Here is a 44,756-nt window from a genome sequence, read left to right as displayed (position 1 = left end):
CGCGCCGGCCGTCCGCGGCCCTGCGACCGTCGCGAAAAGCGCGTCGCGGGACCTGGCGGGACATCGGCCCCGCGGCCACCAGATGGGTGGCGCGCCTCTGCGCCGCAGGCCCAGATCTTTACAACGCGGCGACCAGTATCGCACCATCGCGTCCATGCTGGCGAGACCAGAAGTATAATCGGTTGCTCACATGGGCGCAGGAATGACTGCTCCCAGCGTCGTCCTGTAGTGTTTTCGGCGCGAGGCCGAAGCTTCCGACGACCGTTTGATTTGGAATCATTCCTGAGAGGCGACGAATGAACGCGGCTGTCGCCGAAGCGGACGCGCCCGTAGCGGCTCCTGCTTTGGATATCCACCTTCTCAAGGTCGACCACGTCCACCTTTGCGCGGGCGTGAAGAAGATCAGCGGCGGGATCGAGATCGCCGCGCTGTGCCAGCCCGCGATCCGCAAGACCATCTCCGCGATCCACGCCGTCGGCGAGAACGGCGGCAATCTGCTGTTCTTCCAGAACGCGCCGAGGCCGGAGGGCGCCGAGCTCGCCCCCTATTCGGTGCTGGTGCCGCGCGCCCTGCTCACCCGCAAGCTGTCCTTCCAGGTCGTCAGCCAGAGCGGCGACGTCTATCCGGCCTTCACGGCGAGCCGCCGCAAGCTGAAGCTGCCCGCCGGCTGGCAGTTCTCGCCCTATTTCCTGAACCTCACCTTTGATCCCGCAGGCGAGGGCAAGGCGGCCGCGCCCGCGCCGGTCGGGGCCTTCATCCGCGCCTTCTCGATCGCGGGCGACGCGCTGGCCATCGATCTGTCGGTGTTCCTGACCGGGGCCGGCGAAGAGGCGCCGGAGCGCGCCACGCTTGCGATCAGCCGCGACGGGTCGGACGTCTTCGAGGCGGAGTTTGATCTTCAGCCGGCAAAGAAGATCTTTCGGATCGCGGCCGGAATGCACCGGCAATACACCGACGCGCTGCCGTTCCACGGCGAGCTGTCGGTGCCGGTCATGACCGCCTTCCCCGAAAAGGGGCTCTACGATCTCGAGGTCAGGATCGGCGCCGCGCGCTCCAGCATCCGGCCCTACAACCGATACTACTTCCAGAAGCCTGCGGTCCTCATGACAGAAGGCGATCTCGGAAGCCATGTGATCCGTCACTTCGCCGACCCCGCCACCGGCGACATCAGGCTGTGGCTGGAATAGTGGTCAGTTCGCCGGCACCCACTGGAGCAGCAGGCCGTCGCGGGTGTCGCGCGCCCATGAGATTTCCCCGAGGCGGCCCCAGATTCCGGCCCGCTTGAGCTCGGCCACCAGCGTCTCCAGGACGTCCGCCGCCTCGACCGGCTCGGTCATGGCGGCGAGCACCTCGCCGGTTTCGTGCTCCGTCTCCATCGCGGAGCCCCACTGGCGCTCCAGCTGGATCGCGCTCTTCATGCGTTTCTTTCCTGTTCCTGTCTCTTCTCCATGACGCCATCCTAGCCTTCCGACATGACAGTTATTTGTACGTCGGCGGGCGGTGCCCGAATTCGCGGGCGCCGGGCTCGCGCAAGCGCTGCGCCTTGCGGCGCGCGAGGCCTTCCGGGTACCATCCGGGTTCGTCCGCGGGGCGACGCGCCGCGCCTTCCGGGCGTCCTTGGACGACCCCTCAGCATCAACAAGGACGCAGATCGATGAGCATCGGGGCCGCGCTAGAGGTCGAAGTCGCCCCGGACTCGCGGATCCTGCCGCCACGCGACCGCCGCGCGACCGCCGAAGCGATCGCCAAGGTCTACGGCGAGTGCGCGAAGTGCGCCGAGGAGAAGCGCGACGCGGACCTGATCGCCGCGGCGGACACGCTGTCGCTGTTCGTCAGCTCCGCCCATGCGGCGAACACGCAGTTGCAGGCCATCCGCATGTGGAAGGTCAACGCGCTCGCCAATCTTGGGCGGGGCCGCGAGGCGCTCGAGCTGCTGAACTGGATCGAGGGCTTCAACGGCGTCTCGTTCAAGACGCGGGAGCGCAAGGCCCGGCTGCTCGCCTTCGCGGGCGACTCGGCGGGCTGCATCGACGCCTGCACCGACGCCATCATGGCGCTGCCGCTCGACAAGAAGACGTCGCGCGAGTTCCGCCGGCTATGCCTGGCCCGCGCCGACGCGATGAACGCGTGCGGCCGGCATGATGACGCGCTGCGGCTGATGTTCGAGACGCTGCGCGGGGTCGTTCCGACCTATGACGAGCTGCTGACGCTGCGCCGGGCGGTGAAGACGCCGGAGGCGCTTGAACAGATGTTCCTGTTCCTCGCCCCGCATTTCTCCTACTCCGGCCACCGCGCCCGTCACGCGCTGCTGCATTACTCCGTCGCCTGCCGCGATCTCGGCCTGCTCGACCGCGCGATCTTCGCCGCGCGCCAGCGCTTCCTGGCGGGCCTGCAGATCGTGCGCTACGGCGAGCGCGAACAGCAGATCAAGGAGGACTGGACCGCGCAGGCGCTGACCACGCTGCTCGACCTGCGCGCCGACCTCGGCTCGCTCGGCATCGAGTTCTTCCTGATCAGCGGCACGCTGCTCGGCTGCGTCCGCGAGGGGACCATCCTCAGCTACGACAAGGACATCGACGTCGGCGTGCTGACCGACGTGCCGCCGGAGACGATCCGCAAGACGCTCGCGTCGAGCGGCCGCTTCAAGGTCCGCGCGCTCACGACCGACCACCTCGTGCAGGTGGAGCACGCCAACGGCGTGATGCTCGACGTCTTCCTGCACTGGCGCGAGGATGGCAGAATCTACCATCAGGGACAGAAGACCCGGTGGTGGAACTCCGACTTCGAGCTCCAAAAGGTCGAGTTCCTCGGCGGGACGTTCAAGATCCCGACCAACCCGGATCAGTATCTGATCGAGAACTACGGCGACAGCTGGTCGATTCCGCAGCCTGAATTCGAGACGTTCGTTGACACGCCGAACATGATCATTCAGGACAATGAGCACATGATCTGGTATTTCTTCACCAGGCTGCACGACTACTACTTCGCGGGCAAGCGCATTCAGCTGTTCAAGGTGTGGGACGCGCTGCAGGAGCTGATCGGCCATGACGCGGCGGTCGCCCACGCGATGGAGCGCATCAAGCTCGACGCGGCGCAGCCGCCGGTTCTGAACCAGTAGGCGCGCGCGGCCGGAGAGCCTCGCCCTCCCGCCAGCGCGAGTTCAGGCGCGGCCGCGGCCGCGCCTTTCACCCTTCTTCAGGTGTCGGCCAGCAGGCGCGGGCGCGGCGTGGCGGCGAACGGATGGGCGTCCTCGCGCGAGTCCGCCAGCATGACGCGCTTGGCGTTCTGCAGGAAGGCGTCGGCCCCGAACGCGGCCTCATAGGCCGCCATCGCGCGCAGCAGCATCTGGAAGTCCGCGCGGTGATAGTATTTGACGAAGTTCTGCCGAGAGTAGAGCCGCGCCAGCCCTGCGTCCCGCAGGCGCCGGTTCGGCGCCTCAAGCGACGCGTTGTACTGACGGACGGGCGAGCGCCACTCGCCATAGTTCTCGGTGAGGTATTTGTCCCAATCCGCCGGCGCGAGGTAGTCGCGGCCCTTATACGTGACGGTCTCGAACTTCTCCTCGTCGCGGCTCCACCACTTGCTGTTGTCCCAGACATGGGCCGGGCCGCCATGCCAGACGGCGTCGCCCTCGACGTGATGCAGGAACACGTCCACCACAACGCCGTTGCGGTGCTTCACCTTGAACCCGTCGATGTTCGACGAGATGTCGGGCGCGAACGCGAAGGATGAGCCGACGGCCTTCGCCAGGCGCTCCACCACGGCGGGATCGAACACGCCGAGGTCGATGTCCTTGTCGAACTCGAGCAGGCTGTTCTCACGCTTGATCCCGAGCAGCGTGCCGCTGATCAGGAAGAACTCGCCGACGTCCTTCATGAGCTCGTGGAAGTCCGCGAGCGCCTTGTCGAGGTCGTCCAGCCGGTCGGGCTCCGAATAGGTCACGCGCTCGGGCTTCGCGCCGTCCAGCCAGCGCAGCGCCTGGTTGGTGATCTCGAGGCCACGCTCGACGTCCCCGGTCGCGATCGCGACCTCGACGAGATGCGACGCCTGGATCGCCTTGCGATAGCTCGTCCGCTCACTGCGCTGGAAGGCGGCGCAGGCCTTGTCGAGCAGGGTCGGCTCCGGCGGCAGCAGACGCAGCAGGCGCAGCGGGTCCGGCGACTGGTTGCGCAGCACGAGGTCGAGAATGATCTTCTCAGCCTCCTGCGTCTTGCCCTCCATGATGAGGGCGCGGGCCAGCACCCCCTGCCCGTCCTGGGTCTTGAAGATCTTGTGGCCCGCGTCCCGGAGCGCCTTCACATGGGCGACGTCGCCGATGTCGAGCTTCATCTCGGCGAGGCGGCAGACGAACCAGTCCCCGCCGGCGGAGCGGCTGCCCCGCTCGGCGATCTCGAAGCTCCTGGCCTGAGCGGCCTCGCGCATCGCGGACTTGAGGCGCTGTTTGCGCCTCGACGTCCCGTTGCCCTGCGAAACGATCTTGCTCAGCAGCGCAGCGTAGGACATCGGGCAGGTTTCTCCGGAAGCAGCACGACCCAGGCGCCCCGCTCCGCCGCAAAGGCGCACAGCCGGATGACGTCGCGCTGATAGCGGCGCACGTCGTAGGCGACGATGACCGTCCGGCGGCCGACGTCGATCAGCCGGTCCGGCCAGGTGGCGGAGAGCGAGCCGATCTCCTCCACGCCGCCACGGACGATCTCGAGATGTCTGACGAGCAGCCGGGCGAGGGCCTGGCTGAAGCGCCCGCCGACGACCAGCACATGGCGCTTCGGATCAGCGAGGCGCCGGGCCGTCGCCTCGAACTCGGCGCGGTCGAGGTCGCGGAAAGCCTCCACCACGTTCTCCGCGAGCTTGGCCCCGAACGCCGCGAGCCTGTCGCCGTCCAGAAGCTCCGTGGCCGCGTGGGCGGTCCAGCGGCCGAGCGGCGAGACGCGTTCGGCGGCGAGCTCCGCGCGGAGCCGCTCCTGCAGGCCCCGCCAGCTTTCGAAGCCGAGCTTGGCCAACAGCCGCAGCACCGTCTGCGAGCTCACGCCGGCGCTGCGCGCGAAACGCGCCATCGGCGCAAGCCCCGCGACCGGGTAATGCGCCGCGAGATGCTCGGCCGCGCGGCGTTCGCGCGGCGTGAGACCCGACATGATCTCCGCAAGAGCCTGCGCGACGGTTCCGGAGAAGGCCGTCGCCGCGTTCGCCGCCATCGCAGTCTCATGCTCCGCAGTCATGGTCACGTTCATTCCATATTGACAGAAACGTGAGCTCTCTGGAACGATCGTTCCAACGAGGGGCGGCGTCGACCCCGCCTCCGGCGGCCGGGGGACGCGCCGCCTCGCCCGGGGAGTCACGCCGGGCGTCCCGTCGACGTCAACGGGGCTCATCTCATGGCGCAGGATGGACGCGGCGTGACCTACCAGACGGTAGACGCCGGCTACTTCGAAAAGCGTGGATTGATGCGTTACGCGGGCGTCGCGAGCCTTTGGGCTCTCGGCGTCGGCGCCGTGATCTCCGGCCATTTCTCGGGCTGGAACTTCGGTTTCTCGACCGGCGGCTGGGGCGGCATGCTGGTCGCCGGGATCATCATCGCGATCATGTATCTCGGCCTGACGTTCTCGATCGCCGAGATGTCGGCGGCGCTGCCCCACACCGGCGCGGCCTATTCGTTCGCCCGCACCGCAATGGGACCGTGGGGCGGCTTCCTCACCGGCCTCTGCGAGAACGTCGAATACGTCATCACCCCGGCCGTGGTGGTGACCTTCATCACCTCCTACGTGAATGCGATCTTCGGGCTCGATCCGGCCTACTCGCCGCTCATCTGGATCGCGTTCTACGCCGTATTCGTGGCGCTCAACGTGTTCGGGCTCGAACTGTCGTTCCGCGTCACGATGGTCGTGACGCTGATCTCGCTCGCCGTGCTGGTCTTCTTCTGGCTCAGCGCGATCCCCAACATGGATTTCTCGCGCTGGGCGCTGAACATCGGCGTCGGGCCGGACGGCGCCGCCGTCGAGCTTCCCGAGGGCGGGGGCGAACTCTTCCCGTTCGGCGTCTCGGGCGTGCTCGCCACGCTCCCCTTCGCGGTGTGGCTTTTCCTCGCGATCGAGCAACTGCCGCTCGCGGCGGAGGAGTCGGTCGACCCGAAGCGCGACATGCCGAAGGGCATCATCCTGGGCATGATCACCCTGATGGTCTCGGCCTTCATGATCGTGCTGCTGAACCCGTCGGTGATTGGCGTCGGCTCGTTCAAGCTGAGCTCCTCGCTCGAACCGCTGCTCGACGGCTTCCGGGCGATCTACGGCGACGGCGGCGTGGTGGTGCTGGGGCTCGTGGCGCTCACCGGGCTGATCGCGAGCTTCCACACCATCCTGTACGCGCAGGGGCGGCAGATCTACTCCCTGTCGCGGGCGGGCTACTTCCCGCGCGGCCTGTCGGTCACCCACGCCACCTATCGGACGCCGCACCTCGCGATGTTCGTCGGCTCGATCGTCGGCCTCGCGGTGATGCTCGTGATCTGGTTCGCCCTCGGGGCGGAGCAGGCGGGCGCCTCGATCGGCAGCGTGCTGCTCAACATGGCGGTGTCCGGCGCGATGTTCTCCTACATCGCTCAGGCCGTGTCGTTCATCCTGTTGCGCAACAGAAGCCCGCACATCGAACGGCCCTTCCGCAGCCCGCTCGGCGTCCCGGGCGCGGTCCTGACCATCGTCATCGCGGTGGTCACGCTCGGCTACCAGGTCCAGGACCCCAACTTCACCAAGGGCGTGCTTTGGGTGCTGGTGTGGTTCGCGATCGCGATCGTCTATTTCGCCGCGGTCGGCCGCCACAAGCTGGTGCTGTCGCCCGAGGAGGAGTTCGCGATGTCGGGCGGCAAGGCCGAGTACCGTTCGCACTGAACCGCCACCCGTCCCGCGCCGGCGACGGAGATCATCCGCCGCCGGCTCCTCGCCAACCCGTCGAGAGCAGATGAGCAAAGCGGAAACGACCGCCAAGGACCTCCTCGCGCTGGTGGACAAGCGGGGCCTGACGCACGTCAAGCTCGGCGTCGCCGACGCCGACGGCATCCTGCGCGGCAAGTATATGAGCCGCGACAAGTTCGCCTCGGCTCTCGAGAACGGCTTCGGCTTCTGCGACGTCGTGCTGGGCTGGGACTCCAACGACCAGCTCTACGACAATGTCAGCCTCACCGGCTGGCACACGGCCTATCCGGACGCCGCGGTCCGCGTGCTTCCGGAGACGGCGCGCGACCTGCCGCTGGAAGGCGACATGCTCTTCGTTCTCAGCGAGTTCGCCGGACGGGCCGAGGAGGTCTGCCCGCGCGGAACGCTGCGGCGCGTGCTCGACCGGGCCGCGAGTATGGGCTTCAAGGTGAAGTCGGCGGTCGAATTCGAGTTCTTCCTGTTCGAGGAGACGCCGCATTCCGTCCGCGACAAGCGCTACGCCGGCCTGACGCCGATGACGCCCGGCTTCTTCGGCTATTCCGTGCTGCGCTCGGGCGTGCACGCCGAGTTCTACGCCGAGCTGCTGAAGCTCTGCTCGGACATGCGGATGCCGGTCGAGGGGCTGCACACGGAGACCGGGCCCGGCGTGCTGGAGGCCGCCATCGAGGTCTCTGACGCGCTCGAGGCGGCGGACCGCGCCGTGCTGTTCAAGACCTTCACCAAGATCCTCGCCCAGCGCCGCGGGCTGATGGCGACCTTCATGGCCAAATGGTCGAAGGACTGGCCCGGCCAGTCCGGCCATATCCACGTCTCGCTCCAGGGCGACGACGGCGGCTCCGTGTTCCACGAAGAAGGCCGCGCGCACGCGATGTCGGATGCGATGCGCTGGTTCGTGGGCGGGCAGCAGCACCTCATGCCTGATCTGCTTGCGATGGTCTCGCCGACGGTGAATTCCTACGCGCGGCTGATCCCGGGCTTCTGGGCGCCGACCGACGCGACCTGGGGCGTCGAGAACCGGACCTGCGCGCTGCGGGTCATTCCCGGATCGCCGAAGAGTCAGCGGGTCGAGTACCGGGTGGCGGCCGCCGACATCAATCCATACGTGGCGCTTGCGGCCGCCATCGGCTCCGGGCTCTGGGGCATCGAGAACCGCATCGAGCCGGATTCCGCTATCGAGGGCAACGCCTACGCGCTTCGGCATGCGCCCGAACGGGCCCTTCCTCGCTCGCTCGGCGAGGCCGCGGCCCGGTTCGCGGCGTCGGCGCCGGCGAAGGAGCTGTTCGGCGAGCCTTTCGTGGAGCATTGGGCCGCGACCCGCGACTGGGAGCAGCGCGAGTTCAACAAGGCCGTCACCGATTGGGAGCTGGAGCGGTATTTTGAGATCATCTGAAGCGTCATCCCGGACTGCGCGGCGCGCCGATCCGGGATCGTTCTCCGGAGAGGCGCACGAAAAGCCGCCGTCGTCCTCCGGCTTGACCGGAGGACCCACCTCGGGCGTAGAGCTCGACGCTTGAGATGGATGGTCCGGGCAAGCCGGACCATGACGGGCATAGTTCTGACAACGATCCCGGCTCTCGCTGCGCTCGGCCGGGACGACGGCCTCCCCTCGGCGGGACCGACAGGTGACATCGATGACCGACCAGATCTGCATCTCTCCCGTCGACGGCCGCGAACTGGCCCGCCGGCCCACCGAGTCACCCGCCGCGATGGAGGCGATCCTCGCCGACGCGCGGCGCGCCCAGCGGGAATGGGCCGAGGTCCCGATCGCCGAGCGCGGGCGCAAGATGCTCGTCTTCCTCGACGCGCTGCTGGGCCTCAACCAGCAGATCATCCCAGAGCTCGCCCTGCAGATGGGGCGCCCCGTCCGGTTCGGGGGCGAGATGCGCGGCGTGGAGGAGCGGGTGAAGCACTGCGTCGCGACCGCGGAGGCGTCGCTCGCGCCGATCGTTCCGGAGCCGAAGCCCGGCTTCCGGCGCATGATCAAGCGCACGCCGCTTGGCCTGGTGTTCGTGATCGCGCCCTGGAACTACCCGTTCCTCACGGCCGTCAACACGATCGTGCCCGCGCTCATCGCGGGCAACGCCGTGCTGCTGAAGCACGCCGCCCAGACCATCCTGGTGGGCGAGCGCTTCCAGGAGGCGATGGACAAGGCCGACCTCCCGAAGGGGCTGTTCCGCAATGTCGTGCTCGACCACGAGCAGTCCGGCGCCCTGATCGCCGCCGGCGCGTTCGACCACATCAACTTCACCGGCTCGGTCGCGGGCGGCCGGGCCGTCGAGAAGGCGGCCGCCGGGACCTTCACGAGCCTGGGTCTTGAGCTCGGCGGCAAGGACCCCGCCTATGTGCGCGCGGACGCCGACCTCGACTTCGCCATCGAGAACATCGTCGACGGCGCGTTCTACAATTCGGGCCAGTGCTGCTGCGGCGTGGAGCGCATCTACGTGCATGAGAGCCTCTACGATCGCTTCGTCGCGGGCGCGGTGGAGCTGACCTCCAGATACGTGCTCGGAAATCCGCTCGACGACGCCACCACCCTCGGGCCGATGTCCGCCACGCGTTTCGCCGAGACGGTGAGGTCGCAGACGCGCGAGGCGCTCGAGAAGGGCGCGAAGGCGCATCTCGACCCCAGGGCCTTCCCGGGGGACCGCGAGGGCACGCCCTATCTGGCGCCGCAGATCCTCACCGAGGTCGACCACTCCATGCGCGTAATGGTCGAGGAGAGCTTCGGACCGGTCGTCGGGATCATGAAGGTCCGCGACGATGACGAGGCCGTGCGCCTGATGAACGACAGCCCCTATGGCCTCACCGCCTCGATCTGGACGCGCGAGGCGGATGTCGCCGAGGCGCTCGGCGACCGGATCGAGACCGGCACGGTCTATATGAACAGGTGCGACTATCTCGATCCGGCGCTGGCTTGGACCGGCGTCAAGGACACCGGGCGGGGGGCCTCGCTCTCCGAGATCGGCTTCCAGCTGCTGACGCGGCCGAAGAGCTTCCATCTTCGCGAGGTCGGCTGATCCGGCGCGCGGCTTCCGGATAAGGCTCGTCGTCCTCCGGCTTGTCCGGAGGACCCATCGACGGCGTAGCGCTCGACGCCGGGCATGGATCCTCCGGACAAGCCGGCGGATGACGGGGAAGTCTCCCGAGCGACGCCTGCAGCAGACCGCCAAGAGATCCTCGCGATGACAGCCTTCACAGGTTCCTGGAACTACCCCACCCGCGTTCTGTTCGGCCCCGGCCGGATCGCGGAGCTGCCGGCGGCCTGCCGTCAGGCGGGCGTCTCGCGGCCGCTGTTCGTCACCGACCCCGGGCTTCGCGACAGCGCCATCGTGCGCCGCGCGCTTGAGGTTCTCGCCGGGGCGGGGCTCGGGACGGCCGTTTTCTCGGACGTGAAGGCCAACCCGACCAGCGCCAATGTCGATGCGGGCGTGGCGGCCTACCGTGAGGCCGGCGCGGACGGGGTGATCGCTTTCGGCGGCGGCTCAGGGCTGGACGTGGGCAAGCTCGTCGCCCTGATGGTCGGCCAGACCCGTCCGGTCTGGGACTTCGAGGATATCGGCGACTGGTGGACCCGCGCGGACGCCGACGGGATCGCGCCGATCGTCGCCGTTCCGACGACCGCGGGCACGGGCTCCGAGGTCGGACGCGGGGCGGTGGTGACAAATGAGGAGACGCACGAGAAGAAGATCATCTTCCACCCGAAGCTGCTGCCCGCGGTGGTGGTCTCCGACCCTGAGCTCACGGTCGGCTTGCCGCCCAAGCTGACGGCCTGGACCGGCTTCGACGCGCTGGCGCACTGCCTCGAGGCGTTCTCGGCGCCGGGTTTCCACCCGATGGCCGACGGCGTCGCGGCGAACGGCGCACGGCTCGTGAAGACTTACCTGCCGCGCGCGGTCGCCGACGGGACGGACATCGAGGCGCGTTCCAACATGCTGGCGGCCGCCTCGATGGGCGCGGCGGCCTTCCAGAAGGGGCTTGGCGCCATCCACTCAATGTCGCATCCGGTCGGGGCCCTTTATGACACCCATCATGGCCTCACCAACGGCGTGGTGATGCCGTACGTGCTTCTCGCCAACCGATCGGCGATCGAGGAGCGCTTCGGCCATCTCGCGCGCTCGCTGGAGATTTCGGGCGGCTTCGACGGCTTCATCGAGTGGGTGCTGCGCTTCCGGAAGGAGCTCCATGTGCCGCATTCGCTGGGCGAACTCGGCGTAGGCGAGGACCGCGTCGACGAACTCGCCGAGAAGGCCGAGCGCGATCCTTCCACCGGCGGAAACCCGCTGCCCTTCAAGGCCGCCGATTTCGCGCGGCTGTTCCGCGCCGCCATCCGCGGCGATCTCGACGCTGCGCGGGGCTGAGCGATGCGCCCTGTCCGGCTGCTCGTCGCGGAGGGCAATCCGCCCAAGATGCGCGAGCGGCACGCCGCCGTCTCCGGACGGACCCCGAGCCAGTTCTACGCGGACGTCCTGGCCATGCTGGCCGAGGACCTTGGCGTCACCGCCGAGATCGACATCTGCTTTCCGGCCGACGAGGGCGCCAATCTGCCGGGCGGCGACCTCGCCGGCTATGACGGCGTCGCCATCACGGGGTCGGGCCTCAATCTCTGGAAAGCCGAGCCGGAATCCCTTGCGCAGGTGGAGTTCGCGCGCGCCGTCTACGCGTCGGGGCTGCCGTTCTTCGGCTCCTGCTGGGGCCTGCAGGTCGCGGCGGTGGCGGCGGGCGGCGAGGTGAAGCTCAACCCGCAGGGCCGCGAGATCGGCATCGCGCGCTCGATCCGCATCACAGACGCGGGCCGAGGCCACCCTCTGCATGCGGACCGCACGGAGGTGTTCGACGCGCCGGCGATCCATTCGGACGAGGTCGCAGTGCTGCCGCCGAACGCCACCGTGACGGCGACCAACGAGCTCTGCGCGGTGCAGGCGGCCGAGATCCGGCATGGCCCCGGCGTGTTCTGGGGCGTCCAGTTCCACCCCGAATACACATTCGCGGAGCTCGGCGGCATCCTGACCCGCTACACGCCGGTCATGCTCAAGGAGGGCTTCTTCCGCGAGCCGGAGGAGGCCGCCCGCTACGTCTCGGATCTTGTCGCGCTCGACGAGGGGCCCGAACGCAAGGATGTGGCCTGGCGGCTGGGGATCGCGCCGTCGGTGCTCGACCCGAAGATTCGCAGGACCGAGCTCACCAACTGGCTGAGGTCCCAGGTGCTGCGGACCGCGAGCGCCCGCGGCCGCGCCTGAGGCCGCTCAGAACCCGTTGATCACCATGACGGCCAGAGCGCCGGCGCCCAGAACCAGCGCCGCCGCGCCGGCCGTCTGGATCTGGCGGATTTTCTGGCTTTTGCGCGCCCTGGCGACTTCCTCGCGTCTCCCGAAGGCGCGCGGTTGTTCCTCGCCCGGTTCCGACTCCCGGCCTGGAAAAACCCGAAAGGTTCTCATCCTCGGTTCACTCCTCGCCGACGCCCGCTATGTGTGGTGCCGGCCCCGCTCTTTGGAGGGGTGATCGCTCGATGAGCGAGAGGCGCTTCCGAAAGCGCCGCTCACACCGCCTTCAGCGCGATCGAGACGTCCTCGAGCAGATCGTCGCGATCCTCGAGCCCGACCGAGAGCCGCAGCATCGCGTCCGTGATGCCGAGCTCGGCGCGCGCCTCGGGCGACAGCCGCTGGTGCGTCGTGGTCGCCGGATGGGTCAGGATCGACTTGGCGTCGCCGAGATTGTTGGAGATCTTGGCGATCCGCAGCGCGTTGCCGAAGCGGAACGCCTCGGCCTTGCCGCCGTCGAGCGTGAACGCCACCAGCGTGCCGCCGCCGGCCATTTGCTTCTTCACCAGGGCGGCCTGCGGGTGGTCGTCCCGCCCGCAGTAAACCAGCCGCTTCACCTTCGGATGATCGGCCAGAAGGTCCGCGATCGCGGCGGCGTTCGCCTGCATCTTCTCGACCCGCAGCGCCAGCGTCTCGAGGCCCTTGGCCAGGACCCAGGCGTTGAACGGCGAGAGAGATGGGCCGGTCTGCCGCAGGAAGGTCTGCAGATGGTCGGTCACGAATTTTTCCGAGGAGAGCACGACGCCGCCGAGCGTGCGGCCCTGGCCGTCGATGTGCTTGGTCGCCGAATAGACCACCACGTCCGCGCCGAGGCTCAGCGGCCGCTGCAGCACCGGGGTCGCGAACACGTTGTCGACCACGAGCAGGGCGCCTGCGTCATGCGCGATCTTCGCGATCGCTTCGATGTCGTAGACCTCGAGCGTCGGATTGGTCGGGCTCTCGAGGAACAACGCCTTGGTCTCGGGCCGCACGGCGGCGCGCCACTGATCGAGATCGGCGCCGTCGACGAGCGTCGACGCGACCCCGAAACGCGGCAGCAGATCCTCCACGACATATCGGCAGGAGCCGAACAGCGCCTTGGCCGCCACCACATGATCGCCGGCCTTCACCTGGCACAGCATCGCGGCCGTCACCGCCGCCATGCCGCTGGCGGTCGCGCGCGCCGCCTCGGCGCCTTCCAGCGCCATCATGCGACGCTCGAAGGTCGAGACGGTCGGATTCGAGAAGCGCGAGTAGATGTAGCCGGGGTCGCTGCCGTCGAAGCGGGCTTCGGCCGCCTCCATCGTGTCGTAGGCGTAGCCGGAGGTGAGATAGAGCGCCTCCGACATCTCGCCGAAGGTCGAGCGGCTCTCGCCCTCGTGGATCAGCCGCGTGGCGGGACGCAGCGGACGGTCTGTGGGGAGTCTTTCGCGGCTCATGATGCGACCTCGGACGGCGCCGGGCCGCACGTGACGCCCGATGCGGCCTACGCGCGTCCGGCCTTTTAGCTGGTTGTTTTAACGTGGCTGCAAGCCGGCCGGCCCAAAGAACCACGGTTCCGCCTGCGTAGGCCCGCCGGCGCTTGGCGTCAACGTCTCGTTCGCGTACAGGAACCCGGACGACGGCCCGGGGGACTGCGGTTTGCTGAACGGAGACGGCGCGCCGCTGGGCGGCATCCTGCCGAGCCAGGCGATCGAGCAGCTGATCGCGGACGGCGCCATCGCGCTCGACCGGCCCGCGGCGCCTGACCAGATCCAGCCGGCGAGCCTCGACCTGAGGCTCGGGCCGGTGGTCCATCGCGTGCGGGCGAGCTTCCTGCCGGGCGCGGGACGCACGGTCTCGGAACGCCTGGTCGATTTCCGTCTGCACACGATCGACCTGTCGGACGGCGCCGTGCTGGAGACCGGCTGCGTCTACATCGCGCCGCTGATGGAGAGCCTAGCGCTCCCGGACGACGTGGCCGCCGCCACCAATCCGAAAAGCTCGACCGGGCGGCTCGACGTGTTCACCCGCGTCATCACCGACGGCGCGCGCGCCTTCGACCAGGTGCCGTCGGGCTATCGCGGGCCGCTTTTCGCAGAGATTTCCCCGCGCACCTTTCCGGTCTTGGTCCGCGCAGGCTCGCGGCTGAGCCAGCTCCGGCTCCGGCGGGGCGAGGCCCGGCTATCCGATTCCGACCTCGCGGCGCTTCAGGGCCGGGAGCGGCTCGTCGACGACGACCAGGCGGACGTGCAGGGCGGCGTGGCGGTCACGGTCGATCTTCAGGGCGACGGCGAGGGGCTGGTCGGCTGGAGGGGCAAGCGGCACACTGGAGTGGTGGACGTGGACGCGCCCGGCGCGCACGCCGTGGAGGATTTCTGGGAGCCGATCCGCGCCGGCCGCTCCGGGCTCGTGCTCGATCCCGGGCAGTTCTACATCCTGGCTTCGCGGGAGGCCGTCCAGGTGCCGCCCGACCACGCCGCCGAGATGACGCCCTTCGACCCGCTCGTGGGCGAGTTCCGCGTGCATTACGCCGGCTTCTTTGATCCCGGCTTCGGTCACGCCGAGGCGCGGGGCGCCGGCGCGCGAGCCGTGCTCGAGGTCCGCAGCCACGAGGTGCCGTTCATCCTGGAACATGGCCAGACGGTCGGCCGCCTCGTCTATGAGCGCATGCTGGAGCGTCCCCGCACGCTCTACGGAGAGCTTGGCGCCTCGAACTATCAGGGCCAGAAGCTGAAGCTCTCGAAGCACTTCCGCCTGCCCTGAGCGACGGCGAAGAGACGGGCGGCCGCCGCGTCGTCATGGCGTTGGCGGGCGCCCCGGCGGAGCCGAGGCGCCCTTGGCTCAGATGACGCCGAGCGCGCGCATCGCCTCGGCCACGCGGACGAAGCCCGCAATGTTGGCGCCGAGCACGTAGTCGCCGGGCGCGCCATACTCCTCGGCGGTCTCCGCGCAGCGGTCGTGGATGCCTCGCATGATCGTGGCGAGGCGCGTCTCCGTTTGCTCGAACGACCAGCTGTCACGCGAGGCGTTCTGCTGCATCTCAAGCGCCGAGGTCGCGACGCCGCCGGCGTTGGCGGCCTTGCCCGGCGCATACAGGATGCCGGCCGCCTGGAAGATGCGGACGGCCTCAGGCGTGCTCGGCATGTTGGCGCCTTCGCCGACCGCCACCACGCCGTTGGCGACCAGCGTTTTGGCGTCCTTGCCGGTCAGCTCGTTCTGGGTGGCTGAGGGCATCGCGATGTCGCACGGCACGCTCCAGATCGAGCCGCCTTCGACATAGCGCGCCTGCTTGCCGCGCAGCACCGCGTATTCGGAGATGCGGGCCCGCCGGACCTCCTTGACCTCCTTGAGCAGCGCGAGATCGACGCCGTCCTCGTCCAGCACGAAGCCATTGGAGTCGGAGCAGGCGATCACGCGCGCGCCGAGCTGCTGCAGCTTCTCCGCCGTGTAGATCGCGACGTTGCCGGACCCGGAGACGACCGCCCGCTTGCCCTCGAGCCCTTGGTTGCGGGTCGCGAGCATGCTCTCGACGAAATAGACCGCTCCATAGCCGGTCGCCTCGCGCCGCGCCTGCGATCCGCCATAGACGAGGCCCTTGCCGGTCAGCACGCCCGCCTCGTAGCGGTTGGTCAGCCGCTTGTGCTGGCCGAACATGTAGCCGATCTCCCGGCCGCCCACCCCGATGTCGCCCGCGGGCACGTCGGTGTATTCGCCGATGTGCCGGTGCAGCTCGGTCATGAAGGACTGGCAGAACCGCATGATCTCGCCGTCGGAACGGCCGCGCGGGTTGAAGTCCGAGCCGCCCTTGCCGCCGCCGATCGGCATGCCGGTCAGCGCGTTCTTGAAGGTCTGCTCGAAGCCCAGGAACTTGATGATGCCGAGATTCACCGAGGGGTGGAACCGGATCCCGCCCTTGTAGGGGCCGAGCGCCGAATTGAACTGCACCCGGAAGCCGCGGTTGATCTGGACCTGGCCACGATCGTCCACCCACGGCACTCGGAAGATGATCTGCCGCTCCGGTTCGCAGATGCGCTCGATCAGCGCGTCGTCAGCGTAGTCCGGATGCTTGGCGACCACCCGACCCAGACTCTCCAGCACTTCCCGAACCGCCTGATGGAATTCGGCCTCCCCGGCGTTGCGGGTCAGGACCTCGGCCAGGATCGGCTCCAGTTTTTCGTCGATATTGGACAGGATGCCCTCGCTTTAAGCAGGTGATGCAATGTTGGGCTTGTAGCCAGATCGTCCGGGGGACGCCAGAAGCGGCCGCCGCGCGCCCGCAGGCTCATCACGCAACGTTGTTTTGTCGTCGCCCGATGGTCCGGGCCGCGCCTCCGCCGGCGGGGCCATCCCGCGAGCGCGACCCGGGGCGCCGCAATCGACTTGCGTCCGGCGTCAGCTAGGCTGGTTCACCTGAACGAGGGACGGCACCGAGTCATGGTCTTCATCAGCATCACCCGTCTCAGGGTCCGCTCGCTTCGGTTCATGCCGCAGTTCGTCGTCCACACGCTTCGCAGCATGCGGCAGGCGAAACGCGCCGGGGGCTATTTCGGAGGCGCGTTGCTGGCCGACCGGCGGCTGACCTTCTGGACCATGACGCTCTGGCGCGACCAGGAGGAGATGCGTCGCTACATGACCAGCGGCGCGCATCTCCGGACGATGCCGAAGCTCCTCGACTGGTGCGATGAGGCAAGCGTCGTCCACTGGGTGCAGGATGGTCTGACGGCGCCGGACTGGCTTGAGGCCGCCCGCCGGATGAGGGCGGACGGACGTGCGTCCAAGGTGCGCCATCCCAGCCCGGACCATCGAGAGCTCACCTTCCCGGCGCCGCGAACCACGAGGTTCCTCGCCATCGACCCCGTCCGGCCGGCCTGAGGTCTGCGCGTCTCTCGATGCGCGCCGCACCCGGGAGCGGTCGGCGGGACAACCTCCAAGGGGGACTCTGATGACTGCCGAGAGCGCCGGTCTGCTGCTCTTCAGGCGCGAGGCTGGCGCGCTTCTCGTCCTGCTCGCGCATCCGGGCGGCCCATTCTGGCGGCGCAAGGATCTCGGCGCCTGGTCGATCCCCAAAGGCGAGCTTCTCGCCGGAGAAGACCCGGAAGCGGCGGCGCTGCGGGAGTTCGCCGAGGAGCTCGGCGCCGCGCCCGCAGGGCCGCTCATCCCGCTCGGGGCGATCGTCCAGCGCGGCGGCAAGCGGGTGCACGCCTTTGCGGCGGAGGGCGATTTCGATCCGGCCACGATGCGCAGCAATACGTTCGAGATGGAATGGCCGCCGCGTAGCGGGAGGATGCAGTCCTTTCCGGAGGTGGACCGGGCGGAATGGTTCGCGCCCGACGTCGCGCGGGAGAAACTGCTGCCCGCCCAGGCGGAGCTGATCGACAGGCTGGAGCAGATCCTGGAAGGAACGGCGGGAACCGCCGCCTGATCCGGGCTCTGTCAGGCGTCGCGCCAGGCCGAGAACGTCGCGGCCTGTCCGGCCGGCGCCCCGTCGCGCCCGACCAGCCGCCACACCACGCCGTCTTCGATCCAGAAGCGATGGCCGGACTTTGTCACCCTGACGCCGCGATAGCCGGCGGCGAAGCCGTCGCGCGCGACCGCGTCGAGCAGCGCCTGCCGCGCCGACCGTTCCGGCGCCTCCGCGGAGAGGCGCGAGGGCAGCCCGATGAACTCCTCCCACGAATAGCCGAAGCAGCGCTGCGCCGTCCTGTTGGCGTAGACGAAGCGCGGGTCCGCGCCGGCGTCGTGCGCCAGGACAGCGTAGGGCGCGCTCTCGTAGAGCCACGCTGCATCGGCGCCCTCCGGCGCGAGCGGACGGCCGACGAAGAAGGCGTGGCTTTCGCAGAGGATTTCGAAGAAGGCGCGGTCGTGGCGCAGATCCGTCAACGCCCGGCCTCTGAACGGTCCGGCTCGCGGAAGGCGAGGACTTCCGCCGTGTAGTTCTCCACCACGGCGCTGAACGGCACGCCGTTCGGCAGGGTGAGCACAGCGCGATGTTCGATGACGGTGCGCGGCGGCCGCAGCTCGTCCTCGGCGGGCGCGCGCGCGCCCTTCTCCCAGCCATCGGGCAGCGGCGACCAGGCGAGCTTCGCCGACAGGGTGCGGCGGCGGAAATCGAGGGGGCGAACCGCGCGCCCGAAGGCGACGTCGCTGGTCTCTAGCGCCGTGTTCATCTCGGGCGTGAGGCGCGACGGCACATACCAGTTCTCCGCTTCCGAAAGGACGCGCTCGCCGCATTTGAGCCGGACATGGCGGTAGACGACCCGCTCGTCGGCGCCGACCTGCAGCAGTTGGCGCTGCTCCTCGCTCGGCGGCTTGGCCTCGGCGCGGTCGAGCTGCGCGACGATCTTGGCCGGCGAGGCGAGTTGATGAGCCGCGCACCAGCGATCGAGGGTCAGCGTCGCGCTGTCATGACTGAGCAGGTCCGCGTTGAGCTGTTGCAACAGCGCGAAAGCCTCCAGCCTTCCGACGTAATCGCCGCGCCAGACCGGGCCTTCGGCGGAGGCCGCCGAGCCGAGCGCCGTGAGCGCTATGGCGAAGACGCCGGCTGCCGTGGTGGTGAGACGGGTCATGGCTTGCTCCGCTGGTCCATGTTGATCGTTCGCTCACCGCCCGAAGCGCGTTACGCCGGGGCGTGGTCGCCCGCCGCGACACTCGAACGATTTTTCTCCGCCGCACTTTCGCAACAAGGCTTTGCGAACCACCTAAACAGACCCGCCCGCTGCTGAAAGCGCCGATGACCGCCGCAATACCGTTCGACAACAGCTATGTTCGGCTGCCGCCTTCATTCTATGCGAAGGTGAACCCCGCCCCCGCGCCGGCGCCGCGACTCATCAAGCTGAACCGTGCCTTGGCGGACGAGTTGCGGATCGACCCGCAGGCGCTCGCCACGCCGGCTGGGATCGACGCGCTCGCCGGCAACTCCGTGCCGGACGGGGCCGAGCCTATCGCGACCGCCTACGCGGGGCACCAGTTCGGCTCGTTCGTGCCGAGGCTCGGCGACGGACGCGCCATTCTGCTCGGCGAGGTGATCGGCCGCGACGGCGCGCGGCGCGACGTGCAGCTGAAGGGCTCGGGCCGCACGCCGTTCTCGCGCAATGGCGACGGCCGCGCCGCGCTCGGGCCCGTGCTGCGCGAATATCTCGTCAGCGAGGCGATGGCGGCTCTGGGGATCCCCACGACGCGGGCGCTCGCGGCAGTCACGACCGGCGAGACCGTTGCGCGCGAGCGACCGCTGCCAGGAGCCGTGCTGACGCGGGTCGCAAAGAGCCACATCCGGGTCGGGACGTTCCAGTTCTTCGCCGCGCGGGGCGACATGGAGGGCCTGCGGACGCTCGCGGATCATGTCATCGCGCGGCATTACCCGGACGCTGCGAGCACCGCAGAGCCGTATCGGGCTCTGCTGGAGGAGGTGATCGGGCGGCAGGCGCGTCTCGTGGCGCGATGGCTGCTGGTCGGCTTCATCCACGGCGTCATGAACACCGACAACATGTCGATCGCGGGCGAGACCATCGACTACGGCCCGTGCGCCTTCATGGACGCCTACGATCCGGCGACCGTGTTCAGCTCGATCGACGAGCATGGCCGCTACGCCTACGGCAACCAGCCCATGATCGCGCACTGGAACCTCACGCGTTTCGCGGAGTCCCTGCTGCCTCTCCTCGCGCCCGATCAGGAGCAGGCGGTTGCGCTCGCGCGCGAGGCGCTGGCGTCCTTTCCGCAGACGTTCAACGAGGCCTATGTGGATGGTCTCAGGGCCAAGCTCGGCCTTTTCGACACGCGCGAGGGCGACGCGGCTCTCGCCCAGGACCTGCTCGACCTGATGGCGGCGAACCGGGCCGACTTCACGCTGACCTTCCGGGGCCTGTGCGGGGCGGCGCGGAGTCTCGAGGCCGATGCGTCGCTGCGCCTCCTGTTCGAGGACCCGGCCGCCTATGACGGATGGGCGTCGCGGTGGCGCGAGCGGCTCGCCGAGGAGGGCGGCGACGGCGCGGCCCGGGAGGCGGCGATGCGCCGCGTCAATCCGGCGCTGATCCCGCGCAACCATCTCGTCGAGGCCGCGATCGAAGCGGCGGTGGAGCGGCGGGATTTCTCGGTCTTCGAGGCGCTGCTGGACGCGGTGACGACGCCGTTCGAGGAGCGGCCCGAGCACAGGGCCTTCTACGACGCGCCGCCGCCGGCGCAGGGCTATCGGACATTCTGCGGGACGTGACGCCCTAGTCCTCGTGGTCGATCGTGAAGCCGATCTTCAGAACGACCTGGAAATGCGCGACCTGGCCGTTCTCGACATGGCCGCGCGTCTCCACGACCTCGAACCAGCCGATGTGACGGATCGTCCTGGAGGCGTCCGAGATCGCGCTCCTGATGGCGTCCTCGATCGAGTCCGGCGAGGAGCCCACGAGTTCGATGACCTTGTAGGTGTGCTTGGACATTCGGGCTCCTTGGACGATCTGGAGTTCGGGCGGCGCTGGGCCTTAGCCTGCTAACTCCTGACCCGCCCGAGGGTTCATTCGGAGCCCGCGCGCGGCCGATGCGCGAGCCGTGGAACAGTCTGCGTCCGATCCGGCTTGAGGAAGCGCCTGTGCGACGCCGGCAGCGTTCACGGGCGTGGCCAGCCGCGGCCTTCCCGCGCCCAGACAGAGATCCCCAGTGTCCCATCCCGTTCTATTCACTCCGACCCGCATCGGCGGTCTCGACCTCACGAACCGGATCGTGATCGCGCCGATGTGCCAGTATTCGGCCGAGGACGGGCGCATGAACGACTGGCACCTGATCCATCTCGGCCAACTCGCGCTCTCGGGAGCGGCGCTGCTCACCATCGAGGCGACGGCCGTGCTGCCTGAAGGGCGGATCACCTATGCGGATGTCGGCCTGTGGGACGACGAGGCGGAGGCCGCGATGGGGCGGACGCTGGAAGGCTTGCGGCGCTGGTCGGACATGCCGATCGCGATTTAGCTCGGGCACGCCGGACGAAAGGCGTCGACCGAAGTTCCGTGGAAGGGGGGCGCGCAGATCGCCCCTTCCGATCCGCATGGCTGGCGCACCGTGGCGCCGTCCGCCATCCCGTTCGCGGAGGGCGAAGCGGCCCCGCAGGCGCTCGACCGTGAGGGTCTCGATCGCGTGCGCGACGCCTTCGCGGCGGCCGCGAAGCGCGCCGGCAGGCTGGGGCTGGACGCCGTCCAGGTTCACGGCGCCCATGGCTATCTGATCCACCAGTTCCTCTCGCCGCTCTCGAACCGGCGCGAGGACGCGTATGGCGGCTCGCTGGAGAACCGGATGCGGTTCCCGCTCGAGGTGTTCGACGCGGTGCGCGCCGCCTTCCCGGCCGACCGCCCCGTCACCATGCGGCTCTCGGGGACCGACTGGGTCGATGGCGGCTGGGACGCCGGGCAGACGGCGGCCTTCGCGAAGCTTCTCGAACAGCGCGGCTGCGCCGCGATCCACGTCTCGAGCGGCGGCCTGCATCCCGCGCAACGCATTCCGGTCGGCCCGAGCTATCAGGTTCCGCTGGCTCGCGCCGTGAAGGCGGAGGTGTCCATCCCGGTGATCGCCGTCGGGCTGATCACCGGCTTCGAGCAGGCCGAGGCGATCGTGGGCGCGGGCGACGCGGACCTGATCGCGCTCGCCCGTACGGTGCTCTACGACCCCCGCTGGCCCTGGCACGCAGCCGCCGCGTTGGGCGGTCAGGTCCGGGCGCCGAACCAGTATCTGCGCTGCCAGCCCTCCCAGTACAGGGATCTGTTCGCTCGGAGCTGAGACGCTGCGGGCGCCGCCTGTGGCGGCGACTGCGGGCCGCTCTTCGCGAAAACCCGCACGTGGGGGCCGGCCCCTGGGCGCAGCCCGCGGATCGTAATCCGCGCGGTGATGCAGGGCTGAGCGCCAGACCGCAAAGCTCGCTTTACGCAGAAATACTTACACCGCGAGTTTTTTTCAGCGATTTATCACAAATTGTTTGCCTGCTTAGCATCATCATTGTGTATAGATTTTTTCAGGGTGCCAAGAACAGAGAGGCTTCCTTCGGGCCGCCTTGATGTTTCGATGGCTTCTGGTCGCGATCCTGTCCCCTCAGCGCATGCTGTGGCGGCTCGACAGCGGGGCCGGTACTGCAAGAAGGCGCCCGATGCGCCCCGTGGATCGATGTCGACCTGTGCATGCTTGGTCTATTCATCGTCATGGCGAAGGAACGCGCAGTTCGCCTGTCGCGTACGGCTCCGATGACACGAGACGAGACCACCGGCGCGCGACGCGACCACGCGTGATCCACAACAACAATCAGGCCTCGGCCGACGCGTTCATCAGGGGCTTGGAATGCTGCGTTTGTTGATTGCTCTGTCAGCCGTAGTTCTGGCGTCGCCCGCTTACGCGCGCTTTCCCTGCGACGAGCTCTGGGGCGAGCGCAACGCGGTCTATTTTGAAGCCGGCTATTGCTTCAAGACGGATCGCGCGATCCGCGCCTTCGGCTACAATGAGGGCTGCCGCTACAACAACATCGAGGACGTGCCGCTTTCGGCGCGCGACCGCAAGAAGATCGCCGAGATCCAGGCGCAGGAACGCGCGAATTCGTGCCCTCGCTGAGGCGGCGCGCGTTACCCGCCCGACTTTGAGCACTCTCTTCACCCTGCGCTGACGTCGATGCGCGCACGCGCGTCCGATCCGCTCAGCCGTCCAGACATCTCCGCGCCGCCGCGCGCTTCGTTCGGAAACATCGCCATGCGCATCGCTTTGCTGACGGGAACGCTCGTTTTCGGTGGACTGGCCCTCGCCTCGCTTCCCGCCGCGGCCCAGGGCTTCGACGAGCGCTGCTCGAAGATCGTCGAGTCGATCTGCCGCGGCGCCGAGGTCGGCCCCTGTTTCCGCGAAAAGGGCATCTGGGACTACATCCCGCCGAAGTGCAGCGGCGACGTGCAGTCGATGGTGGAGATGGACCGCGAGGCGCGGGAGCAGCAGCGCAACGACCGCGCCGCCGCCCGCTCCTCCGGCGGCCGGTACGGGCCGAGCTTCTCCTGCGGCGGCGTGCTTCGCAGCCGGCCGTCCATGAACGCCGGCAAGGTCGCGAGCGTGGCGGAAGGACAGAAGCTGGAGAGCGTCGAGGACATCGACGTCTGGTTCAACGACTACAAGTGGTTCCGCGTCCGCTACAACGGGTTGGTCGGGTACCACTGGGGCGGCATCTTCTGGACCCAGGGCGGCCGCGAGGGAACCATCCCGAGCTGCAACGGCTGACGGCGCTTCGCCCGTCGATCCTTTTCACCCGTCACCACGCATCCGGGGAAACACCATGCTGCGCCCACTGGCCGCGCTCGTCCTCGCGCTCGCGCTCGCGCCGGCTTCCGCCGTCGCCCAACCCGGCGACAGCGGTTCGCTCGAGGGTTTCGTGAGCGAGGTCTACAGGACCTACGAGCTCGGCAAAATGCCCCAGGATTTCTCGATGCGGGGAGGCTTGCCGATCCTGTCGAACCGGTTCCGGGCTCTCGTGCTGAAGGACCGCAAGCAGGCGGGCGGCGAGATCGGCATCATCTCGGATGACCCGATCTGCCAATGCCAGGACATCGTGAAGTTCCGCGTGACCAGCGTCCGCGTCGGCGGCGACAATCAGACGGCGCTGGTCGACGTCGGCTACAGGAACGGACCCGACGCCGGCAAGCTGAAGCTGACCCTGGTCTATGGCGACCGCGGCTGGCTGATCGACGACATCACCACGGCCGACATGCCGTCCTACCGCACCATACTCAAGAGCGAGCTTCGGTAGGAGACCCGGACGGCGCGGCTCCGGCCGGCCGTCACGTCCCCGCGAGCATCCGGCTACTTCTCCGCCAGCTCGAACGCTCGATCACAAGAGTTCAGGAGTTCAGACGCTATCGTTCTGAGCGCAGAGAACTTCGTGACGTTCAGACTTCCAAACAGGACGTCGTTCACGGCCCTCTGGCGATCTCCGATCGCCTCGATGGCCAGCGATCCCTTGTCCGTCAGGACGATGTCGATCTTCCGCTTGTCATCCGCGACTGGCTTTTTGCTTACGAAGCCGAGGGCCTCGAGCTTCTTCGTCTCTGTGACGATGAAGGGAACGCTGACCCTCAATCGGCTGGCCAGATCCTTCACGCCGACCGGCGTGTTCGGCGGCCGGCGCGCCAGAGCCATGAGCACCGCGTATTGGGGCGCGGTGACGCCCATCTGACGCGCCAGCGCCTCCCTGATCTGCTGAAGCCGAGACGCGAAGTGCGTCAGGTCGTCGACCATGGCCCGGAAAGCCTCGTCGGATCCCTCGACGAGCAGCGCGGCGCGGCTCACCGTGTTCGGGGGAGGGCTCATTGATGCTCCTTGGCCGCCAAGCCGGCGTCCAACCCATATCTGCGTCCGGCATGGCGCGGCAACTTTCCAAATTAGCTTGTTGACAAAGCTAAGTAACAAAGCGAATTTCGGAGGTGCAGGGGCGAAGCGCGAGGGCGTCATGAGGGCCGGGGCTGACTATCTTCAGGGGCTCCAGGATGGGCGCTGCATCTTCCTGAACGGGGAGAGGGTCGCCAACGTGGCCGAGCATGCGGCGTTCCAGGGAGCGACCCGTTCCGTCGCCGCGCTCTACGATTTCCAGGCGCGGCCCGAGAACGTGGAGCGGTCCACCTTCGAGACGCCGACCGGCGCCCGGGTAAGTCGGGCGTGGCAGATGCCGAAATCTTACGCCGAGCTGGTGCAGCGCCGCGAGGCGCTCGTAGCCTGGGCCGAACTGCATCACGGCTTCATGGGGCGTTCGCCGGACCACGTCGCCTCGACGATCGCCTGCATGGCGGCCGGCGCCGACGTCTATCGCCGGCACGAGGGCGGGCGGGCAGACGCCGTGCTCGACTACTACGCTCACGCCCGCGACCGTGACCTCTATCTCTCCTACGTCATAATCGATCCGCAGGCCGACCGGTCGAAGGGGACCGGCGAGGGCGGCAACGCCGAGGTGGCGGTGCGCGTCGTGGACGAGGATCCGGGCGGCGTCACCATCCGCGGCGCCAAGATGCTCGGCACCGGGGCCGCGCTTTCCGACGAGGTGCTGGTCACGACGCTTCGTCCGCTGGCGCCGGGCGAGGATCGCTTCGCCTTCACCGCTGTGGTCCCTATCGCGGCCGCTGGCGTGAAGCTGATGTCGCGCCGCTCCTATGAGCAGGCGGCGCCGTCCTCATTCGATTATCCGCTGTCTTCGCGCTTCGACGAGAACGATGCGTTGCTTTACTTCGACGACGTGAAGATCCCGTGGGACAGGATCTTCGTGCACAGGGGCGTCGCGGCCCAGCTCGCGCAGTGGCACGAGGCGCCGGTTCACGCCTTCCAGAACTACCAGGCCGAAATCCGCCTGATGGTGAAGCTGCGTTTCCTGATCGGTCTCGCGCACAAGATCACCGAGCTGATCGGCACGTCGAACATGCCCTCCGTGCGCCAGACGCTCGGTGAACTGGCCGCCGACTGCAGCATGATCGAGGCCTTCGTCTACGGCATGGAGGCCAAGGGCTCCCATTACGGGCCCTACTTCATCCCGGACCGCGGCCTGCTCTACGCCGCGCAGGTTCATGGACAGGCGCTATACCCGCGCGTGATCCAGGCGCTTCGTGAGCTGTCCGGCGGCGGCGTTCTGATGCTGCCGTCCTCGGTCGACGACTTCGCTAATCCGGAGATCGAGAGCCTGATCGGACGCACGCAGCACTCCCCGGTCGCCTCGTCGGAAGAGCGGGTTCAGTTGTTCAAGCTTGCCTGGGACGCGATTGGCTCGGAATTCGCCTCGCGGCACGTGCAGTACGAGACCTTCTACTCCGGGCCGCGGCACGTCGTGGCGGGAATGTCTTACCGAACCTTCGATTGGGGCCGCGCCAAGAGCGGCGTCGAGGGCTTTCTTTCTTCCTATGGACTGCCAGAAGCCGCGCCCGCTGCGCCGCTGATGGCCGTCGGCGGCTGAGGCGTGACGCGCGCGATGCAAGATCTGACTATCGAGGGTTTCACCGTCGCCCCCGGCGAGCGGCTGCGGGCGCAGCTGTCTGCGCTCGAGCTCGCCGACGGCTCGAGCGTGCAGCTGCCGCTCGTGCTGATCAACGGGGCCAAGCCGGGCCCCAGGCTCTATGTGGGCGCGGGCATCCATGGCGACGAAGTCACCGGCGTGGCGCTCGTGAACCGGGCGATCTCGGCGATCGATCCCAAGACGCTCGCGGGCAGCATCGTGTGCTGCCCGGTGCAACAGCCGCTCGCTCTGATCGCCGATCACCGCATCCCGGTGTCGCAATATCTGAAATCGCCGCTCGACCAGGCGCCGACCGACGCCTGGACCTGCTTTCCGGGCGACCCGGATGGCAACATCGCCCAGGTCATGGCGGCGACCCTGTTCCGGCTGATCGGCGAGTGCGACGCCGCCCTCGACGTCCATACGCCCACGCGCGGCGGCCGCTATGTGCCGATCGCGATCCTTCCGCACCCGAACCTGGGCGCCCCGGCGCGCGAGGCCGAGCGGATGGCGCATCTGCTCGGGACCGGCTGGATCGTACGGGGCGAGCGCGGGATGTACGTCGCCGACGGCATTCTCTGCGTCGAGGCCACCAAGGCGGGCGTTCCCTGCTTCACCTTCGAGATCGGGGAGGGCGGTCGTCTTGAGGAGGACCAGGTCGCGATCGGCGCGCAATGCGTGACCAACCTGCTGATCGGCCTCGGCATGATCGACGGCGAGCCTGTTCCGCCCGCCCAGACGCATGTCATGCGGGATTTTCTGGGTCTGAGAGCGAGCCGCGGCGGGCTGCTGGTCACGGATGTTCCGCTGGGCGCCCCGGTCAAGGCCGGGGACGTCCTGTGCCGCATCCTCAACGTCTATGGGGACGAGGTCGAGACGGTCCGGGCGCCGCAGGACGGCCTCCTGGTGCGCACCACGACCCTCGGCAGCGTCTCGAGGGGCGAGCGGGTCGCGACGCTCGGGCTGCTGTGACGCGCTCCGGCGGCATCGATCCTGCCGCCTTCCGGCGCGCCGCCGGTTGCTTCGCGACGGGCGTGTCGATCGTGGCGGCCGAAGGCGAGCAAGGCAGGCGGGTGGGGGTCACCGCGAACTCCTTCGTCTCCGTCTCGCTGGAGCCGCCGCTGGTGTCGGTCGCGCTGGCGCGATCGCTCGCCAGCATGCCGGTCTTCGAGCGGGCCAGCCACTTCGCGATCAGCGTGCTCGCCGAGGGCGACGAGACGCTCGCGGCGCGTTTCGCGAGCCGCGGCGCCGACAAGTGGGCCGAGACGGCCTGCGAACGCGGTCTCGGCGGGGCGCCTTTGATCGAGGGCGCCGTGGCCACCTTCGAATGCGAACGCTACGCGATGCATGACGGCGGCGACCATCACATCCTGCTCGGCCGGGTCATTGGGCTGTCCTGCGCCTCGGCCCGCCGCCCCCTGATCTTCCATGGCGGGGCGTTCGCGCGGCTCGCGGCCCTGTCGTCGGAGCAGCGTCAGGGCGCCTAGCGGAGGAGCAGGCGCCGCCGAAAGCGGCGGCCGGGCGGTGGAGGCGAGGGTCGCGCCTGCGCTTTCGCCCCGGCAAGCGGATGGCACGTCACTTGCATTACTTGCGTCGCATGCAAGGCGCTTGCGTCGATAGGCGGGGCGGCCGGGTTCAGCCGGTCAGGTCGTCGCCGTCGGCCGGTCATATCGGACGCTACGGGGAGTTCGGATCATGGCATTCAAGAACGGCATTCTGCTCGCGGCGAGCGCGTTTGCGGCCCTCCTGGCGCTGACCGCCGCGTCCAACGCGCAGGCGGCGTGCGAACCATCCAAAGTGGCCGAAAAGTATCCGAGCCTCGCCGGCAAGACGATCAAGATCGGCGCGGATCCGCAGACCCCGCCCTACGTCATGCGCGACAAGAGCAATTTCGATAAGGTCATCGGCGTCGACGCCGATCTGGCGCGCGCGACCTTCGACTGCGCCGGCCTGAAGTACGAGTTCGTGCTCGGGGGCTGGTCGGGTCTGCTGCCCGCGGTCATGGCGGGGCAGATCGACGTGATGTGGGACAATCTCTACTACAAGCCGGCGCGCGCCAAGACCGTCGACTTCGTCACCTACATGAAGGCCGGCACCGGCGCTCTGGTGCCCGCGGGCAATCCCAAGAAGGTCGCGAGCATCGAGGATTTCTGCGGCAAGACCGTCGCGTTCGGTCTCGGCAGCGTCGAGGAGCAGGCCACCCGCAAGCAGGACGAGGCCTGCAAGGCGGCCGGCAAGGACGCGGTGACGATGATGCCGTTCCAGGATCTCGCCGCCGGCATGCGCCAGCTCGACAGCGGCCGTTCGGACATCCTGCTCTGGGACCTCGGCTTCGCCGACGCCTCGGTGAAGGAGTCTCCGACCAAATACGCCCGCGCCTTCGCGATCATCAGCGGCCTCACCATGGGCGCCGCGACCGCGAACGGCAACGCCGACCTCGTCAAGGCGATCCATGACGGGCTGACCGTGCTCCAGGCCAGGGGCGAGCAGGCGGCGATCTTCCAGAAGTACGGCGTCGATCCGTCGCTCGAGGTCCCGGCCGAGGTGAAGCTCGACTGACGAGGCCAGGGCGACGGGACCTCGTCGATGCAGATCATCCGCACCTCATCGCGCGCGGCCGCCGTCGCCCTGCTCGCGCTCGCCTTCTGGGCCTTTCCGGCGGAAGCTCAGGCGCCGGCCTCCGCCGCGCTGCAGGAGCTCTCCGGAGACGCCGATGCGGCCGCAGCGGTCGAGCAGCACTGGATCTGGGAGTTCTTCTCCTACGCCGCGTCCGAGTTCCTGTGGGTCGGCGCCTGGACCGCGGTGAAGATCACCGCGCTCGCCATGGCGATCGGCCTCGTGCTCGGGCTCGGCCTCGCCCTGATGCGGCTGTCGGGCCTGTTCGTGGTGCGGGCGGTCGCGTGGTTCTACATCTGGATCGTGCGCGGCACCCCGCAGCTGCTGCAGCTCGTCTTCATCTATGACGCGCTCCCCTATATCGGACTGAAGTTCGACAGCTTCACCACGGCCGTCATCGGCTTCTCGCTCAATCAGGCGGCGTTCAGCGCGGAGATCATCCGCGGCGGCATCCTGTCGGTGAACAAGGCGCAGTCGACCGCCGCCACCGCGCTCGGCATGGGGCCGGTGCTGACGCTGCGCCGGATCGTCCTGCCGCAGGCGATGCGCTCCATCCTGCCGGGCATCGGCAACGACACGATCAGCATGCTCAAGCTGACGTCGATCGCCTCGATCATCTTCGTCAACGAGCTCACCTTCCGGGCGCAGCAGATCGTCGGGCAGAACTTCCGGTTCTTCACCGTCTTCGCCGCCGCCGGCCTGATCTACCTGATCCTCACCAGCGCGATCTCGATCGCGCAGAGCTGGGCGGAGGCGCGCTTCGACCTCGAGCGCGAGCGCCGGCCGCGCGGTGAAACGCTCAGGCGGATGTTCGGCTTCCGGCTCGGGCGGAAGTCCGCATCCGAGATCGCCGCGCCTGCGCCCTCGATCGCGCCGGGCGCCCCCGCCCCGGAGATCGAGCCTGCTCCGGCCGGCGAGGACGTGTTCCGGATGCTGGCGACCTCAGCCGGCGGCGTCGCCAAGCGCGGCGAGCCCTTCGTGGTCTGCCGCAATGTCCAGAAATCCTATGGCGATCGGACGGTCCTCAAGGGCATCGACCTGACGGTCGCCCGCGGCGAGGTGGTGGTGCTTCTCGGGCCGAGCGGCTCGGGCAAGAGCACCTTCCTGCGCACCATCAACCATCTCGAGCCGGTGGACTGGGGCGAGATCACGGTGGACGGCCGCCATGTCGGCTACGTCCCCGCGCCCGGCGGCGGGCTGCGGCCGACGGGCGGGCTCGCCAAGGCGCGCGCCGACGCGCGCATCGGCATGGTGTTCCAGCACTTCAACCTGTTCGCTCATCTGAGCGCGCTCGAGAACGTCATCGAGGCGCCGATCCGGGTGTTCGGCATGGCGCCCGACGCCGCCCGTGAGCTTGGGCTCAAGCTGCTGGCGGAAGTCGGCCTTTCGGCCCACGCCGATCACCTGCCGCACCGGCTGTCCGGCGGCCAGCAGCAGCGCGTCGCGATCGCCCGCGCGCTCGCGATCTCGCCCAAGCTCATGCTGTTCGACGAGCCCACCTCTGCGCTCGACCCCGAGCTGGTGGGCGAGGTGCTGCAGGTCATGCGCAAGCTCGCCGACGCAGGCATGACCATGATCGTCGTGACCCACGAGATCCGCTTCGCCAGGGAAGTGGCGGACAGGGTGGTGTTCATGGACGAGGGCGTGATCGTGGAGCAGGGGCCGCCGTCCGAGGTGATCGACGACCCGAAGCAGGAGCGCACCCGGCGCTTCCTCCGGGTCATGGAACGCGCGGCCCCGACGCCATGAGGAGCCGCGGGGCGTCTGTTCCCTCAGAAGGTCGGCGGCGTGTTGATCCAGAGCACGCGGCAGCTGCGGGGTCCGTGCGCCCGATAGCTGTGCGGCCGCGAGGAGCTGAAGAAGAAGCTGTGGCCGGCGGGGAGTTGGTGGCGCTCGCCCTCGACGAAGAGCTCCAGCTCCCCTTCGAGCACGTAACCGACCTCCTCGCCCGCATGCTCGAAGGGGCCGCAGAGCGGTCCGCCGCCGGGCAGCTCCAGCAGCAGCCCTTCCAGCATGCGTTCCGCGCCGAAGGGGGTGAGCGTCTCGCACAGGCTGCCGTCGCCTTCGCCCGCCCGGCCATGCGAGGTGCGTGGCCGGTCGTCGGGGCCATAGGTCGTGCAGACCCGCTGTTCGACCGGATCCACCAGCGCCGAGACGTTGACCGCCAGCGCCTTGCAGATCCGGTGGATCGTGCTCAGCGACGGCGTGACGAGGTCATTCTCGATCCGCGACAGCAGGCTTTCCGAACAGCCCGCCGCGACGGCGAGGTCTTTGAGCCGCAGGCCTTTCAGCTGGCGAAGATGCCGAACGCGCGGGCCGATCGGAATCGGCCGAGCGCCTCCGGCGCCGCCCGCCGCGGCCTCCGCCGCCCGCTGCTCGACCCTGTTCTTGACCATGCGGTTCACACCCTCCGCGACCGAACAGTCAGACTTAAACCAGCCAGCTTGCGTGAGACGCAAGCGGCTTGCAGCAATGCTGGTGAAAAGGAAACGGAATGCGCTTGTCCATTGACGTAGGCGGCACGTTCACCGACCTCGTCGTCGACCGGTTGTCCGGAGGGGCCGAAGTCTTCAAGGCGCCGACCACCTACCCGGATCCGATCGACGGCATCCTTGCAGCCGTGGCGCTCGCGGCGGACGCGCAGGAAACCACCGAAGCGTTCCTGGGCGGCGTCGAGGTGCTGTTCCACTCAACGACCCGGGCCATCAACGCCGTGATCACCGGGCAGGCCGCGCGCACGGCGCTGCTCGCGACCGAAGGGCACCCGGATATCCTGCTGATCCGGGAGGGCGGCCGTACCGACCCCTTCAACTACCGGATCGGCTATCCCGCTCCCTACATCCCCCGCGCGCTCACCTTCGAGATCCCCGGCCGGATCCTGGCCGACGGCGGCGAGCGCCGGACCCTCGATGAAGCCGCGGTTCTGCGGGTCATCGAGCGCCTCAAGGAGGAGAAGGTGGAGGCGGTGGCGGTCTCATTGCTCTGGTCGATCGTCAATCCGGCGCACGAGCTGCAAGTCGGCGAACTGCTGGCGGAGCATCTGCCCGGCGTGCCCTTCACGCTCGCGCATCAGCTCAACCCGACGGTGCGCGAATATCGCCGCACCTCCTCCTGCGCCATCGACGCCTCGCTGAAGCCAATCATGAGCGCCTATCTGCGCGCGCTTAAGCAGCGGCTCGGCGCGCACGGGATGACGGGGCAGATCTTCGCCGTCACCTCGCAAGGCGGGCTGGTCGACGTCGAGGAACTCGCCGAGCGGCCGATCCTCGCGCTCAATTCAGGGCCGTCCATGGCGCCGGTCGCCGGCCGCTACTTCGCCGCGCTCCAGGGCGCCACCACCGCCATCGTGACCGACGCCGGCGGCACGACCTATGACGTGAGCCTGGTGCGCGACGGCGCGTTGCCCCGCACCCGCGAGACCTGGCTCGGCCCGATCTATCAGGGTCACCTCACCGGCTTCCCCTCGGTCGACGTGAAGAGCGTCGGCGCTGGCGGCGGCTCGATCGCTTCCGTCGAAGGCGGGTTGCTGCGCGTTGGCCCCGAGAGCGCGCGGTCCGACCCCGGGCCGGTCTGCTATGGCCGCGGCGGAACGCAGCCGACCGTCACCGACGCCGCGGTCGTGCTGGGCTACATCGACCCGGACTTCTTCCTCGGCGGGCGGATGGGGCTTGCGGTCGCGGCCGCGCGCGCGGCGATCGAGCGCGACGTCGCGATCCCGCTCGGCCTCGAGGTCGAGGAGGCGGCGCTCGCGATCATTGATCTCGCGACCGAGAGCATGGTCCACGCGATCGAGGACATCACGGTCAAACAGGGCGTCGACCCCGAGGACGCAGTGATGATCGGCGGCGGCGGCGCGGCCGGCATCAACGCGGTGCTGATCGCGCGCAGGCTCGGCTGCCGCTCCATCCTGTTCCCTGACGTCGGGGCCGCCCTCAGCGCCGCCGGCGCGATGATGTCGGAGCTCACCTCCGAGTTCTCGCAGGTCGTCTTCATGAGGACGGGCGCCTTCGACGCCGCGGCCGCGAACACGATCATCGCGGGGCTGAAGGAGCGGGCGGAGGCGTTCTTCGCATCCGCCGGCGACCGCGCGCGCGAGCGCCGCGTCGATCTCGCGATCGAGGGACGCTACCCCAGCCAGGTCTGGGAGATCGACGTTCCGATCGATGAGGCGATGCTCGCGGCGGACGACGCCGCCAGCCGCCTGGTGGCGGCGTTCCACGCCCGTCACGAGGAGCTGTTCGGCTTCCGGGACGACGGCGACGACGTTGAGATCATGGGCTGGCGGGCGCTCGCCCGCTGCCGGCTCGCCGACGAGAGCGCCATCCGGCTGCCCGTGGGCGCCGGTTCGGCGCCGACTCGCTCCCGGACCATGACGTTCCGCGAAACCGGGCCGATCGAGGCGCCCGCCTATCGTTTCGAGGCGCTCGATCCCGCCGTGACCGTCCAGGGGCCGGCTGTCGTCGAAAGCAACTTCACCACGGTCGTGCTCGCGCCGGGCTCCGAGGCCCGCAAGACCGCCGAGGGCGGTCTGAGCGTGCAGCCCCTCGTCCAGTCCGTCGCCCGTCTCCGGGAGTTCGCCGCGTGACCGCCGCCCCCCAAACATCCGCCGCCGCAGGCTTCGACGGCGTGAAGCTCGCCATCATGCAGAAGCGCTTCGACGGCGTGACGCGGAAGATGGCGAACACGCTGCTGCGCACGGCGCGCTCCGGGGTCATCAACACCGCGCGCGACTTCTCCTGCGCCCTCGTCACAGCCGATTGCGAGCTGCTGACGGCCGCCGACAGCTATCCGATCCACGTGATCGGCGGGGCGGACCTGATGGCGCGAGCGATGCTCGACCTCCACCCGGAGCTCCAGCCAGGGGACGCCTTCCTTCACAACTCGCCCTATCACGGCAACAGCCACGCGGCGGACCACACGATCCTCGTGCCGGTGTTCGACGACGACGGCGTGCACCGGTTCACGGTGCTGGCGAAGGCGCACCAGGCCGACTGCGGAAACTCGCTCCCGACCACCTATATGGGCCTCGCCCGCGACGTCTACGCCGAGGGCGCGCTGATCTTCCCGGCCGTGAAGGTCCAGACCGGCTATCGGGATATCGCCGACATCATCAACATGTGCCTGATGCGCATCCGCGTGCCGGACCAGTGGCGCGGCGACTACCTCGCCATGGTCGGCGCCGCGCGCATCGGCGAGCGCGAGATCACCCGCATGGGCCGCGAACTCGGATGGGACACGCTCTCCGCCCACGCCCGGGACTGGTTCGACCTGTCCGAGCGGCGGATGATCGAGGTGATCGGCCAGATGCGTTCGGGTAAGGCGCGCGCGACCTGCGTCCATGATCCGCTGCCGGGCGCGCCGGAGGACGGCATCCCGGCGACCGCCGACGTGATCGTCGACGCCGAAGCAGGACGGATCGCCGTCGACATGACGGACAACATCGACTGCGTGCCGGTCGGCGTGAACCTCAGCCACGCCTGCGCGCGCACCGCCGCGTTGGTGGGCGTGCTGAACAGCCTGCCGACCCCCGTCATCCCGAACGCCGGAACGTTGCGGCGCATCGACGTGACCCTGCGCGAAAACTGCTGCGTCGGGATTCCGCGCCATCCGGTCTCCACCTCGGTCGCGACGACCAATCTCGGCGACCGCGTCACCAACGCCGTGCAGCGCGCGCTGGCCCAGATCGACCCGAACGTCGGCATGGCTGAGGGCGGCGCCGGCCTCCCGCCCGCGGCCGGCGTCATCTCGGGCTCCGATCCCCGGAACGGCCACGCCTTCATCAACGAGGTTATCCTGGCCGCCGGCGGCGGACCCGGCACGCCGGTGCAGGACGGATGGCTGTCGCTGTTCTGCATGGGCAACGCCGGCATGCCCTTCTATGACAGCATCGAGATCGACGAGATGCTTCACCCCATGCTGGTCGAACGGCGCTCGATCGCCCAGGACAGCGAAGGCGCCGGCGCGTTCCGCGGCGCGCCGGGCATCCGCACGGAGTTCCGGCCGGTGGATTGCGACTTCGAGCTCGGCTTCGTCAGCGACGGCACCGTCAACCCCGCCCAGGGCGTCTGCGGCGGTCTGCCTTCGCTTTCGGCGCGGCAGTTCCTGGAAAGCGACGGCGGCGAGATCACGCCGCTCGGCACGGCGGAGCAGATCCGGGTGCGGGCCGACCAGAAGGTGGTGTCGCTGTCGAATGGCGGCGGCGGCTATGGCGACCCGACGACGCGCGATCCGGAGCGGGTGCGGGTCGACGTCGCCGAGGGCCTCGTCAGCCGCCAGCGCGCCGAAGCCGTCTACAAGGTGGCGCTGACGGCGGACCTCCAGGTCGACGCCGCCGCGACCGCAGCGCTGAGGGCCGCCTGACCATGGACGCATACGACCCGGACCGGGCCGCCGGAACGTCGTCCGATCCGATCGATGTCGTGGAGCTGACGAAGCGGCTGCTCCGGGCCCGCAGCGAAACGCCGCCGGGCGACACCAACGCGCCCGCGGCGGTGATCGCGGAGGCCGTGGCGGGCGTCGAGGGCATCGAGACGGAGAACCATCGGGGCGCCCCGCACGTCGCCAATCTCGTCCTGCGGGTGCGCGGCGCGCGGCCGGGCAAGCGGCTGGTCTTCAACGGCCACCTCGACACCTATCCGCTCGGCGAGGGCTGGACCACCGATCCGGACGGCGAGGAGCGCGACGGCAAGCTCTACGGCCTCGGCGTCTCCGACATGAAGGGCGGGGTCGCGGCCATTACGGTCGCGCTCGCTCGGCTCGCGGCGAAGAGGGAGCAACTCGCCGGAGAGGTCGTCGCGACCTTCGTGGGCGACGAGGAGACCATGGGGGAACTCGGCGCCAAGCTGTTGCTGGACACGGTCCCGCACGCGCGCGGCGACGCGATGATCAGCGCCGATGTCGGCTCACCCGGCGTGCTGCGCTTCGGCGAAAAGGGGATGATCTGGCTGACGCTGAAGGCGCAGGGCAAGGCGGCGCACGCGGCCCATGTCCACCGCGGCGACAGCGCAATCGAGAAGCTCGTCGACGTGATCCAGGCCCTCAGATCGCTGCGGGACTGGCCAGTGCGCGCGCCGGAGGCGGTGACGCGCGCGATCGCCGGGAGCGCGCCTGTCTCCGAGGCGCTGTCGGGCGCGGGCGAAAGCCACACGCTTGGCCACGTCACTGTCACCTTCGGCACCATCCGGGGCGGGCGGCTCAGCAATCTGATCGCCGACCACGCAGAGGCGACCGCCGACATCCGCCTTCCGGTGGGCGTGACGGTCGCGGAGCTCGAGGAGAGGATCGGCCAGATCGTGGCGGCGGCGCCCGGGGTCACGGTCGAGATCGTCCGCCGCTACGAGCCGAACTGGACGGCGCCCGATCACCCGGTGATGGAGGCGGTCAGCGCCGCCTGCGAGGACGTGCTCGGCGCGCGCCCGGTCCGCACCATGCGGGTCGGAGCCTCGGACGCCCGCCACTATCGCTACGCAGGAATCCCCACCGTCACCTGCGGCCTCACGCCCAACAACATGGGCGCGGCGGATGAGCATGTCTCCCTCGACGAGCTCAGGGCGCTCGCGGACGTGCTCACCCGAAGCGCGGAGCTCTTTCTGGCGGCGTGAGAAGCGGCGGAGATCCAGGCGACGGCTTCATCGAAGGCCGCCGTCGAGATCCCCGCCGATCTCACTTTCCTTCGGATCAGCTGACCGCGATGGCCTCGATCTCGACCAGGGCGTCCTTCGGAAGTCGGGCGACCTCATAGGCCGACCGCGCCGGCGGCTCCGACTTGAAGAACTCGCCGTAGACTTCGTTGAGCTCTGCGAACCTGTTCAGGTCCTTCAGGAAGACCGTGGTCTTCACGACCTTCTGCAGGCTGGATCCCGCCGCCTCGAGGGCCGCCTCGAGATTGGCGAAGACCTGTCGAAGCTGACCTTCGAAGGTTTCGGGGACTTCGCCCGAAGCAGTCACCGGCAACTGGCCGGAGACGAAGACGAAACCGTTCGCCCGCACCGCATGGCTGAGAGAAAGGGCCGGAGCCGCCCCGCCGGGATTGACGCATTCTTTCGACAATTCTTCTTCCTTTCCGGATTGGCGCGCAGCCGCGCAAAAAGCGCCCTCAGCGGGCGAAGCTCACAGGTCGAGCGTCACCGCCACCCGCGCGCGGGACACGCAGGGCGCGATCCTGTTCTGCCGGTCCGTGACCGAGATCACCGCGTCGCGGTGGATGACCACGCCGTCGCGATAGCCGCACACGCAGGATCCGCAGACGCCGAGCTCGCAGGAGGACGGCATCGTGACGCCGTGCTCGCGCAGCACGTCGAGCAGCGAGCGGTCCGCCGGCACGTGCAGCGTCTCGCCGGTCGAGGCGAGCGTGGCGTCGAATGGCTCGGGCTTGAAGTTCTCGTCGAGCGTCGCCTGAAAGGCCTCGGCGTGGATGCGGGCCTCCGGCCAGCCGAGCTCCACGGCGGCGGCGCGGACCGCCTCGAGCAAACGCTGCGGGCCGCAGACATAGAGCTGGTCGCCCTCGCGCGCGGGCCCGATCTCACGCGGATCGAACCGCGCGCCTTCGGACGAGAGCCATAGCCGCAACCGCTCCCCGCATATCGCCCGCAGCTCGGGCAACAGGGGCGCGTCATGCTCGGAAGGCGCGCAGAAATCGACCCTGAAGTCGGCGCCTTGCGCCGCAAGGCGGCGGGCCATCGCGAGCACCGGGGTCACGCCGATTCCGCCGACCACGAAGACATGGCGATCGGCCTGCTGGAGCGGAAAATTGTTCCGAGGCGCCGAAACGTGGGCGACCGAACCCGCGCTCAGCGTCTCATGCGCCCCGCGCGAACCGCCGCGACCCGCATCCTCGCGCTTGATCGCGATCTCGTAGGCCGAACGATCATCCGGGTCGCCGCACAGGGAATACTGCCGGATCTTGCCGTCGGGCAGACGCAGGTCGACATGCGCCCCCGGCTCCCATGCCGGAAGCTCGGGCTTCAGCGGATGCACGAGCCTGAGATGAAGAACTTTCGGGGTCGCGAGCCGTGCGGCCTCGACCTTCAGCTTCATGATGACCCGGGCCGTCATGCGGAGGCGTCGTCCAAGAGCTCGATCTCGTCGCCGGGCCGGATCACGCCGCCGCGCTCGATGCCGCAATTGAGGCCGGAGCGGTTGTAGAGCGGCAGATAAACCGGGGAACCCAGCAGTTCCTCGAGGTATTTGCACGGGAAGTTCAGCCGGCCGCCGCGCAGGATGACGTCACCGACGCGGAAGCGGCGCCCGACAAGATGGTTCAGCGGCACGCCCCGCACCGTCAGGTTCCGCCTGTGGTCGCCGGGCGCGAGCGTGATGCCGCCGCCCTGCAGCGGCGGATCGTTGCGCGCCAGCGCGTCCAGCGCCTCCTGCTCGATCAGCGTGACCTCGCGCGTGTCGGGCTTTGGCGAATAGGTGCCGGTCCCCTCGAAGTAACGGTCGCCGACGATGCCGCGGCCCGCGACGCATTCGGCCTCGGCGAGCTCCTCCATCTCGTAGCTTGCGGCGGGCGCCACATGGATGTGCAGCAGCACGCCGCGAAACCCGGTGGCGCCGCCCGGCACGTGGCGCGCGATCGAGCCGGCCGGGTTCTCGTAGGCCTCGACCATCGTCGGACGGGGCTTTGTTGGGGCTTCAGACAGTATTCCGCTCTCGGCTTCGTCGGCTCTCAAGTTCATTCTCCCGGCGATAGTCTGGACCTTGAGGCCCGCGCGAACCGCGCGGGCCTCGTTGCTGCGCCCGCGCGCTCAGGCGCGGCTGATGTCGAGATCGCGAGTCTCCGTCGCGTAGAGCGTCGCGACCAGCGAGATGGCCGCAAGGCAGATCAGGTAGAGCGCGATCGGCCAGGTGGCGCCGGCCCAGGCGAGCAGGCCGGTCGCGATCATCGGCGCGAAGCCGCCGGAGATCGCAGCGGCGATCTGGCAACCGAGCGAAGCCCCCGAGTACCGCACGCGGGTTCCGAACAGTTCCGGCAGGAACGCCGCCTGCGGTCCGAACATGGTTGCGTGGGTGAGGCTCATGATGACCGCGATCGAGATCACCACGATCGCCGGATCGCGCGTATCGAGAAGCGGGAACACGACCAGGGCGCATGCCGCGCTGATCAGGGCGCCCCCGATATACATCGGCCGGCGTCCGATCTTGTCCGACATCCAGCCGAACAGCGGCAGCGTCGCGAATTCGAGCACGGCGCCCAGAAGGATAGCGTAGAGAATAAGGGTCTTCGGCAGGCCGAGCGTGTTTGTGGCGTAGACGATCGAGAACACCGTCAGCACGTAGACCCAGGCGACCTCGGAGATCTTGAGGCCGACGGCGGTGAGGAAGGTCTTCGGCTGTCCCATGATCACCTCGAGGATCGGCATGCGCGCGACCGTCTTGGTCTCCTTCACCTGAGCGAAGGCCGGCGTCTCGACCAGCCTCAGCCGCACGAACAGGCCGACGCCGATCAGGATCACGCTGAAGAGGAAGGGCAACCGCCAGCCCCAGGAGAGGAACTGTTCCTGCGGCAGCATGGACAGCCCGAGGAAGGTCGCGGTCGACAGGGCGACGCCGGCAGGGAAGCCGACCTGCACCAGACTGCCGTAGAAGCCGCGCTTCTTCTCTGGCGCATGCTCGATCACCATGAGAACCGCGCCGCCCCACTCGCCGCCGATGCCGATGCCCTGCATGAGGCGCAGCGCGACGAGCAGGATGGGGGCCCAGATCCCGATCTGATCATATGTCGGCAGGCAGCCGATCAGGAACGTGCCCACGCCCATGATCAACATGGTCAAGGTCAGCATCGCCTTGCGGCCGAGACGATCGCCGAAATGGCCGAAGATCGCGCCGCCGAGCGGCCGCGCCACGAAGCCCACCGCATAGGCGGCGAACGCCGCGAGCGTGCCCGCGACGGGGTCCATGGTCGGAAAGAACAGCTTGTTGAACACCAGCGCGGCGGCGGTGCCGTAGATCAGAAAGTCGTACCATTCGACGACCGTTCCGAGCACGCTGGCCCAGACGATCTTCTTCATCTTCTCGTCGTCGCGTGAAACGGCGGGAATGCCGATTCCGTCAGCGGTCGGCGCATCGGTCATCGCATGCCTCCTATCATCGATAGTGGAAACAATTCCACTATCGGGGACGCAAGGCGCGTGCCAGATTGCGACCTGAGGCGCGCGAGAGGGCGAGGTCAGCCGGAGTGCGTGATCTGGCGCTGTCTTGGGCGGCCTGCCCGCGAAACAGGCTCTACAGGAGACGGGAAAGGTTCAGCGAATGCGCGAGGCGTCGATTACGAGGAAGTACTGGCATTCGCCTTCGCCGACATTCTCGAAGGAGTGTTCGGCGTCGGCCTCGAAGTACAGGCTGTCGCCTTCCTCCAGGGTCACGGTCCGGCTTCCGATATGAGCCTTCAGGCGGCCGTGGAGGACGTAGATGTATTCGGAGACGCCCGGCTTATGCCCGACGAAGCGGCCCGAGCTTCCGCCCGGCGGCACGGTGTTCAGCACCCAGTCGATGCCGCGCCCCGGAAGGACGGGCGAGATGCAGCGCCGCAGGAACCCGGATTCGCCGTCGCGCAGGATCGGCTGGCGATCGGCCGGGATCACCAGCATCTCGCGTTCCGTCGGCGCCGCCATCAGGCGCGAGAAGGTGACGCCGAGCGCTTCGGCGAGCCGCGACAGGACTGTGGTGGAGGGGACCGCCTCGGCGCGTTCGATTTTCGAGATCATCGAGCGGCTGACCCCGGACAGGGCCGACAGGCTTTCGAGCGAGAGCCCGCGCTCCTTCCGGTGCCGGCGGACCTCTCCGGCCAGCACCTGGGCCTGCGCTTTCTCCACGCCGGCGGCCGCGTCCGGCTGCCCGGAGACAGGGCTTGAATCGATGTCGGCTTCGCTGCTGCTCACGCGGTAGCTCATGCAACGATACGTCCGTGACGATCAAGAGGAACAACGACTTATGAAAGACCGCAGCGCGCCCGCCCGCATTGGCGTCATCCTCTACGACACCGTCGAGCCGATCGACGTCGGCGGCACTGTAGGCGTCATCTCGATGGCGCGGCGCATCCTGCCCAACATTTCCGACGCGGTGATCGCGCGGCGCGCAGGTCCGGTGCGGCTCGCCGGCGGCCTCACGGTGGAGGCGCCCTTCGGCGTTGCGGACGCCCCCGCCTGCGACGTTTATGTCGTGTGCGGCGGGGCGGGTTGGCCGGAGGCCTCGAAGGATCCTGAACTGATCGCCTTCCTGAAGCGCCAGCCAGCCGAGCGGCTCGCTTCCGTCTGCACCGGCGCGCTGGTGCTCGCGGCGGCTGGCGCGCTCGACGGACGGACCGTCACGACCCGGCGAAACGCCGCCGGCTCCGAGCCCAGGGCGCCGATCGCGCTGCTGGCCGATGTCGCCAAGGGAGCGTCGACGAAGGCGGCCGCAGTCGTCGACGACGTCGTCGTGACAGGCGGGGGCGTCTCGCTCGCGATCGACGCGACGCTCTATCTCATCGGAAAGCTGTATGGCGTCGACGTCGCCGAAGAGGTCGCGCGGCTGATCGAGTACGATCGCGCCTATCGCGCCAACCGGGAGGCGCTTGGGCATCACGCCGGCGTTCATCGCGCCGCGTCGTAACCGGGCGTCGGCTGGAGGTGATCCCGAGCGCGATCAGGCTCCAGCCGACGAGCTTCCCCGTTCCTTTCCAGGCACCGAGCCGTTGGCGCTGCCACGACCTACGCCGGCGGCCGCGCCGTCAGACGTCCAGATTGGCGACCGTCAGCGCGTTCTGCTGGATGAATTCGCGGCGCGGCTCGACGACATCGCCCATAAGCTTGGTGAAGATGTCGTCGGCCTCGTCGACTTCCTTGATCTTCACCTGAAGCAGCGTGCGTGCGTTGACGTCGAGCGTCGTCTCCCAGAGCTGGTCGGGGTTCATCTCGCCGAGACCCTTGTAGCGCTGGAGCTGCGAGATGCCCTTGCGTCCCGCCGCGAGCACGCCGTCGACCAGCGCGCTCGGGCCGTGGACCGGCGAGACGTCGTCCTTGCGCAGCAGATGCGGGGTCTTGCCGTAGATCTCCTGCAGATGGGCCGCGCGCTCGTCGAGCTTGCGGGCGTCGGCGCTGGCGATGAAGGCGGCGTCGATGGTCGCGGCCTCGCGCACGCCACGCACCGTGCGGGCGAAGGTGAAGCCCTCCTCGCTGGCGACGCCTTCCCAGCCGCGCTCTGTCTCTTCGGACAGCAGGTCGAGGCGGCGGGCGATGTACTCGGCCGCGGCCTTCGCCTTCTCCTCGTCGCGGAGCACGTCGATCGTCAGCGCGCCGGCGATGGCCGCCTGCTCCACGACGGAACGGCGATAGCGGGAGTGCAGGCCGCCCAGGATGGCGCGGATCTGGCGGGCGTTCTCGACCACCGACCGAAGGTCGAGCCCGGAGCGCGCCTCGCCGCTGGCGAGCCTGAGGGTGACGCCGTCGAGGCCCTGATCGACCAGGTAATCCTCGAGCGCCCGCTCGTCCTTCAGATACTGCTCGGACTTGCCGCGCACGACTTTGTAGAGCGGCGGCTGGGCGATGTAGATGTGTCCACGCTCAAGCAGCTCCGGCATCTGCCGGTAGAAGAACGTCAGCAACAAGGTGCGGATATGACTGCCGTCGACGTCGGCGTCCGTCATGATGATGATCTTGTGGTAGCGCAGCTTGTCGGGGTTGAACTCGTCGCGCCCGATGCCGGTGCCGAGCGCCGTGATCAGCGTGCCGATCTCCTGGCTGCCGAGCATCCGGTCGAAGCGCGCGCGCTCGACATTGAGGATCTTGCCGCGCAGCGGCAGCACCGCCTGGAACTCGCGCGCGCGGCCCTGCTTGGCGGAACCGCCGGCCGAGTCGCCCTCGACGATGAACAGTTCCGCCTTTGCGGGGTCGCGTTCCTGGCAGTCGGCGAGCTTGCCCGGCAGCGAGGCGATGTCGAGCGCGCCCTTGCGGCGGGTGAGTTCGCGCGCCTTGCGCGCCGCCTCACGGGCGGCTGCGGCCTCCACCACCTTCTGGACGACGGTCTTGGCGTCGGCCGGATGCTCCTCGAGCCAGCGGTTCAGCGCCTCGTTCACCAAGTTCTCGACCGCCGGCCGAACCTCCGATGAGACCAGCTTGTCCTTGGTCTGCGACGAGAACTTGGGATCCGGCACCTTGACGGAGAGCACGCAGGTGAGGCCTTCGCGCGCGTCGTCGCCGGTGAGCGAGACCTTCTCCTTCTTGGCGACGCCGGAGCTGTCGGCGTAACCGTTGATCTGCCGCGTCAGGGCCGCGCGGAAGCCCGCCAGATGCGTGCCGCCGTCGCGCTGCGGGATGTTGTTCGTGAAGGCCAGCACGTTCTCGTGGTAGCTGTCGTTCCACCACATCGCGACCTCGACGCCGATGCCGTCCTTCTCCGCGCGCAGCACGATGGGCGTCGCGATCAAGGGCTGCTTGGCGCGGTCGAGATAGCGCACGAAAGCCTCGACGCCGCCCTCGTAGAACAGCTCCTCGCGCTTCGGCTCGACGCCCCGGGCGTCGGTCAGGACGATCCGGACGCCGGAGTTCAGGAAGGCGAGTTCGCGCAACCGGTGCTCGAGGGTCGCGTAGTCGAAGTCCGTCACGCCCGTGAAGGTCTCGAAGCTCGGCGAGAACGTCACCTCGGTGCCGCGCTTGCCGTTCGCCGGGCCGGTGACCTGCAGCGGGCCGTCGGCGACGCCGTGCGTGAACGACATCTCGTGCGCCTTGTCGTTGCGCCACACGCGCAGCGTCAGCTTGGTCGACAGCGCGTTGACGACGGACACGCCGACGCCATGAAGACCGCCCGAGACCTTGTAAGAGTTCTGGTCGAATTTTCCGCCGGCGTGCAGCTGGGTCATGATGACCTCGGCGGCCGAGACGCCCTCCTCGGAATGGATGTCGACCGGGATGCCGCGTCCATTGTCGGTGACGGTGCAGGAACCGTCGGGATTGAGCGTGACCGTGACCTCGGTCGCCCAGCCGGCCAGGGCCTCGTCGATGGCGTTGTCGACGACCTCGTAGACCATGTGGTGCAGGCCCGACCCGTCATCGGTGTCGCCGATATACATGCCCGGCCGCTTGCGGACGGCGTCGAGGCCCTTCAGGACGCGGATCGAGTCCGCGCCGTAGTCCTCGGCGTCGTTCGGGGTCATGTCGGTCATTCAATGCTCTCGATCAGCGTGGCTCGCAGCCGCGGCCGTCGACGATTGCGAACGACCTCGCGAGCGGGGAGGAATCAGGGGATTCCGAAGGGCTCATTGGTAGCCTGAAACGCCGCGGAAAGCGAGTTCCGGCCGGTGTGGGAAGACGCCGCGGCCTCGCCCCACAAGCCGCTGATATATAATATCTTTCGGACGAATTTCCATGGTCCGCGTCAGGGCCTCCCAAAAAGGCGCCGCCGGATCAGCCAAACTCCCGGACCCCGCCCCCCGAGACCGTGAACAGACGGGCGCGGTCGCCGAGCTCCGCGAATGACGCCGGATCGGCCGCCGTGATCCAGGCCTGCGCTCCGAGCGTGTCGAGCGCGCCATAGAGCGCCTCGCGCCGGAGCGGGTCGAGATGGGCCGCGACCTCGTCCAGCAGCGTCACCGGGGGCGCTCCGTCGAGCCGCGCGATCAGCCGGGCGTGGGCCAGCACGAGGCCGATCAGCAGCGCCTTCTGCTCGCCTGTGGAGCAGAGCGCCGCCGGCATGTCCTTGGCGGCGTGACGCACCAGCAGATCGCTGAGGTGAGGACCCTCCAAGGTGCGTCCGGCCGCCCGGTCGCGGCGCCGCGCGCTTGCGAGCCGCTCCCGGTACGCGTCCTCGACCGCGGTCGCCGGAGCGTAGGAAAGCTCAGCCTCGAGCGAGCCCTCGATCGCGATCAGCGCGGCAGGGAACGGCGAGGCCGGATCCGCGGTCTCTGCGATCAGCGGGATCCCGGCGCGCGGCTTGCTTGCCATCCGGAGCGGGGTCCCGTTCTATCGGGGCCGCAACAGGGTTGTCGCCGCGTGGCTCTGA

Annotated in this window: 40 protein-coding genes, 1 pseudogene and 1 riboswitch; of the genes and pseudogenes, 24 read left to right on the top strand and 17 right to left on the bottom strand. The window is 68.7% G+C overall.

The genetic code is table 11. The features are described from left to right. The first annotated feature begins 296 nt into the window (after window positions 1-296). Entirely contained in the window at window positions 297-1,187 is an 891-nt protein-coding gene (locus ACIKT0_RS00480; RefSeq protein ID WP_407103469.1) for a hypothetical protein, read from the top strand. 3 nt (window positions 1,188-1,190) lie between these two features. Here the strand turns inward: ACIKT0_RS00480 and ACIKT0_RS00475 are convergent, their stop codons facing one another. After that, a complete protein-coding gene (locus ACIKT0_RS00475) occupies window positions 1,191-1,418 on the bottom strand; it encodes a hypothetical protein (RefSeq protein ID WP_407103468.1) in 228 nt (75 codons plus the stop codon). 236 nt (window positions 1,419-1,654) lie between these two features. Here ACIKT0_RS00475 and ACIKT0_RS00470 point away from each other — a divergent pair, with 236 nt between their 5' ends. Then, window positions 1,655-3,118 carry a hypothetical protein gene (locus ACIKT0_RS00470; protein ID WP_407103467.1) on the top strand — a complete coding sequence of 488 codons (1,464 nt, stop codon included), beginning with the start codon at window positions 1,655-1,657 and terminating at the stop codon, window positions 3,116-3,118. A 77-nt stretch (window positions 3,119-3,195) separates the two neighbouring features. On the opposite strand, the gene ACIKT0_RS00465 is transcribed toward ACIKT0_RS00470, so the two are convergent. Continuing rightward, a complete protein-coding gene (locus tag ACIKT0_RS00465) occupies window positions 3,196-4,503 on the bottom strand; it encodes a hypothetical protein (RefSeq protein ID WP_407103466.1) in 1,308 nt (435 codons plus the stop codon). Next, the gene (locus tag ACIKT0_RS00460; protein WP_407103472.1) at window positions 4,482-5,216 is read right to left on the bottom strand and encodes a MurR/RpiR family transcriptional regulator; all 735 of its coding nucleotides are present in this window, start codon (window positions 5,214-5,216) and stop codon (window positions 4,482-4,484) included. Before ACIKT0_RS00460 ends, ACIKT0_RS00465 begins: the two co-directional genes overlap by 22 nt. 156 nt (window positions 5,217-5,372) lie before the next feature. On the opposite strand from ACIKT0_RS00460, the gene ACIKT0_RS00455 reads away from it, so the two are divergent. The 5 genes from ACIKT0_RS00455 (at window position 5,373) to ACIKT0_RS00435 (ending at window position 12,157) form a co-directional block, all read left to right on the top strand. After that, a complete protein-coding gene (locus ACIKT0_RS00455; protein WP_407103465.1) occupies window positions 5,373-6,875 on the top strand; it encodes an amino acid permease in 1,503 nt (500 codons plus the stop codon). Window positions 6,876-6,945: 70 nt separating this feature from the next. Beyond that, window positions 6,946-8,310, top strand: coding sequence for a glutamine synthetase family protein (locus tag ACIKT0_RS00450; RefSeq protein ID WP_407103464.1), 1,365 nt, complete (start codon window positions 6,946-6,948; stop codon window positions 8,308-8,310). Window positions 8,311-8,551: 241 nt separating this feature from the next. After that, a complete protein-coding gene (locus ACIKT0_RS00445) occupies window positions 8,552-9,937 on the top strand; it encodes an aldehyde dehydrogenase family protein (RefSeq protein WP_407103463.1) in 1,386 nt (461 codons plus the stop codon). A 165-nt stretch (window positions 9,938-10,102) separates the two neighbouring features. Further along, window positions 10,103-11,278, top strand: a complete 1,176-nt coding sequence (locus ACIKT0_RS00440) for an iron-containing alcohol dehydrogenase (RefSeq protein WP_407103462.1) — start codon at window positions 10,103-10,105, stop codon at window positions 11,276-11,278. Between the two features lie 3 nt (window positions 11,279-11,281). Then, window positions 11,282-12,157 carry a type 1 glutamine amidotransferase gene (locus tag ACIKT0_RS00435; RefSeq protein WP_407103461.1) on the top strand — a complete coding sequence of 292 codons (876 nt, stop codon included), beginning with the start codon at window positions 11,282-11,284 and terminating at the stop codon, window positions 12,155-12,157. Window positions 12,158-12,456: 299 nt separating this feature from the next. Here the strand turns inward: ACIKT0_RS00435 and ACIKT0_RS00430 are convergent, their stop codons facing one another. After that, window positions 12,457-13,656, bottom strand: a complete 1,200-nt coding sequence (locus ACIKT0_RS00430; protein WP_407103460.1) for an O-succinylhomoserine sulfhydrylase — start codon at window positions 13,654-13,656, stop codon at window positions 12,457-12,459. Between the two features lie 45 nt (window positions 13,657-13,701). Next, window positions 13,702-13,781, bottom strand: a riboswitch (SAM riboswitch). A 77-nt stretch (window positions 13,782-13,858) separates the two neighbouring features. Here ACIKT0_RS00430 and ACIKT0_RS00425 point away from each other — a divergent pair. After that, entirely contained in the window at window positions 13,859-14,962 is a 1,104-nt protein-coding gene (locus tag ACIKT0_RS00425; RefSeq protein WP_407103459.1) for a 2'-deoxycytidine 5'-triphosphate deaminase, read from the top strand. A gap of 78 nt (window positions 14,963-15,040) precedes the next feature. Here the strand turns inward: ACIKT0_RS00425 and gdhA are convergent, their stop codons facing one another. Further along, window positions 15,041-16,390 carry an NADP-specific glutamate dehydrogenase gene (gdhA, locus tag ACIKT0_RS00420; protein WP_407103471.1) on the bottom strand — a complete coding sequence of 450 codons (1,350 nt, stop codon included), beginning with the start codon at window positions 16,388-16,390 and terminating at the stop codon, window positions 15,041-15,043. A gap of 243 nt (window positions 16,391-16,633) precedes the next feature. Here gdhA and ACIKT0_RS00415 point away from each other — a divergent pair, with 243 nt between their 5' ends. Continuing rightward, window positions 16,634-17,071, top strand: coding sequence for a DUF3291 domain-containing protein (locus ACIKT0_RS00415; RefSeq protein WP_407103458.1), 438 nt, complete (start codon window positions 16,634-16,636; stop codon window positions 17,069-17,071). 70 nt (window positions 17,072-17,141) lie between these two features. Then, the gene (locus tag ACIKT0_RS00410; protein ID WP_407103457.1) at window positions 17,142-17,621 is read left to right on the top strand and encodes an NUDIX hydrolase; all 480 of its coding nucleotides are present in this window, start codon (window positions 17,142-17,144) and stop codon (window positions 17,619-17,621) included. Between the two features lie 11 nt (window positions 17,622-17,632). Here ACIKT0_RS00410 and ACIKT0_RS00405 read toward each other — a convergent pair whose 3' ends face one another. Continuing rightward, the gene (locus ACIKT0_RS00405) at window positions 17,633-18,079 is read right to left on the bottom strand and encodes an MEKHLA domain-containing protein (protein WP_407103456.1); all 447 of its coding nucleotides are present in this window, start codon (window positions 18,077-18,079) and stop codon (window positions 17,633-17,635) included. After that, window positions 18,076-18,765 carry a hypothetical protein gene (locus tag ACIKT0_RS00400; protein ID WP_407103455.1) on the bottom strand — a complete coding sequence of 230 codons (690 nt, stop codon included), beginning with the start codon at window positions 18,763-18,765 and terminating at the stop codon, window positions 18,076-18,078. Before ACIKT0_RS00400 ends, ACIKT0_RS00405 begins: the two co-directional genes overlap by 4 nt. Window positions 18,766-18,929: 164 nt before the next feature. Here ACIKT0_RS00400 and ACIKT0_RS00395 point away from each other — a divergent pair, with 164 nt between their 5' ends. Next, on the top strand, window positions 18,930-20,405 hold the full coding sequence (locus ACIKT0_RS00395) for a protein adenylyltransferase SelO (RefSeq protein ID WP_407103454.1): 1,476 nt from the start codon (window positions 18,930-18,932) through the stop codon (window positions 20,403-20,405). Between the two features lie 4 nt (window positions 20,406-20,409). On the opposite strand, the gene ACIKT0_RS00390 is transcribed toward ACIKT0_RS00395, so the two are convergent. Beyond that, window positions 20,410-20,625 carry a dodecin gene (locus tag ACIKT0_RS00390; RefSeq protein WP_407103453.1) on the bottom strand — a complete coding sequence of 72 codons (216 nt, stop codon included), beginning with the start codon at window positions 20,623-20,625 and terminating at the stop codon, window positions 20,410-20,412. A gap of 217 nt (window positions 20,626-20,842) precedes the next feature. Here ACIKT0_RS00390 and ACIKT0_RS00385 point away from each other — a divergent pair. From ACIKT0_RS00385 to ACIKT0_RS00370, 4 genes and pseudogenes are all read left to right on the top strand, one after another. After that, window positions 20,843-21,949 (top strand): annotated as a pseudogene (locus ACIKT0_RS00385) (NADH:flavin oxidoreductase/NADH oxidase). A gap of 552 nt (window positions 21,950-22,501) precedes the next feature. After that, entirely contained in the window at window positions 22,502-22,768 is a 267-nt protein-coding gene (locus ACIKT0_RS00380) for a YARHG domain-containing protein (protein WP_407103452.1), read from the top strand. A 135-nt stretch (window positions 22,769-22,903) separates the two neighbouring features. After that, window positions 22,904-23,416: an SH3 domain-containing protein gene (locus ACIKT0_RS00375; RefSeq protein WP_407103451.1), complete on the top strand. Its 513-nt coding sequence runs from the start codon at window positions 22,904-22,906 to the stop codon at window positions 23,414-23,416. Between the two features lie 55 nt (window positions 23,417-23,471). Then, window positions 23,472-23,942, top strand: a complete 471-nt coding sequence (locus ACIKT0_RS00370; protein ID WP_407103450.1) for a DUF3828 domain-containing protein — start codon at window positions 23,472-23,474, stop codon at window positions 23,940-23,942. Window positions 23,943-23,995: 53 nt separating this feature from the next. Here ACIKT0_RS00370 and ACIKT0_RS00365 read toward each other — a convergent pair whose 3' ends face one another. Continuing rightward, window positions 23,996-24,502 carry a MarR family winged helix-turn-helix transcriptional regulator gene (locus ACIKT0_RS00365; RefSeq protein WP_407103449.1) on the bottom strand — a complete coding sequence of 169 codons (507 nt, stop codon included), beginning with the start codon at window positions 24,500-24,502 and terminating at the stop codon, window positions 23,996-23,998. A 139-nt stretch (window positions 24,503-24,641) separates the two neighbouring features. Between ACIKT0_RS00365 and ACIKT0_RS00360 the strand changes: the two genes are divergently transcribed. The 5 genes from ACIKT0_RS00360 to ACIKT0_RS00340 all read left to right on the top strand — a co-directional run bounded on the left by ACIKT0_RS00360 (window position 24,642) and on the right by ACIKT0_RS00340 (window position 30,530). Beyond that, window positions 24,642-26,126, top strand: coding sequence for a 4-hydroxyphenylacetate 3-hydroxylase family protein (locus tag ACIKT0_RS00360; protein WP_407103448.1), 1,485 nt, complete (start codon window positions 24,642-24,644; stop codon window positions 26,124-26,126). A 15-nt stretch (window positions 26,127-26,141) separates the two neighbouring features. Continuing rightward, window positions 26,142-27,137, top strand: coding sequence for a succinylglutamate desuccinylase/aspartoacylase family protein (locus ACIKT0_RS00355; RefSeq protein ID WP_407103447.1), 996 nt, complete (start codon window positions 26,142-26,144; stop codon window positions 27,135-27,137). Next, window positions 27,134-27,652, top strand: a complete 519-nt coding sequence (locus ACIKT0_RS00350; RefSeq protein WP_407103446.1) for a flavin reductase family protein — start codon at window positions 27,134-27,136, stop codon at window positions 27,650-27,652. Before ACIKT0_RS00355 ends, ACIKT0_RS00350 begins: the two co-directional genes overlap by 4 nt. Window positions 27,653-27,860: 208 nt before the next feature. Continuing rightward, window positions 27,861-28,724 carry an ABC transporter substrate-binding protein gene (locus ACIKT0_RS00345; protein ID WP_407103445.1) on the top strand — a complete coding sequence of 288 codons (864 nt, stop codon included), beginning with the start codon at window positions 27,861-27,863 and terminating at the stop codon, window positions 28,722-28,724. Window positions 28,725-28,751: 27 nt separating this feature from the next. Beyond that, the gene (locus tag ACIKT0_RS00340; protein WP_407103444.1) at window positions 28,752-30,530 is read left to right on the top strand and encodes an amino acid ABC transporter permease/ATP-binding protein; all 1,779 of its coding nucleotides are present in this window, start codon (window positions 28,752-28,754) and stop codon (window positions 30,528-30,530) included. 23 nt (window positions 30,531-30,553) lie between these two features. Here ACIKT0_RS00340 and ACIKT0_RS00335 read toward each other — a convergent pair whose 3' ends face one another. Then, window positions 30,554-31,177 carry a cupin domain-containing protein gene (locus tag ACIKT0_RS00335; protein ID WP_407103443.1) on the bottom strand — a complete coding sequence of 208 codons (624 nt, stop codon included), beginning with the start codon at window positions 31,175-31,177 and terminating at the stop codon, window positions 30,554-30,556. Window positions 31,178-31,275: 98 nt separating this feature from the next. Between ACIKT0_RS00335 and ACIKT0_RS00330 the strand changes: the two genes are divergently transcribed. From ACIKT0_RS00330 to ACIKT0_RS00320, 3 genes are read left to right on the top strand one after another with little or no spacing between them, the layout of a single operon-like run. Beyond that, window positions 31,276-33,366, top strand: a complete 2,091-nt coding sequence (locus ACIKT0_RS00330) for a hydantoinase/oxoprolinase family protein (RefSeq protein WP_407103442.1) — start codon at window positions 31,276-31,278, stop codon at window positions 33,364-33,366. After that, window positions 33,363-35,141: a hydantoinase B/oxoprolinase family protein gene (locus ACIKT0_RS00325; RefSeq protein WP_407103441.1), complete on the top strand. Its 1,779-nt coding sequence runs from the start codon at window positions 33,363-33,365 to the stop codon at window positions 35,139-35,141. Before ACIKT0_RS00330 ends, ACIKT0_RS00325 begins: the two co-directional genes overlap by 4 nt. Window positions 35,142-35,143: 2 nt before the next feature. Beyond that, the gene (locus ACIKT0_RS00320; protein WP_407103440.1) at window positions 35,144-36,382 is read left to right on the top strand and encodes a M20/M25/M40 family metallo-hydrolase; all 1,239 of its coding nucleotides are present in this window, start codon (window positions 35,144-35,146) and stop codon (window positions 36,380-36,382) included. A gap of 76 nt (window positions 36,383-36,458) precedes the next feature. On the opposite strand, the gene ACIKT0_RS00315 is transcribed toward ACIKT0_RS00320, so the two are convergent. From ACIKT0_RS00315 to ACIKT0_RS00295, 5 genes are all read right to left on the bottom strand, one after another. After that, entirely contained in the window at window positions 36,459-36,830 is a 372-nt protein-coding gene (locus tag ACIKT0_RS00315) for a RidA family protein (RefSeq protein ID WP_407103439.1), read from the bottom strand. Window positions 36,831-36,890: 60 nt separating this feature from the next. Continuing rightward, window positions 36,891-37,835: a PDR/VanB family oxidoreductase gene (locus tag ACIKT0_RS00310; RefSeq protein ID WP_407103438.1), complete on the bottom strand. Its 945-nt coding sequence runs from the start codon at window positions 37,833-37,835 to the stop codon at window positions 36,891-36,893. Next, entirely contained in the window at window positions 37,832-38,389 is a 558-nt protein-coding gene (locus ACIKT0_RS00305) for an MOSC domain-containing protein (protein ID WP_407103470.1), read from the bottom strand. Before ACIKT0_RS00305 ends, ACIKT0_RS00310 begins: the two co-directional genes overlap by 4 nt. A 138-nt stretch (window positions 38,390-38,527) precedes the next feature. Continuing rightward, entirely contained in the window at window positions 38,528-39,853 is a 1,326-nt protein-coding gene (locus tag ACIKT0_RS00300) for an MFS transporter (RefSeq protein ID WP_407103437.1), read from the bottom strand. Window positions 39,854-40,024: 171 nt separating this feature from the next. Beyond that, window positions 40,025-40,660 (bottom strand): helix-turn-helix domain-containing protein, encoded by a 636-nt coding sequence (locus ACIKT0_RS00295; protein ID WP_407103436.1) that lies wholly within the window; start codon window positions 40,658-40,660, stop codon window positions 40,025-40,027. A 52-nt stretch (window positions 40,661-40,712) separates the two neighbouring features. On the opposite strand from ACIKT0_RS00295, the gene ACIKT0_RS00290 reads away from it, so the two are divergent. Continuing rightward, on the top strand, window positions 40,713-41,372 hold the full coding sequence (locus ACIKT0_RS00290; protein ID WP_407103435.1) for a DJ-1/PfpI family protein: 660 nt from the start codon (window positions 40,713-40,715) through the stop codon (window positions 41,370-41,372). A gap of 118 nt (window positions 41,373-41,490) precedes the next feature. On the opposite strand, the gene gyrB is transcribed toward ACIKT0_RS00290, so the two are convergent. Further along, window positions 41,491-43,920, bottom strand: a complete 2,430-nt coding sequence (gyrB, locus tag ACIKT0_RS00285) for a DNA topoisomerase (ATP-hydrolyzing) subunit B (RefSeq protein ID WP_407103434.1) — start codon at window positions 43,918-43,920, stop codon at window positions 41,491-41,493. Window positions 43,921-44,161: 241 nt separating this feature from the next. Then, window positions 44,162-44,698, bottom strand: a complete 537-nt coding sequence (locus ACIKT0_RS00280; RefSeq protein ID WP_407103433.1) for a DNA replication/repair protein RecF — start codon at window positions 44,696-44,698, stop codon at window positions 44,162-44,164. Window positions 44,699-44,756: the final 58 nt, after the last annotated feature.

This window comes from Hansschlegelia beijingensis (genome assembly GCF_045505405.1).
Lineage (GTDB): Bacteria > Pseudomonadota > Alphaproteobacteria > Rhizobiales > Methylopilaceae > Methylopila > Methylopila beijingensis_A.
Note: the sequence above shows the minus strand (reverse complement) of the source record. Positions and strands in the feature narration are given on the sequence as shown.

Excerpts from the sequence above, each read along its gene's own strand:
- ACIKT0_RS00355 (WP_407103447.1), top strand. The coding sequence starts at position 26,142 with ATGCAAGATCTGACTATCGAGGGTTTCACCGTCGCCCCCGGCGAGCGG.
- ACIKT0_RS00435 (WP_407103461.1), top strand. The coding sequence starts at position 11,282 with ATGCGCCCTGTCCGGCTGCTCGTCGCGGAGGGCAATCCGCCCAAGATG.
- gyrB (WP_407103434.1), bottom strand. The coding sequence starts at position 43,920 with ATGACCGACATGACCCCGAACGACGCCGAGGACTACGGCGCGGACTCG.
- ACIKT0_RS00475 (WP_407103468.1), bottom strand. The coding sequence starts at position 1,418 with ATGAAGAGCGCGATCCAGCTGGAGCGCCAGTGGGGCTCCGCGATGGAG.
- ACIKT0_RS00290 (WP_407103435.1), top strand. The coding sequence starts at position 40,713 with ATGAAAGACCGCAGCGCGCCCGCCCGCATTGGCGTCATCCTCTACGAC.
- ACIKT0_RS00455 (WP_407103465.1), top strand. The coding sequence starts at position 5,373 with ATGGCGCAGGATGGACGCGGCGTGACCTACCAGACGGTAGACGCCGGC.
- ACIKT0_RS00380 (WP_407103452.1), top strand. The coding sequence starts at position 22,502 with ATGCTGCGTTTGTTGATTGCTCTGTCAGCCGTAGTTCTGGCGTCGCCC.
- ACIKT0_RS00370 (WP_407103450.1), top strand. The coding sequence starts at position 23,472 with ATGCTGCGCCCACTGGCCGCGCTCGTCCTCGCGCTCGCGCTCGCGCCG.
- ACIKT0_RS00310 (WP_407103438.1), bottom strand. The coding sequence starts at position 37,835 with ATGACGGCCCGGGTCATCATGAAGCTGAAGGTCGAGGCCGCACGGCTC.
- ACIKT0_RS00470 (WP_407103467.1), top strand. The coding sequence starts at position 1,655 with ATGAGCATCGGGGCCGCGCTAGAGGTCGAAGTCGCCCCGGACTCGCGG.
- ACIKT0_RS00410 (WP_407103457.1), top strand. The coding sequence starts at position 17,142 with ATGACTGCCGAGAGCGCCGGTCTGCTGCTCTTCAGGCGCGAGGCTGGC.
- ACIKT0_RS00360 (WP_407103448.1), top strand. The coding sequence starts at position 24,642 with ATGAGGGCCGGGGCTGACTATCTTCAGGGGCTCCAGGATGGGCGCTGC.
- ACIKT0_RS00335 (WP_407103443.1), bottom strand. The coding sequence starts at position 31,177 with ATGGTCAAGAACAGGGTCGAGCAGCGGGCGGCGGAGGCCGCGGCGGGC.
- ACIKT0_RS00280 (WP_407103433.1), bottom strand. The coding sequence starts at position 44,698 with ATGGCAAGCAAGCCGCGCGCCGGGATCCCGCTGATCGCAGAGACCGCG.
- ACIKT0_RS00300 (WP_407103437.1), bottom strand. The coding sequence starts at position 39,853 with ATGACCGATGCGCCGACCGCTGACGGAATCGGCATTCCCGCCGTTTCA.
- ACIKT0_RS00440 (WP_407103462.1), top strand. The coding sequence starts at position 10,103 with ATGACAGCCTTCACAGGTTCCTGGAACTACCCCACCCGCGTTCTGTTC.
- ACIKT0_RS00345 (WP_407103445.1), top strand. The coding sequence starts at position 27,861 with ATGGCATTCAAGAACGGCATTCTGCTCGCGGCGAGCGCGTTTGCGGCC.
- ACIKT0_RS00365 (WP_407103449.1), bottom strand. The coding sequence starts at position 24,502 with ATGAGCCCTCCCCCGAACACGGTGAGCCGCGCCGCGCTGCTCGTCGAG.
- ACIKT0_RS00400 (WP_407103455.1), bottom strand. The coding sequence starts at position 18,765 with ATGACCCGTCTCACCACCACGGCAGCCGGCGTCTTCGCCATAGCGCTC.
- ACIKT0_RS00395 (WP_407103454.1), top strand. The coding sequence starts at position 18,930 with ATGACCGCCGCAATACCGTTCGACAACAGCTATGTTCGGCTGCCGCCT.
- ACIKT0_RS00340 (WP_407103444.1), top strand. The coding sequence starts at position 28,752 with ATGCAGATCATCCGCACCTCATCGCGCGCGGCCGCCGTCGCCCTGCTC.
- ACIKT0_RS00430 (WP_407103460.1), bottom strand. The coding sequence starts at position 13,656 with ATGAGCCGCGAAAGACTCCCCACAGACCGTCCGCTGCGTCCCGCCACG.
- ACIKT0_RS00460 (WP_407103472.1), bottom strand. The coding sequence starts at position 5,216 with ATGACTGCGGAGCATGAGACTGCGATGGCGGCGAACGCGGCGACGGCC.
- ACIKT0_RS00415 (WP_407103458.1), top strand. The coding sequence starts at position 16,634 with ATGGTCTTCATCAGCATCACCCGTCTCAGGGTCCGCTCGCTTCGGTTC.
- ACIKT0_RS00445 (WP_407103463.1), top strand. The coding sequence starts at position 8,552 with ATGACCGACCAGATCTGCATCTCTCCCGTCGACGGCCGCGAACTGGCC.
- ACIKT0_RS00450 (WP_407103464.1), top strand. The coding sequence starts at position 6,946 with ATGAGCAAAGCGGAAACGACCGCCAAGGACCTCCTCGCGCTGGTGGAC.
- ACIKT0_RS00390 (WP_407103453.1), bottom strand. The coding sequence starts at position 20,625 with ATGTCCAAGCACACCTACAAGGTCATCGAACTCGTGGGCTCCTCGCCG.
- ACIKT0_RS00375 (WP_407103451.1), top strand. The coding sequence starts at position 22,904 with ATGCGCATCGCTTTGCTGACGGGAACGCTCGTTTTCGGTGGACTGGCC.
- ACIKT0_RS00465 (WP_407103466.1), bottom strand. The coding sequence starts at position 4,503 with ATGTCCTACGCTGCGCTGCTGAGCAAGATCGTTTCGCAGGGCAACGGG.
- ACIKT0_RS00305 (WP_407103470.1), bottom strand. The coding sequence starts at position 38,389 with ATGGTCGAGGCCTACGAGAACCCGGCCGGCTCGATCGCGCGCCACGTG.
- ACIKT0_RS00480 (WP_407103469.1), top strand. The coding sequence starts at position 297 with ATGAACGCGGCTGTCGCCGAAGCGGACGCGCCCGTAGCGGCTCCTGCT.
- ACIKT0_RS00320 (WP_407103440.1), top strand. The coding sequence starts at position 35,144 with ATGGACGCATACGACCCGGACCGGGCCGCCGGAACGTCGTCCGATCCG.
- ACIKT0_RS00330 (WP_407103442.1), top strand. The coding sequence starts at position 31,276 with ATGCGCTTGTCCATTGACGTAGGCGGCACGTTCACCGACCTCGTCGTC.